The following is a 56,672-nucleotide window of genomic DNA, read 5'->3' as shown; positions in this document are numbered from 1 at the left end:
ACCTCGCACGACCGCGAGTTCATGAACCGCATCGTCGGCAAGATCATCGAGATCGACGCCGGTTCGTTGAACAGCTACTCCGGCGACTACGGCTTCTACGAACAGCAGCGGGCGCAGAACGAGAAGCAGCAGCAGGCGCAGTTCGAGCGCCAGCAGGCGATGCTCGCCAAGGAAATCAAGTTCATCGAGCGCTTCAAGGCGCGCGCCTCGCATGCCTCGCAGGTGCAGAGCCGCGTCAAGAAACTGGAAAAGATCGACCGCGTCGAGCCGCCGAAGCGTCGTCAAACCGTCGCCTTCGACTTCCTTCCGGCGCCGCGCTCTGGCGAAGACGTGATCAACCTGAAGAACGTCCACAAGAAGTACGGCAGCCGCACCATCTATGAAGGGCTGGACTTCATGGTGCGCCGCAAGGAGCGGTGGTGCATCATGGGCATCAACGGCGCCGGCAAGTCGACCCTGCTGAAACTCGTGGCAGGCTCCACCGAGCCGGATCAGGGTAGCGTCGCACTCGGCGCCAGCGTCAAGCTGGGCTACTTCGCGCAGCACGCGATGGATCTCCTGGATGGTGAGCGCACCGTGCTGGAATGGCTGGAAGATTCCTTTCCCCAGGCCGGACAGGCGCCGCTCAGAGCGCTCGCCGGATGCTTCGGTTTTTCCGGGGACGATGTCGAGAAGAAATGCCGTGTTCTGTCCGGTGGCGAGAAAGCCCGGCTCGTGATGGCCAAGATGCTTTTCGATCCGCCGAACCTGCTGGTGCTGGACGAGCCGACCAACCACCTCGATCTCGACACCAAGGAAATGCTGATCAAGGCGCTGTCGCAATACGAGGGCACCATGCTCTTCGTCTCGCACGACCGGCATTTCCTGGCGGCTCTCTCCAACCGCGTGCTGGAACTGACGCCCGACGGCATCCACCAATATGGCGGCGGCTACACGGAATACGTCGAGCGCACCGGCTACGAGGCACCTGGTCTGCGCAGCTGACGGCATAGCGGCGCACGCCTTCTGTGCCCTTGCGAGGTCCGGTCATCGTTCGCCATCAGCATTTCGGCGCGGCCGGAAGGCCGTACCGACCAGGAAAAGCACTGAGCCTTGGCCTGAGGTCCGGCTGCTGCCGGGCCGCATCCGCAAGGCGTCGTTCCAGATCGATGAACTCCTCCGTGTCGTCGGCCGCCGTCTGCTGCATCGTGCCCATCATACGGAGGATCTCCTGGCGCCGATCCTCCTCGGCACGCGTGCAGGGCGGAAAGAGGCGGTGGTAACCGGCATCCGGCTGCAGCTGAGCGGCGGTCAATCTGCCTCGGCATGCGCGCGCCCGTCGGCAGGCCGAGACGGGGCAATCCTTCCAGAAGCCGCATTCGCTGGCGGCAAGCCGCGTGATCACGCATGCGCCCGGACGGTGCCTTTCCTCATCCGCGACGAGCCCGCCGTCCTCCCAGTTCATGGCCTCGACGACGGCAAGTACCTCGGTCACCGGAAGCGCGAGAAGTCTTTTCAGAAACAGTCTGCTGGCCATGCGTCTTCCTCCACGACAGCTTCACTGCCATGTTTCAACCCATCGATCTGGAGAGCCCACGCAAATGCGGAACCTCGCTGGTTAGTTTATGGTGGCTCCGCATTTGCGTGGCCTTCGGCGTTCTTGAGGACTTCCGGTCCTTCAGGCGATCGCCTCGTCTCGCTGCGTCAGGGCTTAATTGCCCCGACTTGCATGGCTGAACCAAACCGGGTGCTGGAACATCCGGGGGAGACTTGTGACGGCAGCGGCTTTGACCCCGATGCCCGGCTTTCGCCTCCCTGCCGTTAACTGCACGTTACAGCTTCAGACAGGGCGCCGGCTCCCGCCTGCCCGCGAACGTCTCGCGAAACACTCCGGCGACGGAAGCGAAAGGATTGTAGGCACGGGGCTGGGGAGCGGGGAAAATCGCGCCGTCAAGCTGTTGAGAGGATTGATGGCGGCCGTCTTTTGCGGGGCCGATTTACCGTAACGTACTTCCGATTTGCGCGTCTTAGGCCTTCACTCCGCAAGACGCATCAGGATCGGAGGAATGCCACCATGAGGTTCATCGCTTTACTGTGCACATTGCTGCTCGCCGGTCCCGCACTTTCTGCCGACAAGGCGGCGCGGCAGGCGTTCGATCAGGAGATAGAGCGCAAGGCGGTGCAGGCGGTCGTCTGGGGAATACCTGTGGTCAATTACGACCTGATGCGGCAGGAAATGCTTGGCAAGACGCCGGGGAAGATCGGGCAGGTCATTTACTGGGGCCGCCCGCTGGATTGGCGAAACCAGACGCTGACGCCCAATCCTGATGCCCTGTACTTCATGGTTTTCTTCACCACGAAGGACGGCCCTGTCGTTCTCGAGCTGCCGCCAGCCGAAAGCGACGCTTCCTTCAACGCCAACATTGTCACCGCTTGGCAATTGCCGCTGGAAGACGCCGGCCTTCATGGCGTCGACAAGGGCAAGGGCGGCAAGTTCGTGGTCCTGCCGCCTGGCTACAAGGACAAGCTTCCGGACGGGTTCATTCCGCTGCAGTCCGAAGTCTACGGCGGCTACATGCTGCTTCGTTCGAACCTGGCGAGCCATGGCGATGCCGACGTCCAGGCCTCCATCGATTACGGAAAGAAGCTCAAGGTCTACCCGCTGTCGGCTGCGGGCAATCCGCCGGAGACCGTTTTCTCCGACGTGAAGGATATCGTCTTCGACTCCACGATCAGATGGGACGAAAGCTTCTTCGACAACCTGAATCGCGTCGTCCAGGAAGAGCCCTGGATTGCCCGCGACCGCGTGATGATCGATCAGTTGAAGTCCCTCGGAATCGAGAAGGGTAAGCCGTTTGAGCCGGATCAGCACACGAAATCCTTGCTGACCAAGGGTATCAAGGAGGCAGAGACACTGCTGGAGGCAAAATACGATGCCGGCCTGCCGCCGTTCTTTACCGAAAGCAGCCGGTGGACATTCCCGACCTATCCAGATCTCATCAAGGCTGGACAAGCCAACTTCGATGAGCCGGATGCCTATCCGGTCGACGATCGCGGCGTTACCTACAGCTACGCCTATATCGGCATCAAGAGACTCGGGGCCGGTCAGTTCTATTCGATCTCGATCCGTGACAAGGACGGCGATGGCTTCGACGGCAGCAAGACCTATCGCCTCAATGTGCCCGCCAATGTTCCCGTTCAGCAGTATTGGTCGGTGACGGCCTATGACCGGCAGACTCATGCGCTGATCAAGAACGTGTCGCGCGCCAGCCGCTCGTCGCAGATCCCCGATCTCGCAAAAAACAGCGACGGCTCCGTCGATCTCTATTTCGGTCCCAAGGCGCCGAAGGGCAAGGACGCCAATTGGGTGCCGACCGATCCGAAACGAGGGTTCGAGCTGATGTTCCGCGCCTATGGTCCGACGAAGGAGTTCTTCGACAAGAAATGGATTCTGGCCGATGTCGTCAAAATCGACGCGCCCTAGCTGGAGAAAGGCGGCTTGCCTCTTATGTCAGGCAGGAAAGGCAAGCCAAGAGTGAAAGGATCTGGGAATGGCCAAGAACACGATCTGCCTGTGGTACGACAAGGATGCCGAGACAGCCGCCCGCTTCTACGCGGAAACCTTTCCCGACAGCGCAGTGGGTGCCGTCATTCGTGCGCCCGGAAACTATCCGGACGGCAAGCAGGGAGACGTGCTGGTGGTTGAATTCACCGTTGCCGGCATCCCTTGCATTGGCCTGAACGGCGGTTCGGCGTTCAAGCACAGCGAAGCCTTCTCGTTTCAGATCGCGACCGACGACCAGGAAGAAACCGACCGCTACTGGAACGCGATCGTCGGCAACGGCGGCCAGGAAAGCGAGTGCGGTTGGTGCAAGGACAAATGGGGCCTGTCCTGGCAGATCACGCCGCGTGTGCTGACCGAGGCGCTGGCGGTCGGCGGCGACGAGGCCAAGCGCGCCTTCGATGCGATGATGACCATGAGAAAGATCGACGTCGCGGCGATCGAAGCGGCCCGGCGCGGCTAGTCCACTTTTTATCGGCGCAGGCTTCTGGCCGCTTCGAGGCCCTAATGACGGATGCAGAGACAATCATCATCGGTGCGGGACCCGCGGGATTGGCCTGCGCCGCTGCTCTGCGCGCCCGGGGACGGTCGTTTCTGGTGCTGGAGAAAGGCGATACGCTCGCCGCCTCCTGGCATCGCCACTATGACCGTCTTCGACTGCACACCCACAAGATGCACTCGGCTCTGCCGGGAATGCCGATGCCGCGGCATTTTCCAAGGTATCCGTCGCGACTGCAGGTGATTGAATATCTCGAGGTCTATGGCGTCTCGAACGACGTCGAGGTGAAGTTTGGTGTGTGCGTGACGGCGATCCGCAAGGAGAAGAACTGGATCGTCGAGGCTTCCGACGAGGTCTTCGAGGCGGGAAACGTCATTGTCGCGACCGGGCTTGCGAACGTGCCGATAAGGCCGAACTGGGAGGGGCGGGAGCTGTTTGCGGGCAAGCTTCTGCACTCCTCCGAGTTCAGGAACGCAGCAGAGCTTGCGGCGGAGCGCGTCCTCGTCGTCGGCTTCGGCAACTCGGCAGGCGAGATCGCGCTCGAGTGCGCAGAGGCTGGCCTTGAGGTCGGCATGTCGGTGCGCGGCCCGGTCAATATCGTCCCCCTCGAGCTGTTCGGATTGACGACCGCAAGCATCGCCATCGCCCAGCAGCTTTTCCCTTATCGGGTGGTCGATGCGGTGAATGCGCCGATCCTCAGCCTGCGTTTCGGGGATCTCGTGAAGTTCGGCCTGGAAAGGGCGGCGAAGGGGCCGCTGACGACGATCGTGGAGCGCGGCCGCACGCCTCTGATCAACATCGGTACCGTGGAACGGATCAGGTCGGGCGATATCCGGGTGTTTCCCGGGGTCGCAAAGTCAGAGGGTCGGCGGGTGCATTTTGTCGATGGTCGCTCGGATGTCTTCGACGCGATTGTTCTGGCGACCGGATACCGGCCGGCGCTGGAGGCGCTGCTCCCGGATTTCGAAGAGAGATTTGCCGGCTCCGACCGCCCGGGCCGCGGGCAGCTTCAGCCGGCAAACGACGGTCTCTATTTTTGCGGCTTCAACACCGTGTCGACAGGCCTTTTTCGCGAGATCGGAATTGAGGCGCAGCGGATCGCGGCGTCAATCGACGGGAAATGAGGGGCTTTTGCGTTGGGGGCGGCGGGTACGAAGGGAGTACGATATCTCGCTGTCTGTTGAGCCGTAGTCTGTGACCGCCGTGTCTGGATCCTCGGGTCAAGCCCGAGGATGACGAAGCGGGTGGGTGTGTCCGTGGTGCAAAAAGCGAGGTCGTGCTTTGATAGCGCTCGCTCCGGGGCCACTTTGGGCATCGTCGCTCTTGCCCTCTCTTCGTCATCCTCGGGCTTGACCCGAGGATCCAAGCACAAGCAGACGAACGCCCCTCAAAACCGACGGATTGACGAACCATATCCAACGCAAGCACCATTTTCGCATGGCGGGATATGTCTACATCGTCACCAACCACAAACATGGAACGCTTTACATCGGCGTGACGTCCGACCTCGAACGCCGCATTTACGAGCATCGAGAGGCATTGACGCCCGGCTTCACCTCGAAATACGGCTGCAAGCAACTCGTCTGGTACGAGGAGTTCTGGAATATTCAAGACGCGATCCAGCGCGAGAAATCGCTCAAGCGCTGGTATCGGAAATGGAAGATCGATCTGATCGAGAAGATGAATCCGGACTGGCGCGATTTGTATTTTGAACTGCGGTGAAGGCGGCTTCGGGTTTGTGATTGGATCCTCGGGTCAAGCCCGAGGATGACGAAAGAGGGGGCAGAGCGAGGGTGCCCAAAGTAGCCGCCGGGCCAGGGGTCGGCCATCAAGACACGACCTCGCTTCTGGCACCCGTGGCACCCCGTAACCTAGTCATCCTCGGGCTTGACCCGAGGATCCAAGCACAGGCACTCACTCGTGTAGGTCTTAGCAGGGGGTTGAAGAAGCGGCTTACGCCGCCTCCTTCTCCTTTGCGTAAGGATCAAACCGGCCGTAGAAGGTCTCGCCCTTCACCGCCATGTCCTTCAGCAGTGCCGTCGGCTTGAAGTGTGCGCCGTAGGTTGCCGCGAGTTTCTCGCAGAGTTCCACGAAGCTCTTCACACCCATGCCGTCGATGTAGGACAGCACGCCGCCAGTGTAGGGGGCGAAGCCGAAGCCGAGGATGGAGCCGACATCGGCCTCGCGCGGATCGGTGACGATGCCTTCCTCGATGGTGCGCGCCGCTTCCAGCGCGATGGTGACGAGGAAGCGCTGCTTCAGCACTTCGACGTCGATGTCATCGGCTTTCTTCTGCGGGTAGAAGGTCTTCAGCTCGGGCCAAAGCGACTTCTTGGCCGGTTTCGCCGGATAGTCGTAGAAGCCCTTGCCGTTCTTGCGGCCGCGGCGGTCGAGCTCGTCGACCATCTTGTTTATCAGCGCCATATGCTTGGGATCGACGGCGGCCTCGCCGAGATCGGCGACGGTGGCCTTCAGGATCTTCTGGCTGAGATCGATAGCCACTTCGTCGTTCAGCGACAGCGGCCCAACAGGCATGCCGGCCATCTTGGCGGCATTCTCGATCATCGCGGGCGGGACGCCCTCGATCAGCATGTCGTAGGCTTCGTGGATATAGCGGAAGACGCAGCGATTGACGAAGAAGCCGCGCGTGTCGTTGACGACAATAGGCGTCTTCTTGATCGCGGCGACGTAGTCGAGTGCCACGGCGAGTGCCTTGTCGCCGGTCTCCTTGCCGAGAATGACCTCCGTCAGCATCATCTTCTCGACCGGCGAGAAGAAGTGTACGCCGACGAAATCGGCCGGCCGCTTGGAGCTCTTGGCAAGGCCCGTGATCGGCAGGGTCGAGGTGTTTGAGGCGAAGATCGCGCCTTCAGGCAATACGGCTTCGACCGCCTCGATCACGGCCTTCTTGACCTCACGGTCTTCGAACACCGCTTCGATGACGAGATCGGCGTCCTTGAGGTCGGCATAGTCGGCGGACGGGACGATACGCGAAAGCAGCGCCGCACCCTCGTCCTGCGTAAGGCGTCCCTTACTGATGGCGTCCTTCACCAGGCCTTCACCGACGCCCTTGCCCTTGGTCGCCGCTTCGATGTCGCGGTCAATGAGGGTGACGGGGATGCCGGCGGCGGCGGTCACATAGGCGATCGAGGCTCCCATGAAACCGGCGCCGACGACACCCACTTTCTTCAACTCCGTTTTCGGGATCCCAGCGGGGCGGCGGGCCCCTTTGCCGAGCTCCTGCATGGAGATGAAGAGCGAACGGATCATCGAGAAGGCTTCGCTGGTCTGCAGGATCTCGGTGAAATAGCGCTGTTCGATCTTGAGGCCGGTGTCGAACGGCACCTGCAGGCCTTCATAGACGCATTTGAGGATGGCGAGTGCGGCCGGGTAGTTACCCGCCGTTTCGCGGCGCAGGATCGCGGGTGCGGCCGGCCAGAGCTGCGCTGCCGCAGGCGTCCAGATGCCGCCGCCGGGCGCCTTGAAGCCCTTCTCGTCCCAAGGGGCGACTGGCTTGAGGCCGTCCTTGATCATCTGTTTGGCCGCCGGGATCAGCTGATCCGGTTCGACCACCTGATGCACGAGGTTCATCGCCTTGGCGCGTGCTGCCGTCAGCGACTGGCCTGTCGTCATCATCTGCAGGGCCGACTGGGCGTCCGCCAAGCGCGAGATGCGCTGCGTGCCGCCGGCGCCCGGGAAGATGCCAACCTTCACCTCGGGCAACGCGATCTTCACCGACTTGGCGTTCGAGGCGACGCGGCCGTGGCAGGCAAGCGACATTTCGAAGGCGCCGCCCATGCAGGTGCCGTTGATTGCCGAAACCCAGGGCTTGCCTGATGTTTCGATCTTGCGGAACAGGCCCGTCATGCGGCCGACGAGATCGAACAGCTTCTGCGCCGCGCCATCTGGGTTGGTGGCCTTCTCATGCTGGTAGAGCGAGAACATCGACTTGATCATCGACAGGTCCGCGCCGCCGGAGAAGCTCGACTTGCCCGAGGTGATGACAGCGCCCTTGACGGCGCTATCGGCGACCACGGCGTCGACAATGGCGTCGAGCTCGTCCATCACCTCTTCGGTGAAGACGTTCATGGATTTGCCGGGCATGTCCCAGGTGACAAGGGCGATGCCGTCCGCGTCGGTTTCGACGGTGAAATTCTTGTAGGTCATCGTCTCTCTCCCTCAGACGCGTTCGATGATGGTCGCCGTGCCCATGCCGGCGCCGATGCAGAGCGTGACAAGCGCGGTGTTGAGATCGCGGCGCTCCAGCTCGTCCAGCACCGTGCCGAGGATCATCGCGCCGGTGGCGCCGAGCGGGTGGCCCATGGCGATCGCACCGCCGTTGACGTTGATCTGGTCATGCGGGACCTCGAAGGCCTGCATGAAGCGCAGCACGACGGCAGCAAAGGCTTCGTTGAGCTCGAAGAGATCGATATCGGCAAGCGTCATGCCCGTGCGCTTCAGAAGCTTTTCGGTGACATCAACCGGGCCGGTCAGCATCAGCGCCGGGTCGGAGCCGATATTGGCGAAGGCCTTGATGCGGCCGCGGGGCTTGATGCCCATGCTCTCGCCGCCGGCCTTGGAGCCGAGCAGCACGGCGGCCGCGCCATCGACGATGCCGGAGGAGTTGCCGGCATGGTGGACGTAGTTGAGACGCTCGACCTCCGGATGCGCCTGGATCGCGACAGCTTCGAAGCCGCCCATCTCGCCCGGCATCTGGAAGGAGGGGTTCAGCGCCGCCAGCGCCTGCATGTCCGTGCCCGGGCGCATGTGCTCGTCATGGGCAAGGATAACAAGGCCGTTCTGGTCCTTCACGGGGATGACGGAGTTCTTGAAGTAGCCCTTCTCCCAGGCGTTCGCCGCGCGCTTCTGGCTCTCGACCGCATAGGCATCGACGTCGTCGCGCGAGAAGCCGTACTTGGTGGCAATCAGATCGGCGGAGACACCCTGCGGCATGAAATAGGCGGGGAAGTTCACCGACGGATCCATGAACCAGGCGCCGCCTGACATGCCGAGACCGACGCGCGACATGCTCTCGACGCCGCCTGCGATGACGATATCGTCGGCACCCTGGGCGATCTTGGCCGCGCCGAAATTCACTGCGTCGAGACCGGAGGCGCAGAAGCGCGAGATCTGCATGCCGGGCGCCTTGGTGGAATAGCCCGCCTCGAAGGCTGCCCCGCGCGGGATGACCGCGCCGGCTTCCATGACAGGATCGACGCAGCCCATGACGATGTCGTCGACAGTTGCCGTATCAAGCCCGTTGCGGTCGCGGATCGCCTCCAGCGTCTTGGCGGCAAGGCGCACGGACGGAACTTCGTGCAGCGAGCCGTCCTTCTTGCCGCGGCCGCGTGGCGTGCGCACGTGGTCGTAAATGAAAACCTCGGTCATTCCTCTATCTCCCTGTCGGCGCAGGCGCCGTTGAACTCAAAAGGCCTCGGCGGCCAAGGTCATCATCGTTTCTGCGCCGGTCTCGATCCGGGCCTTGCGCAGCGCCGTTTCCGGCATGATCCGCTCCATGAAGAAGCGGGCTGTTATCAGCTTGTTGCGAAGGAATGCCTCGCGCTCCGTTTCTCCTGCTGCAAGGCCGTCCTCGGCAGCCTTTGCAATCTTTGCCCACATATAGCCAAGCACGACGAGACCGAAGAGGTGCATGTAGTCGGTCGAGCCAGCGCCGGCATTGTCGGGTTTCGCCATCGCATGCTGCATGAACCACATGGTCGCCGCCTGCACGTCGTTCAACCCCTTCTTCAGGTTCTTGGTGAAGAAGGTCATCTGTTCGTCGTTGCGGTTCTCTTCGCAGAAATCGCCGATTTCCTTGAACAGCGCCATGACGGCGCGGCCGCCGTTCTGGCCGAGCTTGCGGCCGACAAGATCGAGCGCCTGAATGCCGTTGGCGCCCTCGTAGATCATGGCGATGCGCGCATCGCGCACATACTGGCTCATGCCATGCTCTTCGATGTAGCCGTGGCCACCGAAGACCTGCTGGGCCATGACGGCGTGGTCGAAGCCCTTGTCGGTCAGGACGCCCTTCAGGATTGGCGTCACGAGGCCGAGAATGTCGTCGGCGATCTGACGTTCCTTCTCGTCCGCGGAACGGTGAGCGATGTCGGATTTCAGCGCTGTCCAGAGCAGGAAGGCGCGGCCGGCCTCGTTGAAGGCGCGGATCGTCATCAGCGAGCGCCTGATATCAGGATGCACGATGATCGGATCCGCCTTCTTGTCCGGCGCCTTCGGGCCTGACAGTGAGCGGCCCTGGATGCGCTCGCGGGCATAGTTGACGGCGTTCTGGTAGGCGATCTCGGCGATCGCCAGACCCTGCAGGCCGACGCCGAGACGGGCTTCATTCATCATCACGAACATGGCGTTGAGGCCCTTGTTCTCCGCACCGATGAGGAAGCCGGTCGCCTCGTCGTAGTTCATGACACAGGTGGCGTTGCCGTGAATGCCCATCTTGTGCTCGATCGCGCCGCAGGAGACGCTATTGCGCTCGCCCGGCGTTCCGTCAGACTTGACGAGATACTTCGGCACGATGAACAGCGAAATCCCCTTGGTGCCGTCGGGGGCGCCATCGATGCGCGCCAGCACCAGATGGACGATGTTGCCGGTCATGTCGTGCTCGCCGGCGGAGATGAATATCTTCTGGCCTGAGATCTTGTAGCTGCCGTCAGCCTGCGGAACGGCTTTCGTGCGCAGCAGGCCGAGATCGGTGCCGCAATGTGGCTCGGTGAGGTTCATGGTGCCGGACCACTCGCCTGAGACCATCTTCGGCAGATAGGTCTGCTTCTGCTCGTCCGAGCCGTGAACGAGGATTGCCGCCACTGCGCCCTGGGTGAGGCCGGGATACATCATCAGCGACATGTTGGCGGCGGAGGTGTATTCGCCGACAGCAGCATGCAGCGTGTAGGGGAGGCCCTGACCGCCGAATTCCTCGGGAACGGCAAGACCAGTCCAGCCGCCCTGGCAGTAGGCGTCGTAACCTTCCTTGAAACCCTTCGGAACCGAGACGGAGCCGTCTTCGCGCCGGACGCAGCCTTCCTGGTCGCCGGAATAATTCAGCGGAAAGAGCACCTCTTCGGCAATCTTCGCTGCCTCGCCGAGGATAGCCTCAATCATATCGGGTGTGGCGTCGGCAAACCCCGGGAGATTGTTGTAGCGTTCCAGGCCGAGCACGTCGTTCAGCACGAAGAGCGTGTCGTTAACCGGGGCCTTGTAGACTGGCATCGTTCGAATTCCTCCAATTCGGCACGCCGGACAAAGCCGGCATTTGAGAGTCTCTTACAAAATATTGACGTTTGCGTAAACGTCAAATTTCGCTGTCCCTCGAATTTGTGATGAGGCAGTGTCGGGAATGGCCAGCCGGGAACGTCCTAGAGCTGTCGAACATTTCGTCAGAGCAGTTATGGGAGGACAATCCATGCTCAAGGTCAGTTCGAATCTCTGGTTCGAGAAGGACGTCCAGCAGGCCGTCGAATTCTATGTGGCGACGATTCCGAATTCGTCCATCGGACGCACCACCATCCTGCCGGCGGAAACGCCAAGTGGTCCTCCGGGCAGCGTCAAGATCATCGACTTCAAGCTGGGAAACCAGGATTTCGTCGCGATGGAAGCCGGCCCGTTCGATGCCTTCAACCACGCCTTCTCGATCTCGGTCGCATGCGAAACACAGGAGGAGATCGACAGGATCTGGAACGCCTTCCTGAAAAATGGCGGCGTGGAAGAGCAGTGCGGCTGGCTAAGGGATCGCTGGGGCCTGTGCTGGCAGATAGTTCCGCGGGTATTGTTCGAGATGGTCGCCGATCCCGACCGGAGCGCGCCAAGCGGGTGACCGAGGTCATGCTGGGTATGGTCAAGCTTGATGTCGCGAAGCTTGAGGCAGCCTATCGCTGAGACGTGCCGCCGGGTCTCTCTGCAGTGGTGCGGGGGCGCGCCACTGCGACAGGGATTGCTTAAGCGGCATACTATAAGGGTGCTATCTTTCCATTGTGGCTGTGTGTACAAATTGGCGCCCACCGATTTTGCGGATGCTTCATGACGTCGACAGCAGCCTTCTACCGTTCCAGCCTGATCATGCTTGCCATCGGGGTTATGATCCTGCTCGGTATTGTCGGAACCTCGGTCTGGCTTGTGGGCGCCAACAACGAGTACTCCGAGGAAACAGCCTCGCTTCGCCGCGTGCGGAGTTCGATCGTCGGTCTTCTGACAACCGTGCAGGATGCCGAAACGGGTCAGAGAGGTTTTCTGCTGACGAATGACCTCAGCTATCTCGACCCCTACGACAGCGCGCTGCGGGACCTGCCGGAACGCCGCAAGGCGCTGATCGACAATGTCTCGCCGCTCCCGGCCTACGCGTTGCAACTCGATGCGTTGAACGCAGCGATCGAAGGCAAGTTGCGCGAGCTGACGACCACTGTCGCGCTTGCCAAGGACGGAAATTTCTCCGAGGCGATTTCCATCGTCCGCGGCGATGGCGGGCGCGAGTACATGGACAAGATACGCTCGACCCTCGACGGCTTTCTGGAACAGACCGATGATCGCCTGCGCGTCCTCGTGCAGGCGCAGCTATCGGCGGCAAGCAATCTTCAATGGGTCACGATCGGCGGTGCGGTTGCGATCCTGGTCGTGCTCGGCGGCGCCATCCTGATCATCGCGCAGCACGTGCGCGACCTGCAGGCGGCGACAAACGAAGTGGAACTGCTGAACGTCGGGCTCGAGGAGCGCGTGCGCGAGCGCACGGAAGACGTCATCCGCGCGAACCAGGAAATCCAGCGCTTCGCCTACATCGTCACGCACGACCTGCGGGCGCCGCTGGTCAACATCATGGGCTTTCTGAGCGAACTCGACACGGCGATGACGTCAGTTTCGACTTACATTCTGGCCGACGACAAGAAGCCGAGCGAGGAGGAAATCCGCGAGGCGCGCCGGGCCGTCGAGGAGGATCTGCCCGAAGCCCTAGGCTTCATCCGCTCCTCGACGCGCAAGATGGATTCACTGATCAACGCCATTCTGAAGATATCGCGCGACGGCCGCAGGAAACTTCAGCCGGATCGGATCGAGCTCAAGTCGCTGCTGGAAACCGCGTCGGCCAACGTTCATCACCAGCTGTCTGAATCCGGTGGAACGGTGGATATCCGCGTTCGTACCGGAAGCATCGTCACCGATCGCTTTTCGCTCGAACAGATCTTCGGCAATCTCTTTGACAATGCGGTGAAGTACCAGATGCCTGGTCGGCCTCTGGCGCTTGCGGTCGACGCCTATCCGGATGGTCCAGCCCGCGTGCGGATCGACTTCAGGGACAACGGCCGAGGTATCGGGCCTCAGGATCGCGAGCGGGTGTTCGAGCTGTTCCGCCGAGCCGGAGAGCAGGATCAGCGCGGCGAGGGCATCGGTCTCGCGCATGTGCGTTCGTTAATTAGAAATTTGGGTGGAGACATTACGGTCGAATCCGAACTCGGCCAGGGTAGCACCTTCATTCTGACGCTGCCGTCCGACCTCACGAAAATCGTCCGGAGTATGGAACTATGAAAGCCACGGGTCAGGAAGTCACGATCGTCATGATCGAGGATGATGAGGGGCATGCCCGTCTGATCGAAAAGAACGTGCGTCGCGCCGGCGTGCACAACGAGATCGTGCCATTCACCCTCGGCAAGAGTGCTCTCGACTATATTCTCGGGCCAACGCGTGATGGCGTGGTCAGCAAGGACCGCTATCTGCTCGTTCTGCTCGATCTGAACCTGCCTGATATGTCGGGCATCGACATTCTCGAGCAGATCAAGAGCAACGAACATACCCGCCGCCTGCCGGTGGTCGTGCTGACGACGACGGACGACGAGCGGGAAATCCAGAAGTGCTATGATCTCGGCGCCAACGTCTACATCACCAAGCCGGTCGACTATGACGGTTTCGCCACGGCAATCCGCAATCTCGGCCTGTTCTTCTCAGTTATCCAGATCCCCTAACGAGTAGCCAAAATCTGTGCGCATCCTTTATGTCGATGATGATCCAGCCCTAGCCCGTCTTGCCACGAGGGTCCTTGCGCGCAGTGATTTCGAAGTCATTCACGCCCCGTCGATCACGACGGGCCTCGAGCTGTTCGGCGCCGAGGAGTTCGAGGCGGTCGTTCTCGATCATTACTTCGAGAACCAGACCGGCCTGAACTTCCTTGAAGCGATTGCCGAAACCGGTCGGCGAACACCTGTTCTCTATGTGACCGGGTCGAGCGACGCCGACGTTGCGATAAAGGCGCTGAAGGGCGGCGCTGCGGATTACGTCGTCAAGACCGCGACGGACGACTTCTTCCCGCTTCTCGTCAGTGCGCTCGAACAGGCGCTGGAAAACGCGCGCCTGCGCAGCGAGAAGGAAGAGGCGGATCGCCAACTCGTGGTCGCCAAGGAGCGGGCCGAACTCCTGCTTGCGGAAATGAATCATCGTATCGCCAACAGCTTGTCGCTCGTCGCGGCGATGATCCGCATGCAGATGCAGATCGCGCACAGCGACGAAACCAGGACGGCGTTGGACGAAACGCAGACCCGCATCGCGGCGATCGCCGGCGTTCACCGCAGTCTCTATACGTCAGGCGACGTTGGCGAAGTCCAGCTTGATGTCTATTTGCGGCCACTCCTGGCGGAGCTGCGCAGCACAAGCGGGTTTTCGCGTGGCATAGCCGTGCAATCCGATCTCTGCCGGATCTCGACCACCGCCGACCGGGCCGTCGCACTCGGCGTTATTCTGACCGAACTGGTGACCAACGCGATGAAGTACGCCTATCCCGATGCCGAGGGCGAGGTGCGCGTTGTTCTTCGGCGAGAGGAAGACGGTACCAACGTGCTTTCGGTCGAAGATGATGGTGTCGGTTTCGATCGCACCAGCGGGCCAAAGGGAACCGGGCTTGGCACGCGCCTCATCAACGCCATGACAACGACGCTGGGTGCGGAGGTCGGCCACGGCCGCGATGGTAAGTCGATGGGTACATATGTAGCCGTTCGCTGGCGCTGAAAGCGCTGACAACGAATGCGTCGCGACCTGCTTTGACGTGGCGAGCGCGCAGTTCACTTGGGTCATGCCTCGCGTATTCCTCGTCCCTGTGTGCAATGTCGTGCGTGAGGCTTTCGTCGAATGCATGCAGGGATCGTTTGCTTCTGCCAGAAGACACGCTAGATTTCGCATGCAGACTGATGAGAGAGCTTGGAGGAGCGATTTTATGAGACGGATGTGGCCGGAGGAGTTCAATTCCATTCTCGACGGAGCTGAGGAAGTCACGCTGGAGCTGCCGGCGGTGGAGCACGAGGACGGCTCGCGCAGCGAAGCGGTCAGCCGCAAGGCCCTGAAGGTCCGTATCCCGATGGAAGATTATGAACGCATCTGGCCGTTGGCCGAGATGCGGTACCGGCTTGACGGCAAGATGGCCGGCAAAGCGATCACGCTGATCACCACCAGCCCCCACTATCACCGTTGGCACCCCGCCGACGGCGGCAGCGTCGACAATGTGTCCGACAGCGGCCGCCACTACACGACGAAGTATGTCGTCGTGCATTTCCTGCTCGACGATGTGAGGGAAACGGCGGCCGCCTGAGCCGCCGCCAGATTCACGCTGCGTCCAGCGCCTGCCGCAGATCGGCGACGAGATCGTCCGGATGCTCGATGCCGATCGACAGGCGGATGGTCGATTCCAGGACGCCGATCCGCTGGCGAACGTCGGCCGGCACGCCGGAATGGGTCATCGTTGCCGGATGGCTGGCGAGCGATTCCGTGCCGCCAAGGCTGACTGCCAGCTTGAAGATCTGCAAGGCGTTCAGGAACTTGAACGAGGCCGGCTGGCCGCCAACGATATCGAACGAGAAGGTCGATCCGGCACCGCTGCACTGCGCCGCAAAGGTGCGCCCGACGGGCGAACTGGCGTCGTGATAGGGCAGGTAGTGGATACCCTCGACCTTTTGATGCTCGCGCAGGAAGTCGGCAACGACGCGGGCGTTGTTGTTGGCCCGCTCCATACGGATCTGCAGGGTCTCAAGCGAGCGGCCGAGCATCCAGCAGGAATGTGGATCGAGCTGCGTGCCGATCGCGCCGCGCAGGGCCTTCACCTGTTTCATCACGGCTTTCGAGCCAAGCGCTGCACCGGCGATGAGATCCGAATGGCCGCCCACATACTTGGTAAGCGAATAGAGCGAGATGTCGGCGCCGTGTTCGATCGGGCGCTGAAACACAGGGCCAAGAAGCGTGTTGTCGCAGGCGACGATGGGTGTATGCCCCTGCTTTCTGCCGATCGCATCGGCGACGCGCCGGATCATCGCCACGTCGACAAGGCTGTTGGTGGGATTGGCTGGCGTCTCGACGAGGATCATCGATACGCGGCCCTTTGCCATGGCTTCCTCGGCGGCCGCCTGGACGGATGCCTCGCTGACGCCGTCGGCGAAACCGACAGCCGCGACGCCGAGATTGAGGAACGTCTTTGCCAGTAGCGTTTCCGTACCGCCATAAAGCGGCTGCGAATGCAGGACGGCATCGCCCGGGCGCACGAACGCAAGCAACGTTGTCGCGATTGCCGACATGCCCGACGAAAAGAGCGCGCAGCTTTCTGTGCGTTCGTAGACCGCAAGCCGGTCCTCGACGATTTCGCTGTTGGGGTGATTGAAGCGGGAGTAGACCAGCCCCGCGCCCTTGCCGGCGGGCGGCTCCTTGCGGCCGGACACATAGTCAAAGAAGTCCCTGCCATCCTCTGCGGACTTGAAGACGAATGTGGAGGTCAGAAAGACCGGCGGCTTTACCGCGCCTTCCGAAAGTTCCGGGTCGTAGCCATAGTTCAGCATCTGCGTCTCGGGATGCAGTGCATGGTTGCCGATATGGGTCTTGGAAGGGTGCGGCGCGGTCATTGTCGTCTCCTCAAGATGTGCGTGTGATGCTCGCAAATTATATCAAAACAGGAAGGCTGTTCTTGCTATTTGCAGCGCACGGGTGCTCTTTGAAGCAACTTGTTGCGGAGAATTATGCATTGTGACGCAGAAAATTGCTGACGAGATGGACAGGAAGATCCTTCGGGAACTGATTGGAGACGCGCGCCTTGCGAACAACGAACTCGCCGAGCGTGTCGGGCTCTCCGCATCAGCCTGCCTTCGGCGGCTGCGCCGACTTGAGGAGGCCGAGATCATTCAGGGCTACACGACCCTCGTCGATCCCGCTGTCGACGGCTGGACGATGACGGCGCTGGCTTCGGTCCGGCTGAGCCGCCAGCACGAGGACGAAATCCAGATGTTCGAAACTGCCGTACGCGAGTGGGACGAGGTCCTGGAGTGCCATCTGGTGACCGGCTCGCGCGACTATGTGCTGAAGGTGATGAGTTCGGGCCTCGATGCCTATGAGCGGTTCATCAAGGAAAAGATTGCGCGCCTGAAATGCGTCGATACGATCGAGACCAGCTTCGTGATGAACACGATCAAGGCGCGGCGAATGTAGTATTCCCAATTGCCAACAGCGACCCGAGGGCAATCATGATTGAGTTTCCCTATAGTTCCGCCCTGATCGTAGGCGCAGGCCCGGGCCTCAGTGCCTCGCTTGCGCACCGACTGACGGCGCGCGGCGTCAAGGTTGCGCTGGCGGCGCGCAATACCGACAAGCTGAGCAAAATCGCCGGCGAAACCGGCGCATTGACCTTTGCCGCGGATGCTGCGCAGCCGGCATCCGTCGCGGCGCTCTTCGACGACGTCGCGGCGGCGATCGGTGATCCTGACGTCGTCGTCTACAACGCCAGTGGCCGCCTGCGCGGTCCCTTGACCGAGCTCGATCCAGCTGCGGTCGAACAGGCAATCGCCGTCAGCGCCTATGGCGGCTTCCTGGTCTGCCAGCAGGCGGCAAGGCGCATGCTGCCGCATGGGCGCGGCGCAATCCTGTTTACCGGAGCGACGGCGAGCATCAAGGGATTTGCCCAGTCAGCCGCGTTTGCCATGGGCAAGTTTGCGCTTCGCGGCCTTGCCCAGAGTGCGGCGCGCGAGTTCGGGCCGAAGGGAATTCACGTCGCTCACGTCGTCATCGACGGCGCCATCCGTTCGCAAATGCGGCGGGATGATCCGGCCAAGCCGGATGCGACGCTCGACCCGGACGCCATCGCGCAGACCTACATCGATGTCCTGCTCCAGCACCGGAGCGCATGGTCGCAGGAAATCGAGGTGCGGCCGTGGACGGAAACGTTCTGATATCTGGCTAACATGGCCTTGCCCGCGGGACGCGCCGCAGAACTGGTGCTGGTCGTTTCGGCACGGAAAGCGGCTGAAAACACTGAAAAGTTAAAAAAATCTCACGCCGATTAACGGGTTGTTTACCACGTTCCGTGAAAGGTGCTGTTTGAGCATTGGCGACTTGCATTCCTTTTTTCAGTCTCGCGTTTCATTGGAATGCCGCTACGCCGTACAGGTTGAGGAAAGTCTAATTGATTATCCTTTCATGAACGGTGCTCTCGCCTGCATTCCGATGCGGCGGTGACGGAAGCCAATGATCGACCCTGACGAGGGTTCGGACAGATGAAGCGAGCAAGAAGATGAACGGATCGCGATCAAATTCCCCACGGCATTCCGACAGGGCGTCGCTCGACGCGCTGAACCGCACCATCGAAGGCCTGGAGGCGAGGATCGAGGGCCTCATGGGTGCGGGTGCTCGCGACCAGCGTCAACGCGCTCCGGCGCCGGAACGCGACGTCCACACCGATCCTTACGCCGCCCGCGCACCTTATGCCGCCGAGGCGCGGCCGGATCCTTTCGCGGAAATTCGTCAGCGCCAGCGCATTCTTGAGGCAAGCCGGGAACGCCCGGCTGCCCGCGAGCCGGCATCCTACACCCGCGAGCCGCCGGTTCCTTCCCGTGCGCCGCTTCCGGTCGCCGAACGCGCGCCGCGAGCTGCCGCTCCGCAGCCGGCCCCCGTCCAGCAGGCCTACCGCACCGAAGACACGATGACAGAGATCGCACAGGCGCTCGTCAATCTTCGCCAGGACCTCAAGCGCGACATTTCCGATGGCGTAACGCGCGAAATGAATGCGCTGCGCGATGAGATCCGCAGCATCAAGGTCGGCGCGGAAGACCGCCGCTTCGCCGATGACATTCGTGCCGACATGGGTCGGCTTGCCGACAGCATCGATCAACTCGCGGGTCGCTCCAGCGCGCCGGAGGCGCAAGGGTTGCGCGGCGAGTTTGAAGAGCTGCGCTCGCTGATGGACGGGCTCGCGCGGGAAGATTCAATTCGGCATATGGAGACCCGCTGGGACGGCTTCGAGAACCAGCTGCATGCACTCGACACCGCAGGTCTGCAGGAAGAGTTGGTGGCGCTCGCCTACCGGCTCGACGACATCAAGCGCCATATTGGCGGCATGGGAGAAAGCCCGGCTGTCCGCGCTTTGGAAGACAAGCTTCTCTCCATCGCGACCGCGATGGAACAGTTCGGCAGCATGATCCAGCCGCATGACCGGGCGATGACCGAGCAATTTGCGGCGGTAGACAGCCGCCTCGATGAAATCAGCCGCGCCATCGCGGCAACCGGCCGGGCCGCCGCCGCCGGCGATCCGGCCATGATGCATCGCCTCGAAGGCAGGCTGAACGCACTGGCTGAACAAATCGATCTGATGGGCCACAATGTCGCGAGCCGCACGGCACCTGCGGACGGGCTTGCCGATCGGCTCGAGGTGTTGACCCGTCGCGTCGAGGAACTCGCCAATGCCGAGGCAACCTCGCGCCTGGACGAGCGCCTGGAGCATTTGTCCTACCTGCTCGAGCGCAACCACAAGGCTGCGCCGCAGCCCGAGCTCACGGGCGCGCTTGCCGACATTTCCCGCAAGATCGATGCGCTTGAAGCTGGCTCGGTCAATGACGCGCTTGCACAGCGCCTGGACTATCTTGCGCGCCGCATCGACGAGATGGACTTCCAGCCGCTCCAGCCTGTCGTCGCTCCGGTGGACGATAGCGCCATCCGTCGTATCGAAGGCCGGCTCGGTGACATTGCCGCGCGGCTCGAGGAAAGCACCGCGGCGCCGGCGGCCGACCCGCGTGCGTTGAAGAACCTCGAAGATCAGATCGCCAATCTCTCCGCGCTGATGACCGAGCCGCGCCCGGCGGCCGAACTGCCCGCCGATCTCGACCGGCGGATGGGCGCCATCGAAGACTACATGGCGACCAGCGACGAATACATCATCGAGGCAGCCCGCCAGGCGGCTGAAGCGGTGGTCGAGGCCTATGCGAGAAACGGTGCGTTGCAGGGCGGCGCTCCGGCCGCCGCCGACATGTCGGCGTTCAATGCGCTTGCTGACGACCTGCGTCAGCTGGAAGATCTCAGCCGCAGCAGCGACGAACGCACCCACAGGACCTTCCAGGCCCTGCACGAGACGCTCGTCCAGATCGCCGAGCGATTGGACACGATGGAAGATCGCGCGACTGCACGGCCCGCAGCGAGGATGCCCGCCGCCGATGCCGATTTCGCGGTCGACACCTACACGATGATGCAGGCAGGCGCCGAGGATGCGCAGAAGCCGGCCGTGTTCGGAACGCGTGCGCCGGCCAGCCGCCAGCCCGAAATCGCCGAGGAAGTGCCGGCAGCGCCTCTCATGGCCGCGACCGACACCAGTGTGATCGCGATCGAAGCGGCCACGAAGCCCGCCTCTGCATCGGGTCCCAACAAGGGAAGCCTGCTTGCAAGCCTCGGCAAGCGCCTGCTGCCGGCCAAGAAAGCGAAGCCGGAAACCGCAGCCGCCGAGCGCACCGTCATCGATCCCGCTCCGTCCATCGATCCGGTCGACGTCATGCCGCCGGAAGCGGCCAACGAGCCGCTGGAGCCGGGCTCGGGCGCGCCCGATGTCAAGAAGATCCTGGAGCGCGTGCGCGCCAGCCAGAACGCCGCACGCATCAACGCCAAGCCGGCGACGGAAAACGAGCGCGCCGACTATATTGCCGCCGCCCGCCGCGCTGCACAGGCCGCTGCATTGGAGACTGAACCAGGCGCCAAGTCGCAGCCAGCCAAGGCCGAAAAGAAGGCAAAGGGCAGTGCTTTCTCGCGCTTCCGCCGCCCGATCCTGCTTGCCGTCGGCGCCGTGCTGCTGGCGATCATGGCGTTTCCGCTCGCCCGCACGCTGACGAGCGGACAGCCGGCGCCCTCGGCCGAAGTTGCAGTGCTGACCGATTCGTCCAGCAACGCCCTGCCGCTCGACAGCGAAACAGCACCGGAGCAGGCTGCCGCAGTCACCGCGCCAGAAGTGCCCGCCGCAGCGCCGGTCGCGCTTGCGAACAGTGATCCGGCGCCCGCGCCCGCTGCTCCCGACCATTTGACCGCGACCGCGCCGCTGAATGGCGACGCGGCTGCCCCACTTGCACCTTCGGATGCTCCGCGGGATGCCTCTGGCTTTGTTGCCCGCGATGCGGCGCCGGTTGCCGCAGGCGTGACGACCGCACCGGCCGCACCGGCTGTGGAAACCGCGGGCATCGCCGTTCCCGACGTCGTGCAGCCGAAGTCGCTTGCCGATGCCGCCAAGGGCGGCGATGCGCTGGCGCTCTTCGAAATCGGCGCTCGCTACAGCGAAGGTCGTGCGGGTATCCCCGCCGATCCGAAGGAGGCGGCGAACTGGTATCAGCTCGCTGCCGACAAGGGCTTCGCACCGGCCGAATACCGCCTCGGCAACATTTACGAAAAGGGCACGGGCGTCGACCGCGACATCGCCAAGGCGAAGCAATACTACGAACAGGCAGCAAATCAGGGCAACGCCAGCGCCATGCACAATCTCGCGGTGCTCCACGCGTCCGGCGCACTCGGCCAGCAGGACTACAAGGTGGCTGCGGATTGGTTCGTCAAGGCTGCCGACCTCGGCATCACCGATAGCCAGTTCAACCTGGCGATCCTCTGCGCACGCGGCAATGGCGTCGCCCAGGATCTGACCGAGTCCTACAAGTGGTTCGCGATTGCCGCAAAGGGTGGTGACAAGGATGCGGCGCAGAAACGCGACGAAGTCGCCAATGCCATGAAGCCGGACCAGCTGGAGAAGGCGCGCGCCAAGGCCGACCTCTGGAAGGCTGGGCCGCTCGACAGCAAGGCCAATGGCGTGGACGTTCCCGATGAATGGGTCGGCAATGCCACGAAAACCTCGACCGTCGACATGAAGAAGGCGATCCGCAACATTCAGGCGATCCTCAACAACAACGGTTTCGACGCCGGACTGCCCGATGGCGAAATGGGCGCAAAGACCGTCGCCGCGATCAAGAGCTTCCAGAAGTCGATCGGCCAGGAGCCGAGCGGCAAGATAAACGACGATACCGTTCGCGCACTCCTGGAACGCAACAAACCGTCTGTCGCTACAAAGGCCTGACCGGACCCGTGCACGATCTCCCCCGCGATGCGTGGGGGATCGGCATTGATCGGTATTCCAGGACGCCGCCGGGGGCGGTTGTATCTTCCGAGACTCAAGCGGAATAAATTTCGCTAATCGCGCGCATTCTTCCCTAAATGCTATTTGCAAAATTTAGCAAGTGTGATTCTTCTTGCTACCAAGTGCGCTGCGTATCGTGATTCGAGAATGTCTTTGATGCTGAATGATTTGGCGGAGATTCCGAATGATAAGTCTTGATATTGAAAGCTGGGCGCTGACGCGAGCTCACCACATCGTCCTGAACGAGGGATTGAATCTTGCGAAAGCGGCGCAGGACCTTGATCGCAAGCGTTCGCGCACGCTGGTCTACGAGCTCCAGAAGGTCATAGCCGCGGCCATACTTGAGGCGCACGCCGCATCGATCAACGCAATGCGGCCGACACAGCCGGAAAGCTAGGTTTCTTCGTCAGCGGCGAACCCGGGCTAAACAGCAAAGCGCATTGATGCCTTGCCACGAACACAATTGCCGGGTAAATGCCTCTCATCGATCTTGCTAGATGAACTTTGCCGCGGCTGTCTGTGCTGCGGCGCGAACTTCCTCCAAAATCGGTTTCATCGCGCCTCGGTTTGCGCCGAAGCGTTTCTACAAAGTGCGATTTTGAAAGGAATCTCGTCATGAGCACAGGTACCGTAAAGTGGTTCAACGCAACCAAGGGCTTCGGCTTCATTCAGCCGGATGACGGCGCTGCCGACGTTTTTGTTCACATCTCCGCCGTTGAGCGTGCTGGCATGCGCGAACTCAAGGATGGTCAGAAGATCTCCTATGAGCTGGTTGCCGACAAGCGTTCGGGCAAGATGTCTGCAGACCGCCTCCAGGCGATCTAAGCCGCAAGGCATAAAATATCATCTCCGGATCGTGACCACGGATGTACTGGCACGGTTGGTCGAGATGGATGGGAAGGTCGGGTTTACCCGGCCTTTTTTGTTTTTCCGGTGGGTCGGGGGTTGCCCTACACTTTTTCTCCAAACGCGGTTAGCGTTGGCAAGCCGTAAACCTTGCAGTTGCAAGGGCGCTCGGCGGGGCAGGAGGAACTCCATGAAGAAAACCTACAAGGGCAGCTGCCATTGCGGCGAAATCCGCTACGAAGTCGATGCCGATCTGGAGGCTGGCACCGGCCGCTGCAACTGCTCGGTCTGCGGCAAGCGCCGCTACTGGGGCGCGATCGTCAAGCCGGAGGATTTTCGCCTGCTGAGCGAGACCACGGCCGGCGACTATCAGTTTGCCTCGATGAGCGGCCATCACCGCTTTTGCAAGACCTGCGGCCTGCATGCCTATGGGCACGGCCATATTCCCGAAATCGGTGGGGACTACGTTTCAATCAACATCGCTTGCCTCGACGACATATCGCCTGAGGAACTTGCCGCACTACCCATCCGCTACATGGACGGGCGGCACGACAACTGGTGGAACGAACCCGCGGTGAAAAGCTACCTCTAGTCTCGACTCCTGTTCACAGATCGTCCGCGGCTCACTCCGCGGCTGCGCGCTTCTGAGCGGAAATCTGGGTGATGTAGGCCCGGAGCGCTGCCGGGCGCACCGGCTTGTGCTGGATGCCGATGCCGTGGCGCTCGGCTTCGGCGCGAACCTCGGGCGTACGGTCGGCCGTGACGATCAGTGCGGGAATGAACGCCGTGAAGCGTTCCCGCAGCGCCAGGATGGCGGAAATGCCGGTGCCATCGCCAAGATGATAGTCGGCGATGATGAGATCCGGCGGCGCCTGGCGCGCGTCGAGCCTGCGCACCGCGTCGAGCGAGTCCAGGCATCTGACGTCGCAACCCCAACCGCTGATCAGGAGCTGCATGCCTTCCAGGATATGCGGCTCGTTGTCGACGCAAAGGACCTTCAGCCCGGTGAGGCTCTGAGACGAATGCTCCACCGGCGGGGCAGCGCCGACGTGCTCCGCGGGCCGCGACGCGTCGCGGCGCATGACGATGCGGAACTCCGTCCCCTTGCCGTGCGTCGAGTGCAGTTCGACCGGATGATTGAGGACGCGTGCAATACGATCGACGATTGATAGTCCAAGGCCCAATCCCGACGCCGTCTTGGCGCCCTCGTCGAGGCGGGCGAATTCCTTGAAGACGGTCCGGAATTTGGAAGGCGGAATGCCGATTCCCGAATCCATGACCTGGATGACGACCCGATTCCCACGCCGCCGCGCCCCCACCAGCACCTTGCCATCGACCGTGTACTTGATCGCGTTGGAAACGAGATTCTGCACGAGGCGGCGAAGCAGGTTGGGATCCGAGCGGACCCGGAGCGAGGTTGGCATGACCACGAGCTTGAGCTTCTTTTCACGAGCGAGCGGCGCGAAATCCGTGTGGATCCGCTCAAGCAGGTCGGAAAGCGGCACCGAGGCAAGCCGAGGCCGCATGGCGCCGGTATCGAGGCGCGAAATATCAAGCACGGCCCCAAGAATGGTCTCGACCGACTCCAGCGCGGAATCGATGTTGCGAACGATGGTGCTGCTTTCGGATTGCCCCATGCGTTCGACAAGCGCCGAGGAATAGAGCCGGGCGGCATTGAGCGGCTGCAGGATGTCGTGGCCGGCGGCGGCAAAGAAGCGGGTCTTGCCAAGGTTGGCTTCGTCAGCCGCGGCTCTCGCCTCGCCGAGTTCGTGATTGACGCGGGTCAGCTGTGCTGTCCGCTCGGCCACGCGCTGTTCCAGCGTTTCATTCGCCTGCTTCAGTGCCCGGTCGGCGGCGACGCGCTGGGTAATATCGGTGAAGGTCGCGACGATGCCTTTGTCAGGCATTGCGTTGGAGCGCACTTCGATGATGCGCTCGCCGCCCCCAAGGACCAGCGCGAACGGCTTGTCGAGCGTCAGGAAATGGCGGACTGTCTGCTGGACGTCGCCGGCGGGGACATCGCCGCGCTGGCTGAGGATCGCCACGACATCGGCAAGCGGGAAGCCCACCTGTCCCGCGTTCTCCGGCAGGTCAAGCAGCTGCCTGAAGCGGCGGTTCCAGATCGTCAGGTTGTTCGAGCTGTCGAAGACCGCAATGCCCTGGTCCATCTGGGACAACGCGGTTTGCAGCATATCCTGGTTATATTGCAGCGCCTCGCTTGCCTGGTCGAGCAGCCAGGCGGTATCGGCGGAGGCATCCTCAACCTTCTGAAGGATCAACGACAGCACAAGCCGGGCGGAGGAGGAGCCGATGGCGCTGCCAAGCAGCTGCTCGGTGAAGTGGATGAGCGCCATGTCGGCCGGCTGGTCGTCCTCCAGCTTGCGGCCGGAGTTCTGCTGGTAGGTCTGGAACGAACGCTCCATACGCTCTTCGCCGAGATAGCGCGAGATCGTCGCCTTCAGATCGCCGACACTGATGCGCGTCTTCCAGCCGCGCGTGGCAAATTGCGAACGGGACTGCCGCTTGACGAAGATGCCGGCCTGGATGCGCTCGAGCGGACGGGCATTGCGTGTCATCGAGCCGATGATCAGGAAGGCAGTGTTGACCAGCAGGCTCATCGCAGTCGCGTTGACCAGCGGATCGGCGTTGGAACCGCTGAAGACCGTTGTGCCGGGAAAGATGAAGTCGAGTACAGCGCTCGCAACGCCCGAATAGTCAGGTCCGCCGAGCGAGGGCAGGAACAGCAGGTAGATCCAGATCACGAAGCCTGACGTCAGCCCGAGGATGGCGCCACGCGCATTGGCCCGCCGCCACACAAGGCCGCCGAAAAGGGCAGGGGCCATCTGCGCGATAGCGGCGAAGGAAAGCAGGCCGATGGAGGCAAGTCCGGTCGTGCTGTCAGTCGAGCGGTAATAGAGGTAGCCGAGCAGCAGCACGGCGAAGATCGCGCTGCGTCTGACATTGAGCAGCGTCTTCGAGAAGTCGTTGCGTTGCCCGGTGCGATCGGTCAGCTTCCGGTGCAGGAAGATCGGCATGATGATGTCGTTGGACACCATGATCGACAGCGCTACCGACGCAACGATCACCATCGCGGTCGCGGCGGAGAAGCCGCCGATGAAGGTGATCAGCGAGACGACGGGCATCTGCCCGGCAAGCGGCAGGGAGAGGACGTAGAGATCGGCGACACCGCTGCCGCCGAAAGTCAGCAGGCCACCGATCGCCACCGGCAGGACGAAGAGATTGATGACGACCAGATAGAGCGGAAACAGGAAGCCGGCGAGCCGGAGTTCGCGTGCGGTCCTGTTCTCGACAACCGTGACGTGGAACTGTCGCGGCAGCATGATGATGGCGAATGCCGACAGGAGGATCAAGGTGATCCAGCGGCTGATCGGCGTATGATAGTGAAGCGCCGAGAGCACGAGCTGGTTTTCGGAGGCCTTCTGCCAGAGATCGGAAGGACCGTCGAACAGGAACCAGATCACGCAGACGCCAGCCGTCAGAAAGGCGAACAGCTTGACGACCGACTCCATGGCGATGGCCAGGATCAACCCGTCCTGGTGCTCGGTCGCATCCGTGTGGCGCGTACCGAACATGATTGCAAAGCAGGCAAGCACGAGCGTCACGAGCAGCGGCAGGTCGAGAAAGTAGAGATTGCCGCTGCCGATACCATAGTCCGACGGGTTGAGCATCGCCGTCACGGTGCTCGACACGGACTTGAGTTGCAGCGCGATATAGGGGATGGCGCCGACCAACGAGATCAGTGCCACGAGTGTCGCGACCGTCGGGTTCTTGCCATAACGCGCGGAGATGAAGTCGGCGACTGATGTCAGCTTCTCGGCCTTGGCAAGCTCGATGATCCGCCGCAGCAGCGGCATGCCGAGCGTGAAGACGAGAATAGGGCCGATATAGATGCCGAGGAATTCCAGCCCACGCTGCGATGCCAGTCCGACGCCACCAAAATAGGTCCAGGACGTGCAGTAGATCGCAAGGCTGAATGCATAGACGACCGGTCGTCCGCCCGGAGGCGTCCCGAATATCCGGCGCCTGCGATCGCCATGGCTTGCTACCGCAAAGAGCAGCAGCAGATAGCCGAACGCAGATGCGACTATGACCCAGCCTGGTAGCATCGAACCTCCACCGGCGCACCGGCGCCGGTCTCCCAGAGTTCGAAGATTAGGGCAATTTCAACGCTTTGAACATCGGGTGGGTCTAGGCATTAAGTCAAAGAGCGCCGGCAGGACGCCGATAATTTGTAATTAGCAATTGAATAATTGCATCGAAGATGTAGCTAATGAAAACAATGGCCTGTCAATGAAACTGCATCAGAGGGAGACGGATCGGATGCTCAATGAGTTCAAAGCATTTATCGCCCGCGGGAATGTCATGGACCTTGCAGTCGGCGTGATCATCGGTGGCGCCTTCGGTGGCATCGTCAAGTCGCTGGTGGACGATGTCATCATGCCGATCGTCGGTGCCGTGTTTGGTGGCTTCGACTTTTCGAACTACTTCATTGGCCTGTCTTCCAATGTCAACGCGCAGACGCTCGGCGCTGCTCGCCAGCAGGGTGCTGTCCTTGCCTATGGCAGCTTCATCACGGTTCTCATCAACTTCCTCATCCTTGCCTGGATCATCTTCCTGATGGTCAAGGGCGTGAACACGCTGCAGAAGCAGGTGGACAAGCAGCTGAAGCTCAAGGAAGAAAACGCCGCGCCGGCAGCACCGCCGGCCGATGTGGCGCTGCTGACGGAAATCCGTGACCTCTTGGCAAAGCGCCCGGCGTAGCGTTCCGAGATGGTCCTGCCGCGGCGGCAGGACCATCCATCACGAAAATCGATATCGTTTCACCGATTATCATGAGATTTCCGGCCGGCTTTGCTTTATGTAGGCGCAAACCGGAGTGATGCATGTCGATTGTCAGCAGCCTTAGCCCGCGCGCCGTCCTGGCGCCTGAAAGCGGGATCGTCGAAGTCGTCAACTATGCCCGTGGTCGTGACGGCCTTCTGCCACTTTGGGTCGGCGAGGGCGATCTGTCGACGCCCGATTTCATCAACAAGGCAGCGATTGACGCACTGGCAGGCGGCGAGACCTTTTATACCTATCAACGCGGGATCCCGGAGCTGCGCCAGGGGCTCTCCGACTATTACGCCAGGCATTTCGACGTCACGCTGCCGGTCGAGCATTTCTATGTCACCGGTTCCGGCATGCAGGCGATCCAGATCGCTGTGCAGGCCATGACGTCGCCAGGCGACGAACTCGTCTACCTGACGCCCGCCTGGCCGAACATTGCCGCGGCCCTGGAAATTGCCGGTGCCCGGTCGGTCGGCGTGCAGCTGACCTTCGAGGGCGGCAGGTGGGCGGTCGATCTCGACCGCATTGCAGCGGCGATCACGCCGAAGACCAAGGCGCTGTTCATCAACACGCCGTCCAACCCGACAGGCTGGACCGCAACCAAGGATGACCTCAGAGCCATCCTGGCGCTCGCGCGCAAGCATGATCTCTGGATCATGGCCGACGAGATCTACGCCCGCTACTACTTTGCCGGTGGCCGCGCGCCGTCCTTCCTCGATGTGATGGAGCCTGACGACAAGATCATGTTCGTCAACTCCTTCTCGAAGAACTGGTCGATGACCGGCTGGCGCGTCGGCTGGATCGTTGCCCCGCCGCAAACCGGCCAGGTGCTCGAGAACCTGATCCAGTATTCGACTTCAGGTGTGGCGCAGTTCATGCAACGCGGCGCGGTCGCCGCCCTGAACGATGGCGACGATTTCGTGCAAGCCAACATCGACAAGGCGAAACGCTCCCGCGACATCCTTTGTGACGCGCTGATTGCGACGAACCGGGTCGAGACGCTGAAGCCTGATGGCGCACTTTACGCATTCTTGAAAATCGACGGCGTGACCGACAGCCGCAAGGCGGCGATCGACATCGTCGACAAGACAGGCGTAGGGCTGGCACCCGGAGCGGCCTTCGGCGCGGGTGGCGAGCTCTTCCTGCGCGCCTGCTTCCTGCGCGATCCGGCGCAGATCCAGATGGCCGCTGATCGGCTCTGTGATTACATTCTGAAGCTGTAGCGGGACCACGCGAACTCTGACGAAGCGAATGCGGCAGGTCGTGCCAAGAGTGGAAACGAGGGGCGCGCTGCGGATAACGAGCGTGCCCCACCAAGTACGCAACTAGGTTGGCGCAAAAAGAGATGGTTGCGCCGTCTTTCGTTGAACCGAATTACTGGGCTCTGGCCACCTGTTCCGTGGCGGGAACTGGCTGGGTCAACTCGGTTGCTTCGCCTGTTTCCTGACCTGTTACAGGATCGGTTTCGGCTGTCTCGTCAACCGGCTGCTCAGACGCCATGGCATCCCGCACCTGGTCGATCTTGCCGACGCCAGGACCGACACCCAGAACGTCCTTAGCCCATGCCATTACTTCAGGATCTGCCACCACGACATCGCCTGGCTGCTGTACCGTACCGATATCTTTGTTCGCTGCAGCCAGTAGCGCCGCACTCAAGGCCTCGTCGCTGAGGGCCGGATCTGTCGGGACGGCATCGACGCCGTTGTCCAACTCGAACTGAGCATAGGCAACAACATAGTCTCGGATGGCAGCCATGCGCGGATCGTTGGAGTTGAGATACGCATGATAATTACGTTTCAGCGAGTTCAAGCCGCCAAGCTTTGCCGCCAGATTGGGCTTCTCAGCCAGAGGTGGTTCTTCCACTTCCACGGCGGTGACCTCTGTCACCACGGGAAGCTTCTCTGGCTTGGGCGTGGGCTTGGCCACCTTCAGATGCGCTTTCTCGGTCTTCGGCGACACCTTTGCGGTTTCCGTCGAGAGCTTCTTGGGTGCAACCCGCTTTTCTTTGTTCTTGTCAGTGCCAAAAAGCTTCCCGAGCGCGGTTGCTATCGGATCGCTTGACTTGCCGGTTTCGCTTTTGTCGCGAGACGACAGTCCGGATTTTCCGTGACCAGTCGAAGCGTGGCTCTCACTCTTGCCGCCGCCATTCCCGCCGCCATTCCCGCCACCATTCCCACCGCCATTCCCGCCGGAGTTTCCGCCACCATTGCCACCACCGTTTCCATTGCCGGCGAGGGCGCTCAACGTCGTGAGCTTCAGGGGGCTTCTCAGGTCCAGGGTAACAGGCGTGGCCGCAAGTGCCGTAGACACGCAGGCCACAAAGGTCAGACAGCCGATTTTTCGCATACGCTATTCCTCCGAATCATACGCTTGATAAACCCCGCCATAACGCTTGTAGACATGCTGGCGCCGAATTATGGCAACAACCCGCTAGTTGAGTCACGCCTAAAATTAGGATGCCTTGGTGCATTTTGGGTTTGAAAGACCGTTAAACTTTGTTGCAACAGCTACGAGCGGCAGCGTTCGAGAGCGGGCTGCCGCTTTGACTGCCGCGAGTACCACTGTGGCACGAACGTGCGAGGATGGTTCTGCATTTTGGTCGAAAGCCGCAGGCCTTTGCCCGCTGGCGCCAGGCATCGCTGCTATTGGTCGATCCCTCGGCATCTCGATAGAATGTCGTCGACAACGCTGCCTAGCGGCGCAGTGGCATCAATGGCTGTCGCGTTCTTGGGAACGTCTTCCTTCGTGGCGTGCAGCCGCACGATCAGTTCTTGTTCGGCGGGCCTTCCGCCAAACTCGTCTTCAGGTCTGCCGGCGAGCCGCTTCTTCAACGTGTCCAGATCGACCTCAAGCACGAAGATGTCGTCAAACAGGTCGATGAACTGATGGAAATTCCGTGAGCCGCCGCAGAAGAAGGAGATGGGATGGTTTCGATCAACGACGAGGGATTTGACCTTTTCGACATCCCAAAGATGGTGCTCGTGCCCGAACGCCACATCCCGAATGCTCTGCCGATGCGCAAAGCTGTCTAATGGTTCACCCGTCTTGGGATCGCCTCTGTAAGCCAACTCACGATCGCCGTGGATGACGTGGTAACCGCGCTGCTGCAGTTCGGTCGCAACTGAGGTTTTGCCACTCCCGGAAACGCCTTCAATCAGATAGTTCCTGAAGCCCATTTCGTTCTCATTCGATGGTTTTCTGTAACAACGCCATCGCGAAATAGGGTACACCATAATTACAGGCGACCACATGTGACAGGTTCCGCCGAGAAGCTGGGAGGCACGAGGATGATCCAAATAGTGGCGGCGGTCATTGCGGCAGTTCTCGTTGCAGGATGCTCGGTCTCTTCGGGCTCCTATCCGGCGGAAGGATACGCGCCTATTCCAGGCAGCATCACCTATGGCGGTCAGCCTCGAACGAAGCTGGCAAAGTCGCCGGCTGGCTCCACGTTCCCCCATACGTTCACTGATCAGACGGGGCGGGAGGTCGAGGAGATCTATATGATCCAACCGGATCGGTCCCTGCTCATCGTCCAGCGACACTACCGGCCGTTCTTGGCATGGAGCAGACGCTAGGCAAGGAACCGATGCCGGAACGCTTCTTCCAGAAGCCTTTGCGGCTCGCCGCGAGAATCCGAGCGGACTGCAAAAGATCCAACACGGCAGGAATGTGCCATAACAGTAGGCATCATCGGTAGAGGCCGTCCTTGACGAGTGTTCCTGAGCACACAAGTCGAAAAGAATAAGACTAATTTGAGACCTATACTCGTATAGATTGCTCTTATTGCTTGCTATGATAACTGCGGTGTTTGGCTGTTGTTCGAGAGGCTCAATCTCGATACGAAAAAGCTTAAATAATTGCTTTAACGGTCATTTATGGGCGAATCTGAAGCCCGACCGCGTCCACCCTCAATTCCTGCCCGCCAGAACTCGCTGTTTCGCCCGTTACTTTTTTTGACTATCCGATTGCCTGGAGCCGCAACCTTTCATTGTATTCAATTGGAAGAGCTGCGGGGAAATGCATTCATTTTAGGGGCGGACATGAGCGACGGTGCGGTGGAAACACGGACTTCAAGAGCGGCACGAGTGCTTGGACGGGCAGCCGTCAAATCGGACAGGAAGGTCCGTTTCCTCTCCGGCGTCTCGATCATCGTCCTCGCGATAGGCTGCACCATCCGACCGTCGCTCGCCGCAAACTTCACAGCGTCGAATGAAAGCGAACTCAATCAGGCGATCGCCGACGCCGCAGCAAGCGGCGACCCATCCTCCACGATAACCCTGACAAGCAGCTTTGCGGTTACCAGCACCTTGTCGGCGGTCAACAGGAACATCACCGTGGAAACGGGAAGTCATACACTGACCTTTTCGACCGCGGCAAACCTCAGTATTGCCACCGGCACGACGCTCACTTTGTCCGGCCAGATCGTCAACACCAACACGGTCCTGACCAACAACAATGGCGGCACGCTTGTCGTCAACGGAACGGCATCAGGTGTAAGCCGCATAACCGTTGATGACGGTGCCATGGTGATCAACAATGGCGGCGATGTCACGTTTGGAACATCGGCCGGCGGCACACTTTCCCAGCTGAACATTGCTTCGACTGCCGGTTCAGAGGCGAGCCTGACGCTATCAGGCGCGGGGACCCGCTTGACCGCTACGGGTACCGACACCACGCAATTGAGCGGCGGCGTCGGAAGCGTTTCCACATTCACGATCGAGGACGGTGCGGCCTACACCACATCGGCCAGCGTCTTGGTCCACAAACCTGGCACTCTCGGGACGGCGACCATCAATGTCCTCGGAGACGGGTCAAGATTGGAGGCTGGCGGTTTCGGCTCTTATAACGGCACAACCGCCATCAATGTGCTTGATGGCGCTGTGGTTGACATCAGCGGTGCGACAACTTTCGGCGGCCTTGGCGCCACCGCTTACGCGGGAGCCAACGTCACGGCCATCGTGTCGGGTGAGGGCTCCCGATGGGATACGGCTGCGATCTTCGGCATGCAAAAAGGCTCGCTCTCGATCCTCGATGGCGGCGTCGTGACCGCAACGACCATGAACATCGCCACCGCGAGCGGGGCTGTCGTTCCCGATTTCGACGTCCTGGTCTCCGGCGAAGGTTCTGAACTGAGCGCAACGAGCATCAACGTTGGAACTTTCGGCACCGGCGTTCTGACCATTGCCGACGACGGCAGAGTGGTGGTGAACGGAGGCGCTTCGGCACTCGTGGTCGGAGGCGCGGACGCCGATAGCAACGCGTCGCTGAACATTGGCGGGGCAGCGGGAGGAGCGGCACAGGCGGCCGGCACGCTTGTCGCGTCTGCGGTGACCCTCGCGGCAAGGGCCGAGATCAATTTCAACCACACTGAAAGCGGCTATCTCTTCGATACCGCGATCAACGGCAGCGGTGCGATCAACCAGTTCGCAGGGCGAACGATCTTCAATGCAGACCAGACGGGCTTTTCCGGCACCGCCAGCATTTACGGCGGCATGCTGGAGGTCAATGGAACCCTGGGCGGGGTTGTGGATGTCGTCACTGGCGTTCTCGCTGGCACGGGCGTCGTCGGCGACACGACAAACGATGCCGGCGGCACCATCGCACCCGGCAGCAACGGGATCGGCACGCTGACAATCGCAGGCGACTATATCGGCGATGGCGGTACCCTGGCGATCGAAAGCGTCCTTGGCGAGGATAGCTCGGCCACCGATCAGCTCGTCGTCACGGGTAACACGACGGGGACCACGACCGTCAGCGTCACCAATCTTGGCGGAGACGGCGCACTGACGGACCAGGGCATCAGGATCGTCGATGTCGGCGGCACGTCGACCGGGACTTTCTCGCTGCTCGGCGACTATGTCTACGAGGGCGATCAGGCCGTCGTCGGCGGTGCCTATGCCTATCGGCTTTATCAAGGCACAGACGGCGACTGGTATCTGCGCTCGACACTGAATGCATCCGTGCCACCGGAGCCGTTGTACCAGCCGGGGGTCGCCATGTACGAGGCCTATCCGCAGATGCTGCAGATGCTGAACGAACTCGGCACATTGCAGCAGCGTGTCGGGAACCGATACTGGCAGACGGACATCGATCCTGTTGCCGCAGCGGGGCTTGACGGTGTGTGGTTTCGAACGAACGGTGTGCACGGAAGCGTCGCACCTGAGGTCAGCAGCAGCGGTTCTGCCTACGACTACAATCTGTGGAAATCCGAAGGCGGGATCGACGGTGAGTTGTGCCAGAACGGCAAGGGCCGCCTGATCGGCGGGCTCACCGCGCATCTCGGCACGATCACAGGCGACATCAGCTCGATCTATGGCAACGGTGAGGTCGATACCACAGGATACGGCGTCGGGGCGACGCTGACCTGGTATGGCGAGGACGGCTTCTATGCAGACGCTGTAAGCCAGGCGACCTGGTACGACACCAATCTGAAATCCGATCTGATGGATGGCTACCTCAAGGACGGCAGCAACGGCTTCGGTTATGCCCTGAGCCTCGAAACCGGCCGCCGCATCACCTCCGGCTCATGGTCGATAACGCCGCAGGCCCAGCTTGTTTATTCCTCGGTCGACTTCGACGACTTCAACGACCGGTTCGGCGCACGCGTGTCGTTGAAGGACGGTGACAGCCTCATCGGTCGGCTGGGTGTGGCCCTTGATCGCGACGAGACCTGGCAGTCTTCCGGCGGCAACGCGGTCCACGGGCGGGTATATGGCGTTGCCAACCTCTACAACGAGTTTCTGGACGGCACGGCGGTCGACGTATCGGGCGTCGGCTTCAACAGTGAGAGCGAGCGTCTCTGGGCGGGCCTCACCCTCGGCGGCTCCGTCACATGGAAGGACGAGCGCTTCTCCGTTTACGGCGAGTTGACAGCCAAATCCGCGCTCAAGGACTTCGCAGACAGCTATGCTCTCAGTGGAACCGCCGGCTTCCGGGTGAAATGGTAAGCTGGTGCGGTGCTCGCGGGTAGCGAGGCTGCCCGCGACCGAAGGCCCGCTTGGCGACGATCGCGGGTATCCTCCGTCGTCCGCTTCGCGCCAATAGCGGACCTAGCGGCACACCTCGATCATTGTCGACTTTCGACCCCATTGCGGTCATTTAATACATCTTTTGCTTTTGCCGCAAAGCGGACATTTGTGAGCCTGAGCTAGACTTGCGAACTGTTACTGGTGCATGACCGAACACAGGGGGTGTGGATGGCACTCGTGCACAGCCTCTGGATGGTCAGGTGTAATGAAAGAACGCGCAAGTTATAGTTCCCTCATTCGCCTGCCGGTGCCGAGACGATTGGCCGTGGCAAGTGTGCCGGCCGATTTCGCGGATTGGCTGGACTATGCTGCCATCGTCGCACTACTCGTCTACGGTTGGGGACATGGGCCGCTCGTGCTGGCCGGCTTCGCTTTAGCGCTAAGTCTTCCCTACATCTTGGTTGGACCTTTGATGGCCGTGATCGTGGATCGGGCATCGATTCGCAGGGTTCTGGTAACTAGCAATCTAGGACGCAGTTTGGTGACTGTGGCGTTTGCCTTTACGGGCGATGCGGCGGTCTTGCTGGGGCTCGTGTTTCTACGTGGAGCGATCGACTCCGCTTTCACGCCGGCACGACAGGCGGCAATACAGGCAACAACGCCCGCGCATTTGCTGGGTCACGCTAATGGGCTGCATCAGGCCATCAATCAGACCTCCAAGATTGCCGGTCCGGCGATCGGCGGGCTGTTGTTGGCCTTTTGGCCTGCACAGATCGTGTTCTTGCTCAACTCCGGGTTATCGCTCATTGCTGCCTTGATCGCACTTGCCGTAACGATACCGTCGCGGCAGCCTGGCAACAATGGTGGCCGGTTCTTTACCGAATCCCTCGCTGGTATCTCCGAGTTCCGACGCAGCCGTCGTTTGCTGGTGGCACTCGTTTTTTCGGCCTTCGCCTATTTCTCGTTCTTTCTCTACGACGCGCTGATCGCGCTTCTCGCCGAGGGCTTTGGGTTCGGAGCCACGGCTTTCGGCCTTTCCATCGCGGCCTCCGGATTGGGCGGGCTGATTGGTGCTCTAGCCGCAGGACGCATCGCAGGGAAACGTCCGATTACAACCATGGCAGTAGCAGCGACAATTTCCGGGCTCACCACCGCAACCGTTGCGGCAGCGGCAATATCAGGTTGGTCGCTGCACTTAGCGACATTCCTCTTGGTGTTGGCATTGATGGGCGGTGCTACAGCATTCATGCTGGTGCCCTACCGGACCATTGTGCAGGCTGAAACACCGCATGATCGCATCGGGCGGGTATTTGCTGCTGGGGAGGCGGTGATCATGCTCATTATGCTGTCAGCACCGCTGATCGGCAGCGCCATAGCCGCGCGCTGGGGAACGCCGACAGCTTTTCTTGTCGGCGGATGTCTGCTGGTATTGTTGGGTGTTACTACCGCTGTGAATGTACGCCGGGAGTGAAGGGCAACTTCCTTCGCTTCCCATTCTGTACCAGACCGTCCGTTTCCTACCCCATCGCAGACTTCACATGACGGGTTGGGGAATGTCCGCAAAGGGCCGCCTGCGGGCTTCCGCTTCGCGCCAGAAGCGGTCACCAACCTGTCCGGAAACATGGGGCAAGCCCAGTCAAGCCGTATGATGGGAATGTTGTGATCGCATCTGCGTCAACATGGCTGATGTTGCATGCAGCAGTTTTGAGGTAGTGCTCCCTCACGATAGATACTGTCAGTAATAGCCTGGAAATATCCGAAATGTGGGATTGGTTCCCTATAGTCTTCTTTCCACTCAAGCTCCTCGTGTTAGGCACGGGCATGTTCTTCGCCATCAAGTGGCATCACGATCAAGCGAAGAAGAAATAGCGGAGCCAGCGGACCGTAATCGCCCGCCGATCAGAAAAGCGCCACTCATTTAGTCCGCTTACGGCCGAAAGCGGACGCCATTTCCGCAACGCCACACCGACCCTTCGAGCGAAGGCAACCTCGTTCGTTTCAGCCATGATCTGTCGGTCTCGCCCACGATTTTACGCTCCTGGATCGCGCGCTACCGAACGAAGTGTCGTTAGTCCGCCGCTTTCTCCGGGCCGGCTTTCCAAATCCGGTATCGGATTTCCACGTCGACAGGTGCAAACACCACGAGCGGAAGCCGGCTGTTGTATCGTAGGAGCGGCTCGTCCGAGCTGCGCACAAACGCTTTTTTCTTCGTGGTATCCGGGCAAGCCATCCGCGTACTCGCTGTTGGGCCAACTCCGGTAACGACGTGGTAGTCATACCCCCAGCCATCAACCGTACGCTTCTCCAACCGGGAGCCAAAGGTATGCCGATTACAGTCCACCAACTCGGTTCGGCCTACGATCACTCCAACTCGCCGCGCATCTTCGTCGGTACGCTTTGGCAGGAAGATAACGTGTCGTTGCTGGCCAGCGGATGCCTCGGGAAATGCCTTCAACTCGTCGCGCGCCTGACGGGACTCAGCCGCAGCAGCCCCACTGAGCGCGAGTGAAAGCAAAACCAAAACCCGAGTCGAGCATCCCGCAGCTTTGCCCGTCCAAAATGAAATTGCCATTTGTCACCCTGTCGCCGTGCTGCTGCCGAGGTTGGATGAGGGAGCGTATAGTCAGTTTTGCCGTCGCGCAACGCTGCGACCGCCGTGAGGTTCTGAGAGGGGCCAAGTGCTTCTCCGTTTACGGGGAGGTGGCGGCCAAGACCGCGCTCAAGGACTTCGCAGACAATATGCTCTCAGTGGAACCGCCGGAAAACAAGGCCGCCAATGACTGCATTTCATCCCAAGGCTAGTTCAGCTTCACCACATCATCCGGCTTCCAGGTTTGATCGAAGAATTCAACCCCTGTGCCATAGAGGCGCACGGCTGCGATAAAGTCGCGACCTTCAACCGTCTGTATCCAATTGCTGTCCGGAGCTTCGGCCGGTTTGGTCGCTCCGAAATAGAGATCAACCGATCCGTCGTCGTTGGTTTTCACCTTGTAGAAGGCGTTTATGGACGGCAATAGCTGCTTGGTTTCCGGCATCGATCCATCTGTGACATTGTAGGCGGTCACGGCCCAGAAGAGAGCGGCAGGCGGATTGGGCGGTAGGTGCAGTTTGTAGGCATTCGACCCATTCAGGAAATTGCCATCGGCGTCGCGGGCAGTGAACGGATATTTCGAACCGGCATCAAGCGTCCGCATGACCATCGCCGGAGCGGACGAATAGGCAAACTGGAAGTAAGAGGCTCGCTGAAGAACATCGAGATAGCTGTCCTGCATCCATTCGGCGGTGCCGCCCGCCCAGATGTTTTCGTACTGTCGATCCTTGTAGTAGAGATTGCGCTTGTCAGGGCGACCGAGCTGGCGGCTCGCTAGGATCATCTTTGGAGCAGCTTCGATAGCCTTCTGCAGAGCGGCGCTCTGCTTGTCGGTTGGCTCGAAGGGCTGGCCCTTGATGATGCCGATCGACGCGAGCACGCCGCGTGTCACCAGATCGATCGAAGCGACCGGCTCGTAGTCAACGAACGCCTTGAGTTTCGTCCAGTAGGTATTGCCCGTCGGGTACATCATGTTGACGCGCTTTCCGCTCGCGTCCGGAAACTGCATCGGCTTCACATCCTTCTCCGGAGCCCAGAGCGGATAGACCCGCGTCCGGTCTGCATTTGCTGCGGCCGGTGCCGGATCGGGGCCGTTCTCGCCCTTTGCCATGATCGTACGGAAGAACAGGAAGACGTTGTAGGTTGGCGACTTGAATGCAAAGTAACCCTTGGGGACTTCTCCGTCGTAGTCCGGCGGCAACAGCAGGTACAGTCCGCCGCGTGCCCGGTCGGGCCCGATCGCGCCGACGTCGGTAAGCGTGCGCTGGTAGAAGTCGGTGAACATGCCGATGACGTTCGGCGGCGCGGCAACGACCAGCGGCCCGTCCTTCTTCAGATCGAGATAGCTCATCGAGTAGATGACGTCGGCGTTCGGTGTTGGAACCCACGTACGGCTATCCATGCGCTCCTTCCAGATGGGCAGCACATTATAGCCAGCACCGAAGGTGGCCTCGGAGCCGTCCTTCATGCCGATCGTATTAAGGATGGGGATCGTGAGAATGTAGGCCTGGACGGCGTTCTGATAGTAGAACTCGTCACGCAGCTGTTCTGCTTCCTGCTGCGGGAGCCAATTGCCCTTGTTGATTTGTTCCATCAGCGGCGGGATTTTCGCGGCATTGTCCTGCGCGGCGGCAGGCAAACCCGATGCCGCCACAAGCCCTAAAATCGAAACGGCAGTCGCCGCACACAAGTGCGATCTCAACATCGTCTGTCTCCTGTCTCACCAACTGAATGCAAAGTAGGGAAACCGTAGCATCAGGAGACAGGGACGAGCATGTAAATGGAAGTACGTTACGGTAAATGCGTGCGTAAACGCCCATTCAGCGACTGGCAGCCGTTGGAAGACTGCTCAGCCATCGCGCGCCCTCACTGCCCATGAGGTGGTATCGTGATCGGGGTGCTGGTTGTTGCTCGCCTTGATTGCCGCGGCCCAATCGGCGCCGTTGGTTTCCGTCGCACCGGTGTTTTCTATGTCCGTGATCGTATCGAACCATGCCACCATGTTCTCGGTGCAAGTATTGGCGTGCGGCGGGAAGGCGTGTGGATCGTCAAGCGAACCGATCATCAGGTTTGTGCGACCGTTTTCGAGATGATGGAAAAACAATGGCGTGCCGCAGTTGGCACAGAAGCCGCGCTCGACAAGCTCCGAGCTCTTCCAGACATCAGGCTTGCCGCGTGTCCAGGTGAGCGCATCATCAGGGGCGGCAACAAGCGCGGCAAAGATGTTGCCCGAGGCTTTCTGGCACATCCGGCAATGGCAGATATGCGAATTGTCGAGCATAGCGGTTGCGCGGTAGCGCACGGCACCGCACTGGCAGCCACCGCTCACCTCCATCTCGATGCGTTTCATTTTCCCGTCCTTCACGAGTCTGGTTGAGGTTAATCTCTTTTAGGTTGTCTCCTTTTGATCGTCCAGCCTCCCCGGAGCGGATTCAATTCCGGCGCCAGCTGCCCGAACTTCTACTTCAACCACCGCGGAAAGATTTGCAGAGTGTGTTGCGGCGGTCTGTTGAACCCACTGCCGATAGCGGACGTCACTCATCGACTGCTCGGCACCGTTTGCGATCACGGCGACACCTAGACCTAAGTATGTTTCGCTAGATCATGAGTGTGATGGTGCGCTTCCCGAGCGGCTGTCAGTTTCATTTGTAGCAGAACAGTCGTCCTGCCCCGTAAGAATTCGCCAGACCCCACCACCTGCACAAATCCCGTTCCGCTACGATCCTGGTCTGTCCGATGACGGGCGGTGCGAAGCTGCGGAAAGATCGAAGGAAGACACGAATGAAAATCCTGAGCGACAAGATCCTCTCGCAATCCGCTTTCACTGCCGAAATCGACGTGCCGTTCGAAAAGGTCAATATCGCCGAATGGCTCTTCAATTTGCCGGAGGCGGAATATCTGCGTTGCTGCCCACCGGACCATATTGCCGCGGGTAGCACCACCACGGATGATGGTCGTCGAATGTCGATCAATGTCGAAATGATCGGAACAGGCCTGGTCGTCCAGCACTATGTTGCGGACGAGGCGACGGCATCCTACTGCAAAATGAATTCGATCTCCGACGTATTCACGGCAGTCGGTCGCACACAGGTCAACGTCATCTGGGAACTGATTGCCGAACCTATGGAAGGCGGACGCACCCGCTATACGAACCGTGTCACGTCCCATCCAACGGACGCATTCATGGACTTCATTGAACAGCACGGCCAGACCTTCGAGCAGGCCGCCGCAGCCCGCCAGGCCGCGGGCGGAGACCACAATCGCCGCGAAACGCCACTCTTCGCGGCCAGCATCGCGCGCAAGGCGCTGGCCGGCATGGAGTGAGGCGAGGCTTCCGGGCGGTCGCTGGCAAGCGGTAACACCCACGTCGCCGGAAGCCGTCGTTTGTTGTACAGTCCCCCAGCCGACGCTGTGGGGGAGCTATGCATGTCGAGCCCTTATGAAGCCGTTTCAACCTACTTCTATGCGAAAGACGGAAATCGTCCCGCCTTGATGCGCCGTGCCTTTGCGCCTGATGTCGCGTTGGAAATGATCGTAAAGACCGAGGCCATATCCTTTCCGAGTTCGGCTCGCGGCGTAGAGGCGGTTGAAGAGATCCTTTGCCGTCGCTTTGCGAACGACTTTGAGAACGTCTACACCTTCTGTCTTGCACGTCCGACCGAAGCCAATCGCCGGCATTTTCCGTGCCACTGGCTGGTCGGCATGTCGGAGAAGAACAACGGCGCGATCCGGGTGGGGAGCGGGCGCTACGATTGGTATTTTTCCTCCGGCGATCGATGCCTGATCGAAAAGCTCATCATCACAATAGACGTCATGCAGGTACTGCCGGCCGATGAACTTGACGCGATTATGGGTTGGATCCACGTCTTGCCGTATCCCTGGTGTACCGCTGAGGATGCAATCAGCGCGATGCCGAGGTTCGAGTGGCTCTTCCCCATAGAGCGCTATCTGAAGAGTGTTCGACAGATCTCACCCGAGTACTGAGACGAACGGCACACGTCGTTCAACTATACAGCCTGGGCATGTTTGGTGTAGCAATTCCCTTAGAGGTTTAGCGCCGGGGGTGCGTCTTGGTCAGGAAGATAATTTCCCTCGTTTTGGGTTCGGTGCTCGTGGTCGCCGGGATCTACGGCTTCCTGTATCTGCTCTTCTTCACGATCAATCCCGTCAGAATCCTCTATTTTCTGGTTCCCGGTGGGCTGCTCGTCATCGGGATCGTCATCCTTTGGGAAGACCTTACGGAATTGCTTCGGCGGTGGTGAAGATATCGGGGGCCTGCCACCCGTCATCCGAGCGCGCTCATAAAGCCCTTGTCGCGCATGATCGTCTGATGTTATTGCCAAGTATCGCGCAAAGCGGCCGCTTCCCTTGATCCGTCAACGGCGGAGTAAACAGGTGGACGAATAGTCGTCCAGGTGGCCAAGTACACGCCAGCCATGTGTTTTTGAAGCATGGTTCGGCCAGCGTTTTCCAGAATGCAATGCCTGACACTGTCAGGCCCAACCACCGTAGGCTCCGGCGCGCCCTTCGGCGACTCCGCACGCTTGCGTCGATCGGAACACGCCCATGAACAAACCACTCGTTGTCATCTTCACCGCCATTGTTCTCGATGCCGTCGGCATTGGCCTCATCTTTCCAATTCTGCCTTCGCTGCTGCAGGAGGTCACCCATTCCAGGGACGTTGCGCCCTACATCGGTACAATGACCGCTCTTTATGCGGCTGTGCAGTTCATTTTTGCGCCGGTGCTTGGCGCGCTCAGCGACCGGCTGGGCCGTCGGCCGGTGCTGCTGATCTCTCTTGCCGGCGCGGCCATCAACTACCTGTTCCTTGCTTTTGCGTCCAATCTCTGGATGCTGCTGCTCGGCCGTGCGATTGCCGGCCTGACAAGCGCCAACATGTCGGTGGCGACCGCCTATATCACCGACATTTCCCCCGAGGATAAGCGTGCCCGCCGCTTCGGCCTGTTCAATGCCATGTTCGGTATCGGCTTCATCATCGGTCCCATTCTCGGCGGTGCCCTTGGCGACCACTGGCTGCGGCTGCCGTTCATTGCGGCGGCGGTGCTGAATGCCTGCAATCTGCTGCTGGCCTATCTGATATTGCCGGAGTCGCGCGCACCCACCCGGGAGAAAATCGAACTTCGCGCGCTCAATCCCCTTCGGCCGCTGCGCTGGGTGCTTTCGATGAAGAGCCTGCTTCCTATCATCTTCATCTTTTTCGTCTTCAGCGCCACCGGGGAGGCGTACGGTACATGCTGGGCGCTCTGGGGTAGTGACACGTTCCAGTGGAACGGCCTCTGGATCGGCCTGTCGCTCGGCACCTTCGGCGTCTGCCAGACGCTCGCCCAGGCATTTCTTCCCGGACCCGCGGTGAAGCTGTTCGGCGAGCGTGCCGCCGTTCTGACCGGCGTCGCCGGCGTGTCCGTTGCGCTTGTAGTCATGGCCTTCGCGACCCAAAGCTGGATGATCTTTGCAATCATGCCGGTGTTTGCTCTTGGTGGCATCGGCGTGCCCGCTTTGCAGTCCTTGGCGACGCGTCAGGTCGATGAGAGCCAGCAAGGCCAATTCCAGGGTGTGCTGGCGTCGGCCGTGAGCCTGGCGTCGATCGTCGGGCCGCTCGCTTTCTCGAGCTTCTATTTCGTCATCCGGGAAGAATGGCCAGGTGCCATATGGCTGTCGGTCGTCGTCGTTTACGCGTTGAGCATACCGCTCGTTCTCGGTCTGAGCCGCAGGAAGCCAGGGGCTGCCCCGGCAATCGAGAGCGCCGGCGCCTGAAAAGGGCTCTCGAAATGGCACATCGATAAAATTGTAGCAGGGCTCGAAATCGAGCCCTAACCACGCCACCAAACTTACCGGCGCGGAAGCCCCGCAACGCCCTTTCGATAGGAGATTCTGAAAGGAGATCAGCATCTGATGCATCCTGCACGAATGAGACAGGGATGCGGGACATGGCAATTTTGGTCACCGGCGGGGCGGGCTACATCGGCAGCCACATGGTCTGGACATTGCTTGATGCAGGCGAGGACGTCGTTGTCCTCGACAATCTTTCGACTGGCTTCCGCTGGGCGGTCTCACCGCGCGCGCGTTTCTATCTCGGCGATGTCGCCGATGCCCGGCTGCTGAATACGATCTTCATCGAGAACGACGTTGAAGCGATCATTCATTTTGCCGGTTCGGCGATCGTGCCTGCATCCGTTGCCGATCCGCTTGCCTACTACGACAACAATTCCGGCAAGACGCGGGCACTGTTGAGCGCTGCGATCAAGGCCGGCATCCGCCATTTTGTCTTTTCCTCGACGGCCGCCGTCTACGGTCCGCAGAAGACGTCCGAGCCGGTCAAGGAGACAGCGCCGCTCAATCCGGAAAATCCGTACGGCCAGTCCAAGCTGATGACGGAATTCATGCTGCGGGATGCAGCTGCGGCCTACGACTTCGACTATGTCGCGCTGCGCTACTTCAACGTCGCAGGCGCCGATCCGCTCGGACGCAGCGGCCAATCGACCTCGGGCGCGACGCACCTGATCAAGGTCGCCTGCGAGGCGGCACTCGGCAAACGCGGTGGCGTTCATGTCTACGGTATCGACTACCCCACGCATGACGGAACCGGCGTGCGCGACTACATTCACGTCAGCGATCTCACCGCAGTTCACCTGAAGGCCCTGCAGCATTTGCGTGGCGGAAACAGTTCGCTGGTTGCCAATTGCGGCTATGGGACCGGGTATTCGGTGCTCGACGTGCTCAACATGGTCACGCGCCTGCACGGGCGCTCATTCAAGGTTCACATGGCGCCCAGGCGCCCGGGCGATGCCGCAAGCGTTGTCGCGGATTCAGGCCTTGCCCACCGCGTTCTGGATTGGAAGCCGAAGTACGATTCGCTGGAGACGATCGTTCAAAGCGCGCTGGACTGGGAACAGTTTCTGCTCAATCGCAATGTGGACGATCTGCAGGGTCTCCAACGGGCGCTCGCTGCCGCTTCGTTCTGAGAGACAGCGCAATCCTTCCACCCCGGCATCGACTATGCCGCCGAGTGCGGTAAGGTGAGGTACCGCTTGGCAGCGCCGCTTGAGGTGGCGATCGCGAGGCGAAAGATGCCATGGGAGCGAGGAGGTCAGCATGCGGGACGAGGCTCAGCACAGTGAGGTGATTGTCGAACGTCGCGCCTCGGCCGGCATCATCCGCCTCAATCGACCGCGCGCGCTGAACAGCCTGACGCTCGACATGGTCCGCTCTTTTGCTGCTGCGATGGACGACTTCGCGGCGGACGCCAATATCGCCACCGTTGTTGTATCGGGGGAAGGGGAGCGTGGCTTCTGCGCCGGCGGCGACATTCGCGCGCTGCACGAAAGCGGTCGGGCCGGCAGCGATTTGGCGATGACCTTCTGGCGTGAGGAGTTCCGCCTGAACCATCGCATCGCCACCTACCCGAAACCCTATGTGGCGCTGATGGATGGCATCACCATGGGCGGCGGCGTCGGCCTTGGCTCGCATGGCCGCCATCGCGTCGTGACGGAACGAACGAAACTTGCCATGCCGGAAACGGGGATTGGCTATTTTCCGGACGTGGGGGCGACGTGGCTGCTGGCGCATGCGCCCGGCGAAGCCGGCTCCTGGATGGGGCTGACGGGACAGACTGTCGATGCGTCAGATATCCTCTATGCCGGTCTGGCCGATCACCACATTGCGTCCTTCCGGCTGCCTGACATCATCGATACGCTGGCGGAACTGCCTCGAAACGCAGGGCCGCGCGATGTCGAAGCCGTCTTGAAGAACCTCTCCAGCGATCCGGGAGCGAGTGCTATCAAAAGCAACCGCGACCTGATCGAGCGTTGCTTTCATTTCGGCACCGTCGAGGAGATCATCGATGCGCTCGAGAAGGAACCCGGTGATTTTGCCGCCGAAACGCTACGGATCATTCAGACGCGCTCTCCGACCAGTCTGAAACTCGCGCTTCGTCTCCTGCGCCAGGGTCGGCAAAGCCGAAACCTTGCCGAATGCCTGAACCGCGAACTCGGCGCCTGCCAACAGATATTGAAAAGCCCTGATTTCTACGAGGGCATCCGTGCGGCGATCATCGACAAGGATCGCAATCCGCGCTGGACGCCGGCGACACCGGAGGCGGTCGATCAGGCCGCCATCGATGCCTTCTTGCGGCCCGCCGAGCCGCCGCTTGCGCTCTAAACGAGCTTACCGCCACATGCCGCGCATCCGCGCTCCGACATCGACGCGCACCTGCCGCGCCTGATGCGAGGCACCGCTATTGGCCTTGGCTTGCGGCCAGCCGGTGACCTCGAAGAATTGCAGCAGCGTTGCCGGGATAAAGCGCGTGCGCGAGGCGTAGACGTGCCGGTCGCCCTGCGCATTCTGGCCGTGTGTGAAAAAGCGTTGCGGCACGACGAGGTCGAGATTGTCCCTGGCGCGGGTCATCGCGACGTAGAGCAGCCGCCGTTCTTCCTCGATCTCGGCGCTGGTGCCGACTGCAAGGTCCGACGGGATGCATCCATCGACGACGTTCAGCATGAACACCCGCGTCCATTCCTGCCCCTTGGCGGAATGGATCGTGGAGAGGATCAGATAGTCTTCATCAAGCAGAGGCACGCCGGCCTGGTCGCTTGTGGCATCCGGCGGATCGAGCGTCAGGTCTGTCAGGAAACGCTCACGCGAGGGATAGCCGCCGGCAATCTGCTCGAGCTGCAGCAGGTCGGCCTGGCGGGTCGAGGCGTCCTCGTGCAGGCGTTCAAGATGCGGCGAATACCACTCGCGAACCAAGCCAATCTCTGCCGGCCAGCCGGCCTTGCCCGTCTTCACCTCCTGCAGCATTGCAACGAAGGCTGTCCAGTCCTCGCCGGAGCGGGGAGGGGCCGGCAGGTCGGCAAGCGCCTGCATCGGGCTCGCGTCCGCCGCCATCTGGTCGATGACCCGCTGCGCCGTCGAAGGCCCGACGCCCGGAAGCAACTGCATCAGCCGGAAGCCGGCGACCCGGTCGCGCGGGTTCTGGGCAAAGCGCAGGGCGGCCATCATGTCCTTCACATGCGCGCTGTCGAGGAATTTCAGTCCGCCAAACTTCACGAACGGGATGTTGCGGCGAGTGAGCTCGACCTCCAGCGCGCCGCTGTGATGCGAAGCGCGGAACAGCACCGACTGCTGCTTGAGCTTCACGCCTTCTTCGCGGTTCTCCAGCACCTTGTCCGCGACGTACCGCGCCTGTTCGGTTTCGTCGCGCACGGTGACGAGCCGCGGGCGCTGGGCCGATTGGCGCTCAGTCCAGAGGTTCTTCGTGAAGCGTTCCGAGGCGAGATCGATGACGGCGTTCGCCGCCGCAAGGATCGTTTGCGTCGAGCGATAGTTGCGGTCGAGCGTGATGATATTGGCCGAGGGGCTGAATGCCGCGGGAAAGTCGAGGATGTTGCGCACAGTCGCGGCACGGAAGGAATAGATCGACTGTGCATCGTCACCGACGACCGTGAGGCCTTGTCCGCCGGGCTTCAAAGCGAGCAGGATCGATGCCTGCAGCCGGTTCGTATCCTGGTATTCGTCGACAAGGACATGATCGAAACGGCTGCCGATGTCTTCGGCGATGATCGGTTCGCTGACCATCTGCGCCCAGTAGAGCAGCAGATCGTCGTAGTCGAGAATGTTCTGGTTCTGCTTGGCTTCGACATAAGCGCCGAAGAGCTCCCGCAGCTGGTCTTCCCATGCCGAGCACCAGGGGAATGCGTCGCGCAGGACGAGGCCGAGTTCACCTTCCGAATTGACGACGCGCGAATAGATCGCAAGGCAGGTGCCTTTTGTCGGAAATCGGCTCTCCATCTTCGAGAAGCCGAGCTCGTGCCGGATGAGGTTCATCAGATCGGCGCTGTCTTCGCGATCATGGATGGTGAAGGCGGGGTCGATGCCGATCTGCTCCGCGTAGTCGCGCAACAGTCTTGCCCCGATGCCATGAAAGGTCCCGCTCCAGGCAAGCGCATCCACCATGATGCCGGAATTGCTTCCGAGCACCTGGGCGCAGATACGCTCGACACGCCGCGCCATCTCGGTGGCCGCGCGCCGGGAAAATGTCATCAGCAGGATCCGGCGCGGATCGGCGCCCTTGACGATCAGGTGGGCGACGCGGTGGGCAAGCGTGTTCGTCTTTCCTGAGCCAGCCCCGGCGATGACAAGCAGCGGACCGGCAATGTGGGTACCATCAGTGAGCGTGCCGTATTCGACGGCCGCGCGCTGCTGGGGATTGAGCTTTTCAAGATACATTCAGCCGTCCGTTGCTTCGGCGGAGAATCGCACCGCGGAAATATTCGACGTTCCTTGAATGTTCTCGAACGATGCGTGTGTCAAGAACCGTTTCGTGAAGGGAAATCGGCCACAATAACGCGTCGGGTCAGCTTCAGGGTGCGATCCGGTTGAAGGATATAGGTTTCCTTAACCCTGGAGCCGGTCTGGTCGTAGAAGGAATTGTAGATGACACTGCCGGGCGGTGATTTCGTCAGCTTGGTGCGCGGTTGCCCGCCATAGGTGATACTGCCGGGAATCGGCTGAACCTCGGTGGAGTTGTCCGTGGTGCAGCTCGAAAGCATCACGACCGATAGAACTGTCGGAAGTAGAACTTTCATCGTGAACGTCCTTACCTAAGCCTCTGGTATATATGGCCCGCGAGTTGCAGGCGCCAAGTAGGTTGCGCCGATCTCGGCGAGATTCTCCCGAGTATAGATTTGTGCGGCGCAACTAAAACTCCGCTTCTGCGTTAGCCAGAACACGGCTTTGTCATTCGGAGGCAAACATGGTGCTTCGATTTCAGACGACGGAAGATCATGGTGGAGCCTGCGGGCAAGGCCACAGTCTTGCTTCCACCCGTGCCGCGGTCGAAAGCGCCCTCAGGGTCGCCAGCGATGTCGATACCGGCGAAATCGTCGTTTCCATTCTCGGGCAGTACGTCATCCTCGAGGGGTTCATCCGGCAAGATGGGCATGTGGAGCGGGCGATTGAGATCGCTGAGGATGTTGTAGGGAAGGGCTATGTCCGCAGCCGGATGTTGAGGCGCTAAGCGTGATTCCGAAGTATAAAAATGATTAGTGCCCATATACTTCGCTTGGCGACCGGGTCGTTGCCTGCCTGGATGATGGCATATCTACAGCTATGTTAAATCATACAAATTAGCTTCATCGGAAATAGTTACGGGTCAACTGTGCGAAAGTAGTAGCAGCAGGACTGGAACTAAATCGCAGTTCATTAGTTAATGCTTGTAATCAAACACGGGAGAGGCGAATGCAAAGCTTTCTTCGGCTAGGATTGCCGGCATTTGCGCTGGCAATCGGGACCTTCGTAACGCCGGCTTCGGCTTCATTGGAAATCACAACGGACTATTCCGCTCTGCCCCAGGACGAGATCGCATTGAACGAATATACCGGTGCGGCAGCCTGCGTTGAGCCAAGCACTCGCTATGTTCCATCTTTCATTCGGGCGTTTGACGGCACCATCATAGGCGTTGGCTATGTCGAGGTTCAGCGCGACAGCGGCTGTTGATCTTCGTTAGAGTCGACAGGTAGCGAAGGTCGCATTTTCCCACATGATCGATCAACTTTTCTGGTTGTGCGTTGTGCGCTGCAGCACAATGCGCTAGCTTCCGCGGCGCTGGGGCCGCAACCAGAAGGATACATGATGATCATTGAGAGCAAGCGGATCGGCTGCCTTGACGGGCTCCGTGGCCTGGCAGCCCTTTGGGTACTCTTGGGTCATAGCCTGCAACTGACAGGCTGGCACCTTCCGATTCTTTCGTCGCCGGATTTGGGCGTCGACCTCTTCATTATGCTGTCCGGCTTTCTGATGGTCTTTCACTATCAACTGCGCGAGACGGCAAATCCTTGGGAGAAGCCGTCCACCTGGTTCGGTTTCTGGCTGAAGCGCTTCTTCCGTATTGCGCCGCTTTATTATGTGATGCTGTGCATCGCGCTGGTACTGGGACCGCAGCTCTATGAGAGCCGTATGGTCATTGATACCTTCCTGGCGCGAGGCCCGCAATTGCCCGAGCGCTATCTGGACGGCAGCCTGAGCAACCTTCTCATCCATGCAAGCTTCCTCTTCGGGCTGCATCCGGCTTATGCGTTCCGCACGCCGCTGCCTGACTGGAGCCTCGGCCTGGAGATGCAGTTCTATGCTGTATTTCCGCTCGCGATGCTGCTGTTGAGGAAAGCCAGGTGGTTGCCCGGCGCCGCCTTCATTGCGCTTGCCGCTTTCCTTGTCGCCAAGGCGATCCAGGCCCTGCATGTCGACTTTCCGATGCCGTCTTTCCTGCCGCTGAAAATGCACGTCTTCCTGTGCGGCATGCTCATTGCCAACGGGTTGTTCGTTTCGCAGCGGCAAACCATCATGAACGGCCTGCTTGCTGTACTTCTGGTGATGATTCCGATCGGCGGGGACATGACCTCGACAAAGGTCGCCATCCGCGTCCTTCTTGTGGTCGGTTTCTTCGCGCTGGTGCACTATCATCTGCTGCCCGGCCTGATCGGAAAGATTGGCGACCGCATTTCTTCGATGATGGGAAATCGCTTCTGCCATTGGCTCGGAGAACTTTCGTTCGGCGTCTACCTGATCCATCTGCTCCTGCTGCAGCCGATCGCCGCATTCGTCATCAGATATTTCGGCGGCGGCATTTCCGCACCGGTCCGTTTTGCGATCGTCGTGACCGCCCTCCTGCCAATCGCCTATGCGCTGGCATACCTTGGCTTCACGCGCATCGAAGGGCCGGGCCAGAAGCTCGGGCGCAAAGTGCTGGAGAAGATTGGGAGAAGGCGTCTGAAGCCCGCATGAGGCAAAGTTATTGCAATCGAGGCTCGTCTGCTTTCGCAGAGGGTGACGAGCCTCTGACCATCATCATGATGGCTGGCGATGTTCTATTGAGGGACGTGCCATATTGGCAATGCGCTTACTCGCGGTTGTCACAGCAAGCGTGGCGAAGGGTTAAGCAAAAATAAACCATTGGCCTGTTCCGGGACAGGTTGCTCCTAGGAACGGCGGCAAAAGCCGGTCAATTGACCTTCAGCCGCGCTTCCTCGGCCGCTGCGACGAATTCCGCGCGCGCCTCTTCAACGGTCTTGCGGCCATCGAGGGCTGCCCGGCATGCGCTCCTTGCCTTGAGATAACGCAGCCCGCGGGCGCTCGGCCATAAGTCTGCCAGGCATTTCAGTGCGTCCAAAGGGCCGAGGATCGTCCGCGCATCCGTATTTTCAAACCCCACGTTGATTGGGTCGTTCCACTTCTCGCTTGCCATAGGCGACTCCTCCCTTGCACATGCCAAAACGCACAAACCGGCCTCCACGTTCCTCCGAGGCCGCAAGCCTGATGTATATTAGCGATATTTTCACAGGCGGCAAATCGGAAAGCGGGGCGCGGGCCGGCGCTCGATTTCCTGTCGCCGGCAACCATTTTTCCTATATCAGCGAGTTCGTTCGCACTTTTAACTGGCGGGTTTTCGCCGTTCATGCAACCATGGAACGCTCAGCGTCAGTCGTCAATTGTTAGCCGGAGATCGATGATGCAGGACCTCAAGTACATGCTGAATTCGGAATGCCAGAAGTATGTTTCTCTGGTCGTGTCGATGCGACGTGGGCAACAGCGCTGGCTTGAAGTCGATGACGCCACTGGCCAGAATGTGGACGTGACCGCCGCGAAGCTCGCTGCATTTGAGGAGACCGTGCGAAGGTTGAGGCAGATGATCGGTGATCTCGACACATCCGACTACCTGTCATGCCGCCCGACAAAGGACTGGCATTTCGACGCGTAGACTGCGTTGGCTTGGTTGAACCAAGCATGTCGCCGCGCTGTGCCGCGAGCTAGCGAAAGTTGTAGAAGGATTCCGGATCGTAGACGCAGGCGTAGTCGAGAAGGCATTGCCTTCCATTGGCGTCGCGCAGACTGGTGGTGCCGCGCTTGTCGCTTGGCCCGCATCTGGCGGGCGGATAACGGAATTTGCGGCCGCCGATGCCGACGCGAACGAATACCTTCTTTTCCTGACGAACGATCTGGGCGATCTGGCTGCATGTATGATCGCGCGCATTGATCTGCGCATCAGCACCGGCGACGGATGTGGACGACAGCAAAAGCGCGGCGGCTAGAGCCACATTTTTCATGGGCGTGCCTTTCCTAGACTGCTGGCAGCAAAGCAGCACGCGCAGCGCGATTCAAACGAAATCTCAGCGCCTTACAGGTCGCTTAGGCGCTTCCGCCTGGGGTAGTCGCTCGCCTGTGCGATGGGGTCACCGAGAGATTGATGTCAGCCGAAAGACGAATCCGCCTGGGCGGACCTGTCTGGTTGGTTGTTTTAGAGAAAACTGGTGCTGCCGAGTGGGATTGAACCACCGACCTCACCCTTACCAAGGGTGTGCTCTACCACTGAGCTACGGCAGCAAGGACCAGACGCGCAACCGAAGCGGCTGCATTGCGTGAACGGGGGGCCTATTGCCACAGGTTCATGCCAAGCGCAAGCCGCAATTTCCATCTTTCGGTGGATTGAGGTCGGGCCACTTTTGAAATGCCGCAAATTCAGGTAAGCCTGCGGCATGACCGAGAACACCGAAAAAGGCCAGATGAGCCGCAAGGCGGCGATCGAACGCCAGGCGGAGTTGCGCCGCGAGCGCGCTGCCGAAAAACTTCGCGAGAATTTGTCCCGCCGCAAACAGCAGACGCGTGCGCGCCGTTCCGGGCAGGCAGATGAGACGAATGGCCTGCCTGCCGCAAAAATGGACGAATCGTAATGTTCCGTTCACGGCGAATTGAAGCCCCCGCTAATTTCGTCTAAACACCCGCATCTTTTTCCAGACAGCCTTTTAGAAAGGCGGGCATCGCCCGTAAGCGCACATGGATCGTATTAGAATTGTCGGCGGTAATGAGCTTAACGGCATCATTCCGATTTCCGGCGCCAAGAATGCCGCCCTGCCGCTGATGATCGCCTCGCTGCTGACCAGCGATACACTGACGCTTGAGAATGTGCCGCATCTGGCCGACGTCGAGCTTCTGATGCGCATCCTCGGCAATCACGGCGTCGACGTTGCCGTCAACGGCCGCCGCGAGCGCCAGGAAGATGCCTACTCGCGCACCATCCACTTCACCTGCCGCACCATCGTCGATACCACCGCTCCCTACGAGCTGGTCTCCAAGATGCGCGCTTCCTTCTGGGTCATCGGGCCGCTGCTTGCCCGCGAAGGCCAGTGCCGCGTCTCGTTGCCGGGCGGTTGCGCCATCGGCACGCGTCCGGTCGATCTGTTCCTCGATGGCCTGACTGCGCTCGGTGCGAACCTTGAGATCGACGGCGGCTACATCAATGCGACGGCACCGAAGGGCGGCCTGATTGGCGCCCGCTACACCTTCCCGAAGGTATCTGTCGGCGCGACCCACGTGATGATGATGGCTGCAACCCTTGCCCGAGGCACGACTGTCATCGGCAACGCCGCCCGCGAGCCTGAGGTCGTCGACCTCGCCAACTGCCTGATCGCCATGGGTGCAAAGATTTCAGGCGCCGGCACGAGCACGATCACCATCGAAGGTGTCACCTCACTGTCAGGCGCCCGTCACCGCGTCCTTCCGGATCGCATCGAGACCGGCACCTACGCCATGGCCGTCGCCATGGCCGGTGGTGATGTCACGCTTGAGAATACCGATGTCGCGCTGCTCGACACGGCGCTTGAAACGCTGCGCCGCGCCGGTGCGGAAATTTCGCCGACCAACAATGGCATGCGTATCCGCCGCAACGGCGCCGGCATCAAGCCGGTCGATATCGTCACCGATCCGTTCCCGGGCTTCCCGACCGATCTGCAGGCGCAGTTCATGGCGCTGATGACGCGCTCGACCGGCATCTCGCATGTTACCGAGACGATCTTCGAAAACCGCTTCATGCACGTGCAGGAACTTGCGCGTCTCGGCGCCAAGATCTCGCTGTCGGGCCAGACGGCGAAGATCGAAGGCGTTCCGCGCCTCAAGGGTGCGCCTGTCATGGCAACCGACCTGCGTGCCTCCGTGTCGCTCGTCATTGCCGGCCTTGCCGCCGAAGGCGAGACGATGGTGTCCCGCGTTTATCACCTCGATCGCGGCTTCGAGCGCCTGGAAGAAAAGCTCACCCGCTGCGGCGCCATCGTCGAGCGTGTCAGCGAGTAGCTAAAAGGGCGACACTCGCCCTTTGTCACGGTTGCGCATTCTCGTGTCGCGCCTTATGTCCGTTGTCAGAACGCATCGCCATCCCGGCGATGCATTGGCGATGGGGTTTTGCCTGAATGACTGATCTGAGGCTTGTTGCGCTCGATAGCGAGGATCTTGCCGTCGTCTCCGCGCATTTGCAGGATAGCGTCTTCAAGGTCGCCGATATCGCCTGGTCGCCGCGTGAGGCTCAGTTCTCTGTCGCAGTCAACCGCTTCGTGTGGGAAGAGGCAGGCAAGAAACGCAAAGGCTTCGAGCGCCGCCGCGCTGCTATCGTTTTCAAGCGTGTGCTTGCAGTCCGCTCGACAGGTATCGACCGCACGAACCGCGACGAAGTCTTGTCTTTGCTTGCCATCCGCTTCGAGCAGAAGGGCGAGGGCCCGGAGGGAACGGTTGAGCTGGCGCTCTCGGGCGCCGCTACGATCGCACTGGACGTTGAATGCATCGAGGTTCAGCTTGCGGATGTCGGCGGCGCGTGGGAAACCGCCTCCAAACCGCGCCATCCCGGCGCCTGAAAACTGGTTCACCGAGTATCTGAAGAGGGAATATCGCATTGGCTATCTGGCTGGATCAGGCATCGGAAGGCTTCGAGCAACGGTTTGCCGCCTTCCTGACGACCAAGCGTGAAGTCTCCGAGGATGTGAATACGGCAGTCCGCGCCATCATCGATGACGTCAGGGCCCGAGGCGATGTGGCGCTTGCCGAATATTCGAAGAGGTTCGACGGGATTGATTACGCCGTAACGCCGATGCGCGTCACCGAGGCTGAGATCGATGCGGCCATCGAAGCCGTTCCGGCCGAAGTTCTTGGCGCGCTGAAGGTTGCGGCCGTACGCATCGAATCGCATCACCGCCGCCAGTTGCCGAAGGACGATATCTATGAGGACGACATGGGCGTCGGCCTCGGCTCCCGCTGGACGGCGATCGAGGCTGTCGGCCTCTATGTTCCCGGCGGTACGGCGAGCTATCCGAGTTCGGTTCTGATGAATGCCGTGCCTGCGAAGGTCGCAGGCGTCGATCGTATTGTCATTGTCGTTCCTGCAACCGGTGGCTCCGTCAACCCCGCGGTTCTTGCCGCCGCCAAGCTTGCCGGCGTTACCGAGATCTATCGGGTCGGTGGCGCACAGGCTGTCGCAGCACTTGCCTACGGCACCGAGACGATCGCGCCGGTTGCCAAGATCACCGGTCCCGGCAATGCCTATGTCGCCGCTGCCAAGCGGCAGGTTTTCGGCACGGTCGGCATCGACATGATCGCAGGACCCTCGGAAGTGCTCGTCATTGCCGACAAGGACAACGATCCGGACTGGATCGCAGCCGACCTTCTGGCACAGGCGGAGCACGATGCGAGCGCGCAGGCGATCCTCGCAACCGATGATGCCGAGTTTGCAAAGGCGGTCGAAGCAGCCGTCGAGCGGCAGCTGAAGACGCTGAACCGTTCTGAAACCGCAGTGGCCAGCTGGCGCGATTTCGGCGCCATCATTCTCGTGAAAAAGCTTGCGGACGCGATTCCGCTGGCAAACCGGATCGCGGCCGAACATCTGGAGCTCGCTGTTGCCGATCCGGATGCGCTGCTACCCAACATCCGCAATGCCGGCGCGATTTTCATCGGCGCCCACACGCCCGAAGTGATCGGCGACTATGTCGGCGGCTCGAACCACGTTCTGCCGACGGCCCGTTCGGCGCGGTTCTCGTCGGGGCTTTCCGTGCTCGATTTCGTCAAGCGCACCTCGATCTTGCGTCTTGGCCCGGAGCAGTTGCGCACGCTCGGCCCGGCTGCCATTGCGCTTGCCATGTCCGAAGGGCTGGACGGGCATGCGCGATCGGTTGCGATCCGCCTCAATCTGGAAAGGTAAGAGATGGCAGCGGGCGACTTCCGGCTTTGCGACGTCGTCCTTGACGACACCATCGGCCGAGCGACGCCCGACGTCGAGCACGAGCGCGCGGTTGCCATTTTCGATCTTGTCGAGGAAAACAGCTTTACGCCCGTTGGCCATTCCGGCGGCCCCTATCGGCTGAACATTTCGCTGGTCGATTCCAAGCTGGTTTTCGCGATCACGACCGAGGATGGTGCAGCCGTCGCGACCCACATCCTTTCGCTGACCCCGTTTCGCCGCATCGTGAAGGATTACTTCCTGATCTGCGAAAGCTACTATGAGGCCATCCGCTCCGCCTCGCCAAGTCGCATCGAGGCGATCGATATGGGGCGGCGCGGCATCCACAATGAGGGTTCGCAGACCCTGAGGGACCGGCTGAACGGCAAGATCGAGGTCGATTTCGACACCGCCCGCCGGCTGTTCACGCTGGTCTGCGTGCTCTACTGGCGCGGCTGACGCCGATGGAAGCGCCGGTCGAGCCAGGCGACGGAAAGAGGCCGGGCGCCATTCTGTTCATGTGCGGCATGAACTGCATCCGCTCCCCGATGGCCGAGGTGATTGCCCGCAGCATGCTGCCGGCAAATGTCTACATCAGGTCCGCGGGCGTCCGCGCGGGAGAGCGCGATCCGTTCGTCGATGTTGCGCTGGAAGAGATCGGCCTTTCGCTCGGCCGGCATCATCCGCACACGCTGGAAGAACTCGAGGACGATTACTTCGACCTGATCATCACGCTTTCGCCGCAGGCGCACCATGCGGCGCTGGAGCTGACCCGGTCAAAAGCGATCGAAGTCGTGTATTGGCCGACCATGGATCCGACCGTAGTTCAGGGCACGCGAGAGCAGATTCTGGACAGCTACCGGGAAGTTCGCGATCATCTGACCGAACTGATCGAGAGCCGATTGGTGAGAAGAAACTCCACCGCCGCGCAATCGGCGTGAAACAAATAACA

General features: G+C 60.7%; 51 protein-coding genes, 1 tRNA gene and 1 pseudogene (1 of these 53 running past the window's edge). 37 read left to right on the top strand and 16 right to left on the bottom strand.

The window, feature by feature from the left end; genetic code table 11:
* On the top strand, positions 1–984 hold the 3' portion of the coding sequence (locus tag JNB88_RS00565; protein WP_037138134.1) for an ABC-F family ATP-binding cassette domain-containing protein. The gene continues 639 nt to the left of window position 1, outside the view; only the last 984 of its 1,623 coding nucleotides appear in the window; its start codon lies beyond the left edge, outside the window; the stop codon is at positions 982–984.
* 55 nt (positions 985–1,039) lie between these two features.
* On the opposite strand, the gene JNB88_RS00560 is transcribed toward JNB88_RS00565, so the two are convergent.
* Entirely contained in the window at positions 1,040–1,516 is a 477-nt protein-coding gene (locus JNB88_RS00560) for a hypothetical protein (protein WP_220353865.1), read from the bottom strand.
* A 537-nt stretch (positions 1,517–2,053) separates the two neighbouring features.
* Here JNB88_RS00560 and JNB88_RS00555 point away from each other — a divergent pair.
* The 4 genes from JNB88_RS00555 to JNB88_RS00540 all read left to right on the top strand — a co-directional run bounded on the left by JNB88_RS00555 (position 2,054) and on the right by JNB88_RS00540 (position 5,762).
* The gene (locus tag JNB88_RS00555) at positions 2,054–3,463 is read left to right on the top strand and encodes a DUF1254 domain-containing protein (protein ID WP_220353864.1); all 1,410 of its coding nucleotides are present in this window, start codon (positions 2,054–2,056) and stop codon (positions 3,461–3,463) included.
* Between the two features lie 67 nt (positions 3,464–3,530).
* Positions 3,531–4,004 carry a VOC family protein gene (locus tag JNB88_RS00550; RefSeq protein WP_220353862.1) on the top strand — a complete coding sequence of 158 codons (474 nt, stop codon included), beginning with the start codon at positions 3,531–3,533 and terminating at the stop codon, positions 4,002–4,004.
* 44 nt (positions 4,005–4,048) lie between these two features.
* Positions 4,049–5,164, top strand: a complete 1,116-nt coding sequence (locus JNB88_RS00545) for a flavin-containing monooxygenase (RefSeq protein ID WP_220353861.1) — start codon at positions 4,049–4,051, stop codon at positions 5,162–5,164.
* Positions 5,165–5,477: 313 nt separating this feature from the next.
* The gene (locus JNB88_RS00540; RefSeq protein ID WP_220354243.1) at positions 5,478–5,762 is read left to right on the top strand and encodes a GIY-YIG nuclease family protein; all 285 of its coding nucleotides are present in this window, start codon (positions 5,478–5,480) and stop codon (positions 5,760–5,762) included.
* Positions 5,763–5,993: 231 nt separating this feature from the next.
* Here JNB88_RS00540 and JNB88_RS00535 read toward each other — a convergent pair whose 3' ends face one another.
* Genes JNB88_RS00535 through JNB88_RS00525 form a run of 3 tightly spaced genes read right to left on the bottom strand, consistent with a single transcriptional unit; the run spans position 5,994 to position 11,261 of the window.
* Positions 5,994–8,207, bottom strand: a complete 2,214-nt coding sequence (locus tag JNB88_RS00535) for a 3-hydroxyacyl-CoA dehydrogenase NAD-binding domain-containing protein (protein ID WP_220353859.1) — start codon at positions 8,205–8,207, stop codon at positions 5,994–5,996.
* A 12-nt stretch (positions 8,208–8,219) separates the two neighbouring features.
* Positions 8,220–9,428: an acetyl-CoA C-acetyltransferase gene (locus JNB88_RS00530; protein ID WP_153269413.1), complete on the bottom strand. Its 1,209-nt coding sequence runs from the start codon at positions 9,426–9,428 to the stop codon at positions 8,220–8,222.
* Between the two features lie 36 nt (positions 9,429–9,464).
* Positions 9,465–11,261 (bottom strand): acyl-CoA dehydrogenase C-terminal domain-containing protein, encoded by a 1,797-nt coding sequence (locus tag JNB88_RS00525; RefSeq protein WP_220353858.1) that lies wholly within the window; start codon positions 11,259–11,261, stop codon positions 9,465–9,467.
* 193 nt (positions 11,262–11,454) lie between these two features.
* On the opposite strand from JNB88_RS00525, the pseudogene JNB88_RS00520 reads away from it, so the two are divergent.
* The 5 genes and pseudogenes from JNB88_RS00520 (at position 11,455) to JNB88_RS00500 (ending at position 15,609) form a co-directional block, all read left to right on the top strand.
* Positions 11,455–11,927: pseudogene (locus JNB88_RS00520) on the top strand (VOC family protein).
* A gap of 141 nt (positions 11,928–12,068) precedes the next feature.
* Complete coding sequence (locus JNB88_RS00515; protein ID WP_220353856.1) at positions 12,069–13,562, top strand: sensor histidine kinase; 1,494 nt, start codon at positions 12,069–12,071, stop codon at positions 13,560–13,562.
* Positions 13,559–13,996, top strand: coding sequence for a response regulator (locus JNB88_RS00510; protein ID WP_037138953.1), 438 nt, complete (start codon positions 13,559–13,561; stop codon positions 13,994–13,996). Before JNB88_RS00515 ends, JNB88_RS00510 begins: the two co-directional genes overlap by 4 nt.
* A 16-nt stretch (positions 13,997–14,012) precedes the next feature.
* Complete coding sequence (locus JNB88_RS34345) at positions 14,013–15,032, top strand: sensor histidine kinase (protein WP_220353855.1); 1,020 nt, start codon at positions 14,013–14,015, stop codon at positions 15,030–15,032.
* A gap of 205 nt (positions 15,033–15,237) precedes the next feature.
* Positions 15,238–15,609: a hypothetical protein gene (locus tag JNB88_RS00500; protein WP_220353853.1), complete on the top strand. Its 372-nt coding sequence runs from the start codon at positions 15,238–15,240 to the stop codon at positions 15,607–15,609.
* 13 nt (positions 15,610–15,622) lie between these two features.
* Here the strand turns inward: JNB88_RS00500 and JNB88_RS00495 are convergent, their stop codons facing one another.
* Positions 15,623–16,906, bottom strand: a complete 1,284-nt coding sequence (locus tag JNB88_RS00495) for a cystathionine gamma-synthase family protein (RefSeq protein ID WP_220353852.1) — start codon at positions 16,904–16,906, stop codon at positions 15,623–15,625.
* A gap of 121 nt (positions 16,907–17,027) precedes the next feature.
* Between JNB88_RS00495 and JNB88_RS00490 the strand changes: the two genes are divergently transcribed.
* The 6 genes from JNB88_RS00490 (at position 17,028) to JNB88_RS00465 (ending at position 23,860) form a co-directional block, all read left to right on the top strand.
* Entirely contained in the window at positions 17,028–17,486 is a 459-nt protein-coding gene (locus tag JNB88_RS00490; RefSeq protein WP_037138966.1) for an Lrp/AsnC ligand binding domain-containing protein, read from the top strand.
* Between the two features lie 35 nt (positions 17,487–17,521).
* A complete protein-coding gene (locus tag JNB88_RS00485; protein WP_220353851.1) occupies positions 17,522–18,223 on the top strand; it encodes an SDR family NAD(P)-dependent oxidoreductase in 702 nt (233 codons plus the stop codon).
* A gap of 341 nt (positions 18,224–18,564) precedes the next feature.
* On the top strand, positions 18,565–22,362 hold the full coding sequence (locus JNB88_RS00480) for a peptidoglycan-binding protein (RefSeq protein WP_220353849.1): 3,798 nt from the start codon (positions 18,565–18,567) through the stop codon (positions 22,360–22,362).
* 244 nt (positions 22,363–22,606) lie between these two features.
* A complete protein-coding gene (locus JNB88_RS00475; protein ID WP_420832156.1) occupies positions 22,607–22,819 on the top strand; it encodes a hypothetical protein in 213 nt (70 codons plus the stop codon).
* 218 nt (positions 22,820–23,037) lie between these two features.
* Positions 23,038–23,247 (top strand): cold-shock protein, encoded by a 210-nt coding sequence (locus tag JNB88_RS00470; RefSeq protein WP_037138975.1) that lies wholly within the window; start codon positions 23,038–23,040, stop codon positions 23,245–23,247.
* Between the two features lie 211 nt (positions 23,248–23,458).
* Positions 23,459–23,860 carry a GFA family protein gene (locus JNB88_RS00465; RefSeq protein ID WP_220353846.1) on the top strand — a complete coding sequence of 134 codons (402 nt, stop codon included), beginning with the start codon at positions 23,459–23,461 and terminating at the stop codon, positions 23,858–23,860.
* A gap of 31 nt (positions 23,861–23,891) precedes the next feature.
* On the opposite strand, the gene JNB88_RS00460 is transcribed toward JNB88_RS00465, so the two are convergent.
* Positions 23,892–27,395, bottom strand: coding sequence for a PAS domain-containing hybrid sensor histidine kinase/response regulator (locus JNB88_RS00460; RefSeq protein ID WP_220353845.1), 3,504 nt, complete (start codon positions 27,393–27,395; stop codon positions 23,892–23,894).
* A gap of 214 nt (positions 27,396–27,609) precedes the next feature.
* On the opposite strand from JNB88_RS00460, the gene mscL reads away from it, so the two are divergent.
* Positions 27,610–28,050, top strand: coding sequence for a large conductance mechanosensitive channel protein MscL (gene mscL, locus JNB88_RS00455; protein WP_220353844.1), 441 nt, complete (start codon positions 27,610–27,612; stop codon positions 28,048–28,050).
* A gap of 122 nt (positions 28,051–28,172) precedes the next feature.
* Positions 28,173–29,339: a pyridoxal phosphate-dependent aminotransferase gene (locus tag JNB88_RS00450; protein ID WP_220353843.1), complete on the top strand. Its 1,167-nt coding sequence runs from the start codon at positions 28,173–28,175 to the stop codon at positions 29,337–29,339.
* A 151-nt stretch (positions 29,340–29,490) separates the two neighbouring features.
* Here JNB88_RS00450 and JNB88_RS00445 read toward each other — a convergent pair whose 3' ends face one another.
* Together JNB88_RS00445 and JNB88_RS00440 are read right to left on the bottom strand one after the other, a co-directional pair.
* Entirely contained in the window at positions 29,491–30,462 is a 972-nt protein-coding gene (locus JNB88_RS00445) for a hypothetical protein (RefSeq protein ID WP_220353842.1), read from the bottom strand.
* A gap of 296 nt (positions 30,463–30,758) precedes the next feature.
* The gene (locus JNB88_RS00440) at positions 30,759–31,292 is read right to left on the bottom strand and encodes an AAA family ATPase (protein WP_220353841.1); all 534 of its coding nucleotides are present in this window, start codon (positions 31,290–31,292) and stop codon (positions 30,759–30,761) included.
* Positions 31,293–31,403: 111 nt separating this feature from the next.
* Between JNB88_RS00440 and JNB88_RS00435 the strand changes: the two genes are divergently transcribed.
* The 3 genes from JNB88_RS00435 (at position 31,404) to JNB88_RS00425 (ending at position 36,555) form a co-directional block, all read left to right on the top strand.
* The gene (locus JNB88_RS00435) at positions 31,404–31,691 is read left to right on the top strand and encodes a hypothetical protein (protein WP_220353840.1); all 288 of its coding nucleotides are present in this window, start codon (positions 31,404–31,406) and stop codon (positions 31,689–31,691) included.
* Between the two features lie 465 nt (positions 31,692–32,156).
* The gene (locus tag JNB88_RS00430; RefSeq protein ID WP_220353839.1) at positions 32,157–35,063 is read left to right on the top strand and encodes an autotransporter family protein; all 2,907 of its coding nucleotides are present in this window, start codon (positions 32,157–32,159) and stop codon (positions 35,061–35,063) included.
* A gap of 286 nt (positions 35,064–35,349) precedes the next feature.
* Positions 35,350–36,555 carry an MFS transporter gene (locus JNB88_RS00425; protein ID WP_220353838.1) on the top strand — a complete coding sequence of 402 codons (1,206 nt, stop codon included), beginning with the start codon at positions 35,350–35,352 and terminating at the stop codon, positions 36,553–36,555.
* 597 nt (positions 36,556–37,152) lie between these two features.
* Here the strand turns inward: JNB88_RS00425 and eco are convergent.
* The 3 genes from eco to JNB88_RS00410 form a co-directional block, all read right to left on the bottom strand.
* On the bottom strand, positions 37,153–37,656 hold the full coding sequence (gene eco / locus JNB88_RS00420; RefSeq protein ID WP_220353837.1) for a serine protease inhibitor ecotin: 504 nt from the start codon (positions 37,654–37,656) through the stop codon (positions 37,153–37,155).
* A 226-nt stretch (positions 37,657–37,882) separates the two neighbouring features.
* Positions 37,883–39,379 carry a DUF1254 domain-containing protein gene (locus JNB88_RS00415; RefSeq protein WP_223217062.1) on the bottom strand — a complete coding sequence of 499 codons (1,497 nt, stop codon included), beginning with the start codon at positions 39,377–39,379 and terminating at the stop codon, positions 37,883–37,885.
* A 144-nt stretch (positions 39,380–39,523) separates the two neighbouring features.
* Entirely contained in the window at positions 39,524–40,024 is a 501-nt protein-coding gene (locus JNB88_RS00410; protein ID WP_220353836.1) for a GFA family protein, read from the bottom strand.
* Positions 40,025–40,455: 431 nt separating this feature from the next.
* Between JNB88_RS00410 and JNB88_RS00405 the strand changes: the two genes are divergently transcribed.
* The 6 genes from JNB88_RS00405 to JNB88_RS00380 all read left to right on the top strand — a co-directional run bounded on the left by JNB88_RS00405 (position 40,456) and on the right by JNB88_RS00380 (position 45,852).
* Positions 40,456–40,998 (top strand): hypothetical protein, encoded by a 543-nt coding sequence (locus JNB88_RS00405; protein ID WP_220353835.1) that lies wholly within the window; start codon positions 40,456–40,458, stop codon positions 40,996–40,998.
* A gap of 102 nt (positions 40,999–41,100) precedes the next feature.
* Positions 41,101–41,658: a hypothetical protein gene (locus tag JNB88_RS00400; protein WP_220353834.1), complete on the top strand. Its 558-nt coding sequence runs from the start codon at positions 41,101–41,103 to the stop codon at positions 41,656–41,658.
* A gap of 86 nt (positions 41,659–41,744) precedes the next feature.
* Positions 41,745–41,936: a hypothetical protein gene (locus JNB88_RS00395; RefSeq protein ID WP_220353833.1), complete on the top strand. Its 192-nt coding sequence runs from the start codon at positions 41,745–41,747 to the stop codon at positions 41,934–41,936.
* Positions 41,937–42,240: 304 nt separating this feature from the next.
* On the top strand, positions 42,241–43,449 hold the full coding sequence (locus tag JNB88_RS00390; RefSeq protein WP_220353832.1) for a TCR/Tet family MFS transporter: 1,209 nt from the start codon (positions 42,241–42,243) through the stop codon (positions 43,447–43,449).
* Between the two features lie 173 nt (positions 43,450–43,622).
* Positions 43,623–44,657 carry a UDP-glucose 4-epimerase GalE gene (gene galE, locus JNB88_RS00385; RefSeq protein WP_220353831.1) on the top strand — a complete coding sequence of 345 codons (1,035 nt, stop codon included), beginning with the start codon at positions 43,623–43,625 and terminating at the stop codon, positions 44,655–44,657.
* A gap of 130 nt (positions 44,658–44,787) precedes the next feature.
* Positions 44,788–45,852: an enoyl-CoA hydratase/isomerase family protein gene (locus tag JNB88_RS00380; RefSeq protein WP_220353830.1), complete on the top strand. Its 1,065-nt coding sequence runs from the start codon at positions 44,788–44,790 to the stop codon at positions 45,850–45,852.
* Between the two features lie 6 nt (positions 45,853–45,858).
* Here JNB88_RS00380 and JNB88_RS00375 read toward each other — a convergent pair whose 3' ends face one another.
* Together JNB88_RS00375 and JNB88_RS00370 are read right to left on the bottom strand one after the other, a co-directional pair.
* Positions 45,859–47,919 (bottom strand): ATP-dependent helicase, encoded by a 2,061-nt coding sequence (locus JNB88_RS00375; RefSeq protein ID WP_220353829.1) that lies wholly within the window; start codon positions 47,917–47,919, stop codon positions 45,859–45,861.
* Between the two features lie 80 nt (positions 47,920–47,999).
* Positions 48,000–48,278: a hypothetical protein gene (locus JNB88_RS00370; RefSeq protein WP_220353828.1), complete on the bottom strand. Its 279-nt coding sequence runs from the start codon at positions 48,276–48,278 to the stop codon at positions 48,000–48,002.
* A 167-nt stretch (positions 48,279–48,445) separates the two neighbouring features.
* Between JNB88_RS00370 and JNB88_RS00365 the strand changes: the two genes are divergently transcribed.
* From JNB88_RS00365 to JNB88_RS00355, 3 genes are all read left to right on the top strand, one after another.
* Positions 48,446–48,709: a BON domain-containing protein gene (locus JNB88_RS00365; RefSeq protein ID WP_220353827.1), complete on the top strand. Its 264-nt coding sequence runs from the start codon at positions 48,446–48,448 to the stop codon at positions 48,707–48,709.
* A gap of 221 nt (positions 48,710–48,930) precedes the next feature.
* Complete coding sequence (locus JNB88_RS00360; protein WP_220353826.1) at positions 48,931–49,188, top strand: hypothetical protein; 258 nt, start codon at positions 48,931–48,933, stop codon at positions 49,186–49,188.
* A gap of 135 nt (positions 49,189–49,323) precedes the next feature.
* The gene (locus JNB88_RS00355) at positions 49,324–50,472 is read left to right on the top strand and encodes an acyltransferase family protein (protein ID WP_220354242.1); all 1,149 of its coding nucleotides are present in this window, start codon (positions 49,324–49,326) and stop codon (positions 50,470–50,472) included.
* Positions 50,473–50,689: 217 nt separating this feature from the next.
* Here the strand turns inward: JNB88_RS00355 and JNB88_RS00350 are convergent, their stop codons facing one another.
* Complete coding sequence (locus tag JNB88_RS00350; protein ID WP_220353824.1) at positions 50,690–50,932, bottom strand: DUF982 domain-containing protein; 243 nt, start codon at positions 50,930–50,932, stop codon at positions 50,690–50,692.
* Positions 50,933–51,196: 264 nt separating this feature from the next.
* Here JNB88_RS00350 and JNB88_RS00345 point away from each other — a divergent pair, with 264 nt between their 5' ends.
* Positions 51,197–51,445: a hypothetical protein gene (locus tag JNB88_RS00345; RefSeq protein WP_220353823.1), complete on the top strand. Its 249-nt coding sequence runs from the start codon at positions 51,197–51,199 to the stop codon at positions 51,443–51,445.
* 49 nt (positions 51,446–51,494) lie between these two features.
* Here the strand turns inward: JNB88_RS00345 and JNB88_RS00340 are convergent, their stop codons facing one another.
* The gene (locus JNB88_RS00340; protein WP_037139036.1) at positions 51,495–51,791 is read right to left on the bottom strand and encodes a hypothetical protein; all 297 of its coding nucleotides are present in this window, start codon (positions 51,789–51,791) and stop codon (positions 51,495–51,497) included.
* Between the two features lie 202 nt (positions 51,792–51,993).
* Positions 51,994–52,068 (bottom strand) — tRNA-Thr (locus JNB88_RS00335).
* A 152-nt stretch (positions 52,069–52,220) separates the two neighbouring features.
* Between JNB88_RS00335 and JNB88_RS00330 the strand changes: the two genes are divergently transcribed.
* The 6 genes from JNB88_RS00330 (at position 52,221) to JNB88_RS00305 (ending at position 56,661) form a co-directional block, all read left to right on the top strand.
* The gene (locus JNB88_RS00330; protein WP_037139039.1) at positions 52,221–52,415 is read left to right on the top strand and encodes a hypothetical protein; all 195 of its coding nucleotides are present in this window, start codon (positions 52,221–52,223) and stop codon (positions 52,413–52,415) included.
* Between the two features lie 103 nt (positions 52,416–52,518).
* On the top strand, positions 52,519–53,811 hold the full coding sequence (murA, locus tag JNB88_RS00325; protein ID WP_037139042.1) for a UDP-N-acetylglucosamine 1-carboxyvinyltransferase: 1,293 nt from the start codon (positions 52,519–52,521) through the stop codon (positions 53,809–53,811).
* Positions 53,812–53,927: 116 nt separating this feature from the next.
* Positions 53,928–54,365, top strand: a complete 438-nt coding sequence (locus JNB88_RS00320; protein WP_037139044.1) for a DUF2948 family protein — start codon at positions 53,928–53,930, stop codon at positions 54,363–54,365.
* 38 nt (positions 54,366–54,403) lie between these two features.
* Complete coding sequence (gene hisD, locus JNB88_RS00315) at positions 54,404–55,702, top strand: histidinol dehydrogenase (RefSeq protein ID WP_220353822.1); 1,299 nt, start codon at positions 54,404–54,406, stop codon at positions 55,700–55,702.
* A gap of 3 nt (positions 55,703–55,705) precedes the next feature.
* Complete coding sequence (locus JNB88_RS00310; protein ID WP_220353821.1) at positions 55,706–56,179, top strand: UPF0262 family protein; 474 nt, start codon at positions 55,706–55,708, stop codon at positions 56,177–56,179.
* Between the two features lie 5 nt (positions 56,180–56,184).
* A complete protein-coding gene (locus JNB88_RS00305) occupies positions 56,185–56,661 on the top strand; it encodes an arsenate-mycothiol transferase ArsC (protein WP_220353820.1) in 477 nt (158 codons plus the stop codon).
* The last annotated feature ends 11 nt before the right edge of the window (positions 56,662–56,672 follow it).

Origin of the sequence: Rhizobium cauense (genome assembly GCF_019511525.1) — a bacterium.
GTDB lineage: Bacteria > Pseudomonadota > Alphaproteobacteria > Rhizobiales > Rhizobiaceae > Rhizobium > Rhizobium cauense.
This window is presented reverse-complemented; position numbering and strand designations above follow the sequence as displayed.

Excerpts from the sequence above, each read along its gene's own strand:
- JNB88_RS00560 (WP_220353865.1), bottom strand. The coding sequence starts at position 1,516 with ATGGCCAGCAGACTGTTTCTGAAAAGACTTCTCGCGCTTCCGGTGACC.
- JNB88_RS00555 (WP_220353864.1), top strand. The coding sequence starts at position 2,054 with ATGAGGTTCATCGCTTTACTGTGCACATTGCTGCTCGCCGGTCCCGCA.
- JNB88_RS00550 (WP_220353862.1), top strand. The coding sequence starts at position 3,531 with ATGGCCAAGAACACGATCTGCCTGTGGTACGACAAGGATGCCGAGACA.
- JNB88_RS00545 (WP_220353861.1), top strand. The coding sequence starts at position 4,049 with ATGACGGATGCAGAGACAATCATCATCGGTGCGGGACCCGCGGGATTG.
- JNB88_RS00540 (WP_220354243.1), top strand. The coding sequence starts at position 5,478 with ATGGCGGGATATGTCTACATCGTCACCAACCACAAACATGGAACGCTT.
- JNB88_RS00535 (WP_220353859.1), bottom strand. The coding sequence starts at position 8,207 with ATGACCTACAAGAATTTCACCGTCGAAACCGACGCGGACGGCATCGCC.
- JNB88_RS00530 (WP_153269413.1), bottom strand. The coding sequence starts at position 9,428 with ATGACCGAGGTTTTCATTTACGACCACGTGCGCACGCCACGCGGCCGC.
- JNB88_RS00525 (WP_220353858.1), bottom strand. The coding sequence starts at position 11,261 with ATGCCAGTCTACAAGGCCCCGGTTAACGACACGCTCTTCGTGCTGAAC.
- JNB88_RS00515 (WP_220353856.1), top strand. The coding sequence starts at position 12,069 with ATGACGTCGACAGCAGCCTTCTACCGTTCCAGCCTGATCATGCTTGCC.
- JNB88_RS00510 (WP_037138953.1), top strand. The coding sequence starts at position 13,559 with ATGAAAGCCACGGGTCAGGAAGTCACGATCGTCATGATCGAGGATGAT.
- JNB88_RS00500 (WP_220353853.1), top strand. The coding sequence starts at position 15,238 with ATGAGACGGATGTGGCCGGAGGAGTTCAATTCCATTCTCGACGGAGCT.
- JNB88_RS00495 (WP_220353852.1), bottom strand. The coding sequence starts at position 16,906 with ATGACCGCGCCGCACCCTTCCAAGACCCATATCGGCAACCATGCACTG.
- JNB88_RS00485 (WP_220353851.1), top strand. The coding sequence starts at position 17,522 with ATGATTGAGTTTCCCTATAGTTCCGCCCTGATCGTAGGCGCAGGCCCG.
- JNB88_RS00480 (WP_220353849.1), top strand. The coding sequence starts at position 18,565 with ATGAACGGATCGCGATCAAATTCCCCACGGCATTCCGACAGGGCGTCG.
- JNB88_RS00475 (WP_420832156.1), top strand. The coding sequence starts at position 22,607 with ATGATAAGTCTTGATATTGAAAGCTGGGCGCTGACGCGAGCTCACCAC.
- JNB88_RS00470 (WP_037138975.1), top strand. The coding sequence starts at position 23,038 with ATGAGCACAGGTACCGTAAAGTGGTTCAACGCAACCAAGGGCTTCGGC.
- JNB88_RS00465 (WP_220353846.1), top strand. The coding sequence starts at position 23,459 with ATGAAGAAAACCTACAAGGGCAGCTGCCATTGCGGCGAAATCCGCTAC.
- JNB88_RS00460 (WP_220353845.1), bottom strand. The coding sequence starts at position 27,395 with ATGCTACCAGGCTGGGTCATAGTCGCATCTGCGTTCGGCTATCTGCTG.
- mscL (WP_220353844.1), top strand. The coding sequence starts at position 27,610 with ATGCTCAATGAGTTCAAAGCATTTATCGCCCGCGGGAATGTCATGGAC.
- JNB88_RS00450 (WP_220353843.1), top strand. The coding sequence starts at position 28,173 with ATGTCGATTGTCAGCAGCCTTAGCCCGCGCGCCGTCCTGGCGCCTGAA.
- JNB88_RS00445 (WP_220353842.1), bottom strand. The coding sequence starts at position 30,462 with ATGCGAAAAATCGGCTGTCTGACCTTTGTGGCCTGCGTGTCTACGGCA.
- JNB88_RS00440 (WP_220353841.1), bottom strand. The coding sequence starts at position 31,292 with ATGGGCTTCAGGAACTATCTGATTGAAGGCGTTTCCGGGAGTGGCAAA.
- JNB88_RS00435 (WP_220353840.1), top strand. The coding sequence starts at position 31,404 with ATGATCCAAATAGTGGCGGCGGTCATTGCGGCAGTTCTCGTTGCAGGA.
- JNB88_RS00430 (WP_220353839.1), top strand. The coding sequence starts at position 32,157 with ATGAGCGACGGTGCGGTGGAAACACGGACTTCAAGAGCGGCACGAGTG.
- JNB88_RS00425 (WP_220353838.1), top strand. The coding sequence starts at position 35,350 with ATGAAAGAACGCGCAAGTTATAGTTCCCTCATTCGCCTGCCGGTGCCG.
- eco (WP_220353837.1), bottom strand. The coding sequence starts at position 37,656 with ATGGCAATTTCATTTTGGACGGGCAAAGCTGCGGGATGCTCGACTCGG.
- JNB88_RS00415 (WP_223217062.1), bottom strand. The coding sequence starts at position 39,379 with ATGTTGAGATCGCACTTGTGTGCGGCGACTGCCGTTTCGATTTTAGGG.
- JNB88_RS00410 (WP_220353836.1), bottom strand. The coding sequence starts at position 40,024 with ATGAAACGCATCGAGATGGAGGTGAGCGGTGGCTGCCAGTGCGGTGCC.
- JNB88_RS00405 (WP_220353835.1), top strand. The coding sequence starts at position 40,456 with ATGAAAATCCTGAGCGACAAGATCCTCTCGCAATCCGCTTTCACTGCC.
- JNB88_RS00400 (WP_220353834.1), top strand. The coding sequence starts at position 41,101 with ATGTCGAGCCCTTATGAAGCCGTTTCAACCTACTTCTATGCGAAAGAC.
- JNB88_RS00390 (WP_220353832.1), top strand. The coding sequence starts at position 42,241 with ATGAACAAACCACTCGTTGTCATCTTCACCGCCATTGTTCTCGATGCC.
- galE (WP_220353831.1), top strand. The coding sequence starts at position 43,623 with ATGGCAATTTTGGTCACCGGCGGGGCGGGCTACATCGGCAGCCACATG.
- JNB88_RS00380 (WP_220353830.1), top strand. The coding sequence starts at position 44,788 with ATGCGGGACGAGGCTCAGCACAGTGAGGTGATTGTCGAACGTCGCGCC.
- JNB88_RS00375 (WP_220353829.1), bottom strand. The coding sequence starts at position 47,919 with ATGTATCTTGAAAAGCTCAATCCCCAGCAGCGCGCGGCCGTCGAATAC.
- JNB88_RS00370 (WP_220353828.1), bottom strand. The coding sequence starts at position 48,278 with ATGAAAGTTCTACTTCCGACAGTTCTATCGGTCGTGATGCTTTCGAGC.
- JNB88_RS00365 (WP_220353827.1), top strand. The coding sequence starts at position 48,446 with ATGGTGCTTCGATTTCAGACGACGGAAGATCATGGTGGAGCCTGCGGG.
- JNB88_RS00360 (WP_220353826.1), top strand. The coding sequence starts at position 48,931 with ATGCAAAGCTTTCTTCGGCTAGGATTGCCGGCATTTGCGCTGGCAATC.
- JNB88_RS00355 (WP_220354242.1), top strand. The coding sequence starts at position 49,324 with ATGATCATTGAGAGCAAGCGGATCGGCTGCCTTGACGGGCTCCGTGGC.
- JNB88_RS00350 (WP_220353824.1), bottom strand. The coding sequence starts at position 50,932 with ATGGCAAGCGAGAAGTGGAACGACCCAATCAACGTGGGGTTTGAAAAT.
- JNB88_RS00345 (WP_220353823.1), top strand. The coding sequence starts at position 51,197 with ATGCAGGACCTCAAGTACATGCTGAATTCGGAATGCCAGAAGTATGTT.
- JNB88_RS00340 (WP_037139036.1), bottom strand. The coding sequence starts at position 51,791 with ATGAAAAATGTGGCTCTAGCCGCCGCGCTTTTGCTGTCGTCCACATCC.
- JNB88_RS00330 (WP_037139039.1), top strand. The coding sequence starts at position 52,221 with ATGACCGAGAACACCGAAAAAGGCCAGATGAGCCGCAAGGCGGCGATC.
- murA (WP_037139042.1), top strand. The coding sequence starts at position 52,519 with ATGGATCGTATTAGAATTGTCGGCGGTAATGAGCTTAACGGCATCATT.
- JNB88_RS00320 (WP_037139044.1), top strand. The coding sequence starts at position 53,928 with ATGACTGATCTGAGGCTTGTTGCGCTCGATAGCGAGGATCTTGCCGTC.
- JNB88_RS00310 (WP_220353821.1), top strand. The coding sequence starts at position 55,706 with ATGGCAGCGGGCGACTTCCGGCTTTGCGACGTCGTCCTTGACGACACC.
- JNB88_RS00305 (WP_220353820.1), top strand. The coding sequence starts at position 56,185 with ATGGAAGCGCCGGTCGAGCCAGGCGACGGAAAGAGGCCGGGCGCCATT.